We start from the raw sequence: 53,247 nt of genomic DNA on the forward strand, positions 1-53,247 counted from the left end.
TGGGTTCATGGGGCGGATACTGTTATCTCGTTCTTTATGAACAATCAAAAAAGTCCACTGAATGTGGGCTTTGATGTAGATCTTGTCGTCTTCTAAGCTAAGCTCGAATGATCATTTGCTCGCGCTCAGGACCTACCGATACCATCACGATTGGAACACCCATTAACTCTTCGATACGAGTAACGTAATCTTGTGCCGCTTGAGGAAGGCTCTCAAACGTGCGGCAACCCGTGATATCTTCGTCCCAACCTGCCATATCTTCATATACAGGTTTTAGCTCAGCCGTTTGTGGCCAAATCGGGTTCTCAGTGTGCTCACCAGAGTAAGCAGTACAGATCTTAAGTTCAGACAAACCAGACAGGCAATCAATCTTAGTCAGTGCGATTTCCGTTGCAGCTTGCAGGTCAACACCGTTGCGAGTTGCCACTGCATCAAAGTAACCCATATCACGTGGTCGACCCGTAGTTGCGCCGTATTCGTTAGAGCTTTCGCGGAAGCTGTCTTGTTCTTCCATTGCAGTTACTAGCGTGCCAGTACCAACAGACGAGCTGAATGATTTAGCAACAGCGATAACACGTTCAGGACGAAGTGCAGGTAAACCGCTACCAATGCCAGCATAAGCTGCGGTTACATTCGAAGATGTTGTCCAAGGGTATTCACCGTAGACAAGGTCGCGACCTGCGCCTAACTGAGCTTCAAACAGTAGGTTTGCGTCTTGTGATTGCAGCGCTTTAAGCGGCTCAGTTACGTTGCAGATGAACGGGCGCCACGCTTTAGTTACTTCAAGTAGCCATTCTGTCATTTCAGAAGCAGTCTGGGAGAAGTCACATTGAGGGTAGAGCGCTTTAAGCTGAGGCATCTTCCAATCAAGTAGGAATTGAATACGCTGCTCTAAAATTTCAGGTTGATTCAGCCAACCGACAAGAATGCCTTTCTTCATTACACGATCGCCGTACGCTGGTGCAATGCCTTGACGTGTAGAGCCGTAAGCGCCATCGCCCAAACGCTCTTCTTCAAGCGTATCTTCAAGAGCATGTAAAGGGAGACACAGTGTCGCACGATCTGAGATCGCCATTTTCACTTTGATGCCAGCCTCTTGAACTTCTGCAATCTCTTTAGTTAGCGCAGCAGGGCTGATCACCATGCCAGGGCCAAGAACCGCCGTACAATTAGGATTAAAAATACCACTAGGTAGTTGGTGCAGTTTGAATGTACCGAAGTCATTTACCACAGTATGACCTGCATTGTTTCCGCCTTGGAAACGAATGCTAGCAGAAGCTTGGTCTGCTAAAAAATCGACGATGCGGCCTTTGCCTTCATCACCCCAGTTTGCGCCCACAACAACGATAGATGGCATAATTTTTCTCCTAACTGATTGAGGAATCATGTTAGGTCTACAAGGTGGATAAGAGAAATTAATTATCTTTATCATCTTGATAAGGATTTCATATATCCTTAAAGTCTTAAGCTACAAGCGAGATTCCCTATCACGTTCGTTCCTCACTGTAGGGAATGACGATGGGGCATTCTTTACTTTTAGGGAATGATATTAGTGACACGAGAGAGAGGACATGATGCTCGATATTAATTTGTTGAAGACGTTTGTGACGCTTGCGGAGTACAAGCATTTTGGGAAAGCGGCCAATGCACTGCACATGACACAACCCAATGTGAGTTTGCACCTAAAACAACTGGAACAACAAACACGCATAAAGTTGATAGAGAGAAGCCCTTTTCAATTGACTCAAGCGGGTGAACGGCTATTGGAAACAAGCCAAAGAACGCTACTCGAACTGCAGATTTGTCAGGCCGATCTCAATGCCATTAACGACCTTAAAATAGGGACGTTAACCATTGCCGTAAGTGACATCATTTCTCGATTTTTGCTAATTCGTCCGTTCCAGAAGTTCAAAGCGCAGTATCCCGGTATTGACCTTACGCTCTTGAATACCACGTCATCTCAGGCATCGAATTTAGTTAAAAATGCTCAAGCGGATATTGGTTTTGTTATCGCCAAAGAGCAGCACAACGAGTCTTTGTATTTCACTAAGCTGCAAGAGCTTTCTTGGTGTGCGCTTGGCGATGGGGTTGATATCCGAGACTCTGATGCAGAGCTCACTTTGATTCTACTAGGTCATGATACGAGAACGCGTGACTTTATTGATGAAGGTTTACCAAGCCTTAATCTACCTAATTATAGGGTGATGGAAGTAGGGAGTGTCGATGCTCAAATCGACTGGGCAGAAGCGGGATTTGGTGTGGCTATTGTCCCGGAGTTTGCGGTATCAACCAAGCAGCACCTGCATTCGAAAGTGACACCATTGACCAACTTCTCGAGCACCAGTCTTGGTTATATTGTTCGGCAGAACCAAGTCTTGTCGAAAGCAACCAAGCAGCTGTTAGGTTGGGTGAATGATGAGATTATTTCATTGCAAAACAAATAAATACAATCATTGAGTTTGACTCAATCAGCCCACCTCGAGTGGGCTTTTTTGTCCCTGGAAAGCCTCGTTTTTACTGAATCAATAATCTTTGGAACAAACTAGCGCTCACCATCAACTATTCGTCCCGCAAATCAGAGTTTCAAAATTCATCGTTGACAAAGTTTGATAATCAAACTAAATTTCAAATTATTACTTTGATTGTCAAATTACTTGTCAATCAAAGGGCTTTTATTTGCAACGATCATCTAACCACAAACACAAGCTAAGGACGCCATTTTGAGTTTTCCAACACGTCACCAACACAACTTTTCTTCACATAACAGTCAAGGTGAGAAACGCACGTTCTATGTCCTGTTATTGACCGTCGTTACCATGGTTGTCGAAATTGTTGCAGGTACTATTTACGGCTCGATGGCATTGCTTGCCGATGGTTGGCACATGGGGACGCACGCCGCAGCGTTTGGTATCACCTTATTTGCATACCGTTATGCGAAGAAACATGCCGAGAGCGAACGTTTCTCTTTCGGTACTGGCAAAGTCAGCGTGTTAGGGGGCTACACCAGCGCGATTGCATTGGGGATTGTGGCATTGTTGATGCTGGTGGAATCAGTACATCGTTTGTTTAACCCACAAGCGATTCAGTTCAATGAAGCGATCATCGTTGCTTGTATTGGTTTAACTGTGAATGTGGTGAGTATGTTTTTACTTGGCGATCACCATCATGATCACGGACACGAGCATGGCCACAATCATAGTAAGAATCACGGTCATTCACATAGCCATGAGCACGACAGCGACCGTGGTCATAAACATGGCGAGCATCACGGACACCATCATGATCACAACTTACGCGCAGCCTACATGCATGTGTTGGCGGATACTCTAACTTCGCTGCTTGCGATTGTTGCGCTGCTATTTGGTAAGTTTTACGGTTGGAACTGGTTAGATGCAGCAATGGGAATGGTTGGCGCATTCGTGATTGCTAAGTGGACGATGAACCTTATGAAACAAACCAGCCCAATCCTGCTGGATGAGAATATCGACCAAGATTATCGTGACTCAGTGACCAAAACCTTAACGCCTTATGCGTCGGTCACCGATTTCCATATGTGGAAGGTGAGTGGGCATCACTATTCAGCAGCGATTACTCTTGAATCAAACAGTGATAAAACCGTCTCTGAATATAAACAAATGCTCGCCAAGTTTGATAAGATTAATCATCTTACTCTTGAAGTGCATTCAAACGACCATGCGAAATATAGAACAGCTTAACCAAATACTGACTGAGTTCTACGATAAAATGTCTTCGTGGGAGCAGTCTGTTGTCAAAGAGACGGGTTATTCCCTGGCTCAAGTACACACCATTGAAGTACTTGGTATGCATGGTGCGTTAAGAATGAAAGAGCTCGCTGAAAAGTTGGGTATTACCACGGGTACACTTACTGTTCAAATAGAAAAGTTGGTTAAAGCTGAATTGATTGAGCGCCATGAACACCCAACAGATCGTCGTGCGATTGTGGTTGCCTTGACGGATGAAGGGCAGAAGATACACGTTCACCACAATCAGCTTCACTTGAATTTGGTTAATGAGCTGACGCAAGATATCGAAGAAGACGAGAAAGCGGTGTTATTGAAGTGCCTAACCAAGATGGTAAAAGCGTTTTAGCCAGCCTTGAATTCGCACCTAACTCTTTAGCTGCAAAGCGATTGACTAGAAAATCAAAAGATGGACCTGACTCGAATTGAGTAGGTCCATTTTTTTCGCCGTTTACGCTCTACTGTACAATCATCAATAGACGGATTCACTGTTTAAAAACCAAGTCAAAACCTCCAATATTGCGCTTCGCTCGTGCTCTTCTGGAGAGCCAAAAAAATGTCATCATAAATAATGCATCCAAATGTGCGTCAAAGTCTTTTAATTCAATGCCTTGTATACCATGACATTCAAGCCATTTATGTTCCGTCAAATAGCTGTCTCTCACTTTTATCATTCAACTAATGTACATGTATTCAATTTGTGTTATTGATGCTTTTATCTTTAGTGAAAAGATTCATTCTCTGTTTGAATACCATTGAGAATGTCACTGCTGGTGGGCTGAACAGTCGCTAGATTTAGTGCTCATTACTGATACAAAAAATATAACAATAATCAGGTCGCGCAAGTTGGATATCCATTCTTTGATGCGATTTATTTAGATACTCATAGTTATTTTAGTAAAGACGAGCCACGTATATGAACATAAAGAAAAAGCTCTATTCGTTGGGGATGTTCTCCATCTTCGGCATGATTTCACTGCTGTTTACCACATCACAATTTGCAGACACCACCGCTCAAATGAGCGAAGCCAAACAAATTACCAAAGAGCTTGAAGTGCGTTTGCTCAACCTTCGCCGTAACGAGAAAGATTTTTTACTGCGTAGCGATATGAAATACCTCGACAAGTTCGACGTAAACTACAAAAAATTCTTAGCGTCTGAATCTGAGCTAGATACAGTGCTCAGTGATTTAGGCTTAGCCAACAGCACACACCTACGTGAAGACATCGAAACTTACCACACCAGCTTTGTTAACCTAGTTAAAGCGAGCGAAGTCTATGGGCTAGCACGCGACAAAGGCATGCTAGGCGAGTTTCATGTTTTGCTCGATAACATCAGCGCGACAGCCAGTGCTGAACAAAAAATCGAGCTTTACCTGTTCAATGACTTAATTGAAAAGGGTGAGTTCGATCCGAGTGTTCTTTCTATTACTTCTAATGTTGGAAGCTCAACTGCTTTGATAGATGCTGCACGTCAAGTGGTTGAACAGAAGCGAGTGATTGGCTTGAAGCACAACGAAGGTCTGCTTGGGCAAGCTCGCTCGGGTTCTCATGCTATCGAAACTCAATTTAAAGAATTCTCGGCGGTGCTAGACCAACAAACGCAGCAAGAGATGGACAAGCTATCGCTGATCAACAACATCCTTTGCGTCACGCTACTCGTGTCGATCATTCTGTTCAGCTGGTTAATCGTCCGTTCTATCATTGGTAAAATTGAGTCACTGCTTTCGGTGATTCGTAACATCGTTGATTCTAACGACGTGTCTATTCGTTCGCACCTTGATGGCAAAGACGAACTCAGCACTTTAGGCCAATACTTCAACCAACTGTTGGATCAACTGGAAGGGCTTATCGCTGCCTCTCAATCTAAGTCACTGCAACTGACACAAAGCACATCGAACATGCATGATGAGCTAGAGTCAGTAATCAAACAGTTTGAAGTTCAAGCAAATCACACATCTACAATGACAACGTCAGTTCAAGAGATGGTACTCACCATTGGCGAGATCTCTGAAAGCACATCGGTTGCCGCTGAAGGTGTACATCAAGCGAAAGTGAATGCCGATAAAGGCCGTGAAGTGGTGGTTGAAACCATCAGCAACATCACCCAGTTGTCTGAACGTCTTTCAAGCAGCCAAGATTCGATCAGTTCACTGAACCATCATGTTGACCAGATCGGCGATGCAGTAAACATCATCCAAGGCATTGCAGAACAAACTAACCTATTGGCATTGAACGCAGCAATTGAAGCAGCACGTGCGGGTGAACAAGGTCGTGGCTTTGCGGTAGTTGCCGATGAAGTACGCGCACTAGCAAGCAGAACGCATCAATCGACCACAGAGATAACTTCAGTGGTGAGTGCAATTCAAAGCCAGATGCAGGCGTCGATGGCAGAGATTGGCGAGTGTAATCAACAAGGTCAACTAACGCTGAAAGATTCGGAAGAGCTGGATGCGAGCTTGCAACTTATCTTGAGCGACATGGAAAGCATCCAAGGTAATTCAGAACGTATTGCTTCAGCGATTGAAGAGCAGGGCGCAGTAATGGCGCAAGTGAGTGACTCAATTACTGAGCTGAACACTATCTCGAACGACAATAACGCTTCGGCGCAGCATTGCTTAGTTGAAGTGGACAAGGTAGCAGAGCAAGCGAACGATATGGACCAAGCGGTCGCGCAGTTCAAGACTTCATAAACAACATAGAACTTACTAAAACAAAAGGCGTGGATCATCTACGCCTTTTTTGTGCCTGAAATTCAAATAGATAAATGACGAGAATAAAAAAACGGCCCGATCTGGGGGAAGATCTGGGCCGTTATATTACGTATTAAAGGGGGGACTACTTATTTCGGCCTTCCAGCACATCCAGTGCCAGTTCAACCGCTTTATCAATATTGTCGCATCCCGCTAACTTACCTGAGCTGATAGGACCAAGCACATTAGCGTATAACGAGAGCTGCTTGTTAAATGGCAGGCTCAACTGCTCATATAAACGCTGGCGAATCTCGGCATGTTGCTCAGGAGCGTGAGCAGCAAGGCTTTTCAAAGTGTCATAAACAAGAGTGGTGGTAGTGTTCATTCGTCTCTTTATCATTAAGTGGGAGGCGCTTATTTTATAATCTTTTCGTATTCTTTTACTGTGACATAAGTCATACAATATTATTAATGTGTTTATCTTTTCAATCTAATGAGAATAAGGCATTCCAAAATAGACTTAAGTATCTGTGAAATATAACTAAAATAATGACAGACTATCGAACACACAAACGAATTGGCGCGTTTCTGGCAAACGGTTAAATCTATAGGAAGAGGAACAACATGCACTACGACGTATTCAACGGAGACGCAGATGGCATAATCGCGTTGTTACAGCTGCGATTAAGTGAGCCAAGAGAGAGCGTGCTCATTACTGGTGTTAAGCGTGATATTAAGTTGGTCTCTCAAGTTGTTACTCAAACTATGGAGCCGGGTAAGCAAGGTGATGTTTCTTCCGTTACCGTTTTAGATGTATCGATGGAGAAAAACCTGCCTGCACTGCACTCACTGCTAGACGCAAACATCAATGTATTTTATTGCGATCACCACCGAACAGGGGATGTCCCAACTTCTAGTCATTTAGATACTCTGATTGATACCGCGCCAGAGAGCTGCACGAGCTTGCTGATTAACCAGAAGCTGAATGGTGCGCATGTGGCTTGGGCAATCGCAGCTGCCTTTGGCGACAATCTAAAAACGGTGGCGGCGCGGCTAGCGGATGAAAATGGATTCGCTCAATCTCAAAAAGAGTTTCTAGAAGAGCTAGGTACCTTGGTTAACTACAACGGTTACGGTTCGTCACTGAGAGATTTGCATTTCACGCCAGCTGAGCTCTACAAAACCCTTTATCAATACCCGAATCCGTTTGATCTTTTGGATGATAAAGACTCTGTGTTTTATCGACTGCGAGCTGCTTATCAAAATGATTGCCAGCAGTTATCAAACCTTGCTCCTGTTTATGAAAGTGAAGTCGCACGTGTGTTTGAACTACCAGGCGAGACTTGGGCAAGGCGCATCAGTGGCGTATTTGGTAATGAAATCGTTAATCAAGATCCAAACCGAGCGCAAGCAGTATTAACGAAAAACCAAGACGGCGAGTCTTACACGGTGAGCTTACGTGCGCCATTATCAAATAGAACGGGTGCAGACGAAATTTGCTCAAGTTTTGCGACTGGCGGAGGAAGAAAAGCAGCGGCTGGAATTAATCAACTTAATGAACTTGATAAGGTGAATTTTATTTCACTATTGGATGCATATTATTCATCTGGCACTGACGGTTAACTGAAAAACTCCCGACGTATACATTCAAAATCCTACAAATTCTTGCTCCTATATTCCGTTATACGTGTGTATTGCTAGCACATGTATGATGGCTATATCCAGGCTGTTTTAGTGATATCACTCGCAATGGTATCTGGTCTTAGGTCAGTAATTACGGCGTATTTGGGGTGATTTTTGCCGATTTAAAGTTTATTTTTTCCTATCGGTGATTTTTTATATTTTTGGTTAATTATCTTAGTGAATTAAGATTGATTAAGTATTTTCATGGTCAATGTATTCGACCGAAAATAACAGTTTTTAGCATTTCAATTTGAATGAAAAGTCAAAGTCATATTGATTCTGATATTCAATCTGTGACTTAAAATCACAAGTTAAATCAAAGGTCATCTTTTCCTAAAAATTCCATTACTTTTCTATAAATATTCATGATTACAATGAATTGGTTCGGTTGTGATTGGCACAGCTGTTAAGTAAGGAAGTGGGACTAATGTTGAAACGTAAAGCTCTACAATTAGCAGTATCGCTCGGCATGGCGGCAATGTCTGGCGCTGTTTACGCGAATGGTTCAGATATGACGAATCCAGACTCTGGCGTGGTGGTTGGCTATTGGCATAACTGGTGTGACGGTGGCGGCTACCAAGGTGGTAATGCGCCATGTGTGACGCTGGATGAAGTGAACCCAATGTACAACATCGTGAATGTGTCATTCATGAAGGTCTACGATGTGGCTGATGGTCGAATCCCAACTTTTAAACTGGACCCAACCATTGGGCTTTCAGAAGAACAATTTATTGACCAAATCTCGGAACTCAACAAGCAAGGTCGCTCTGTGCTGTTGGCTTTAGGTGGTGCGGATGCACACGTAGAGCTAGAAACCGGTGATGAAAGAGCCTTTGCTGATGAGATTATCCGTCTAACTGAGCGTTACGGTTTCGATGGCCTAGATATCGACCTTGAACAAGCAGCCGTAACCGCAGCAAACAATCAAACCGTGATTCCTGATGCTCTTAAGTTGGTAAAAGACCACTACCGTGCTGAAGGTAAAAACTTCCTTATTACTATGGCGCCTGAGTTCCCGTATCTCACGACAGGCGGTAAGTACGTTCCTTATATCGATAATCTAGAAGGCTATTACGACTGGATTAACCCACAATTCTACAACCAAGGTGGCGATGGTATCTGGGTTGAAGGCGTGGGTTGGATTGCTCAAAACAACGATGCGTTAAAAGAAGAGTTCATCTACTACATTTCTGATTCTCTTATCAACGGAACGCGTGGTTTCCACAAGATCCCACATGACAAGCTGGTGTTTGGTATTCCTTCAAGCATCGATGCTGCAGCAACCGGTTTTGTACAAGAGCCACAAGATTTATACGACGCATTTGATAGCCTAACGGAGCAAGGTCAACCGCTACGTGGTGTAATGACTTGGTCTATTAACTGGGACATGGGCACCAACAAAAACGGCCAACAATACAACGAGCAGTTCATTAAAGACTACGGCCCGTTTGTACACGGTCAGGTAACGCCACCACCAGTCGAGGGCGAGCCCGTTCTTAAAGGTGTCGAAAATACGCGTGTTCTTCACGGCACAACGTTTGATCCTATGGATGGCGTGACGGCAACAGACAAAGAAGACGGCGATCTAACGTCATCAATCGATGTTGAAGGTTACGTTGAAACCAGTGTTATTGGCACTTACGTTTTGACTTACCGAGTGAAAGACAGCGATAACAACGAAACCACTAAAGCGAGAACGGTAGAGGTTTACAGCCAGAAGCCAGTATTTAATGGTGTGTCTGACACGACTGTTGTGTTGGGAACTGCGTTTGATGCAATGGCAGGCGTGACGGCGAATGATGCAGAAGATGGCGACCTGACAAGCACCATCACACACACTGGCAGTGTCGATGTAAATGAAATCGGCAACTACACACTTGTGTATAGCGTAACAGACAGCGCGAACCAAACTGTAACCGCTGACCGTAAGGTATCTGTAACTGATGGTTCTAACTGTGCTGCTGCATGGGATGCCGACACCGTTTATGTTGAAGGTGACCAAGTATCTCATGACGGTTCAACGTGGGGAGCAGGGTGGTACACTCGCGGCGAAGAACCTGGAACGACAGGTGAGTGGGGCGTTTGGAGAAAAGTTTCAGATTCTTCTTGTGGTGGTAACCCAGATCCGGGCGATGACTTAGAGCTTGCTGTTTCAGGGCTTCAATCAGAATATGCGCCAGATAACGGCAATGTTCGTTTAGATCTAACACTGACATCAAATGAAGCGTTAGATGTTACCGCTATGGTGATCAACAGTGCAGGTACTGTGGTTGAGCAAACTAAGGTTAACGTAACGGACAGCCGCGCCATTACCATCGACTTATACGATGTAGCGGAAGGGCAATATGGACTTGAAGTGGTCGGTAAAGCATCTGACGGTGAAATGGTGATGGTAAACGATTCGTTCGCTGTTAAAGACGGTGGTGGTACAACACCTCCTCCAGGTGATTATCCTCCATATGAAGCGGGCACCAACTACGCAGCGGGTGACATTGTGGTCGGCAGCGATAATGGCTTGTACGAATGTAAGCCTTGGCCATACACGGCATGGTGTGCAAGCGCGTCTTACGCTCCAGCAGATAGCCAATACTGGCAAGATGCTTGGACAAAGCTGTAGTCTGATAGCTCAACGCTAGCAATATAAAGTAGACGATCAAAGAGAGGCCATTGTACCTCTCTTTTTTATGTTTAAACAGTTCTGACTTAGAGCTTTAAAACCCACTTAACCTTAAACTCTGCTCTGCATATTGCTCTAGATCAAAATAGGAGTGATTATCAATTGTATTACATGTTAAGAAATAGCACTATGCGCACATTGAATTTTATATATTGTTAATATTTGCATAATGAATCTTGCTCAAGTCGACCTCAATCTACTCGTTATTCTTAAACACCTTCTTGAAGAGAAGCACGTTTCCAACACGGCATTGGCGCTGGATATGAGCCAACCTACGGTGAGCCGATCTCTGCAAAAACTGCGTACCGTTTTCAATGATGATCTATTGGTGCGAGCGGCTTATGGCTATGAGTTAACGCCAAAAGCAGAAGCCATTAAGCAAGATCTCAATTCGGTACTGACACGTTTAGAAAAGCTGTTACATGGCGATGTATTCGAACCGCAAAGCAGTGACAGTACGGTTCGCTTCTTTGGTTTAGTGCCTAATGTCGCGCACTTGCTGCCCAAGGTAGTTGCGGAGATACGTCAACAAGCGCCAAACATGACTGTTGATATCGACTCGATTCCTAAACGACACTTTGAGCCTCTGTTATCCGGTGATGCGCACTTTGTGTTGTCGACCCACGAGCCGTTAAGTTCAGAGCAAAATTTGTATCGAATGTTCGTGATTAGCCGCGATTACCGTTTGCTGATGAGTAAAAAACATCCTTTGGCGGACAAAGAGATCACGGTTGATGACTTGTTGAATAGCCAACTTGGTCAAATCTCACTGCAAGGGGATAAGAAGCTCTCGATCGAAAGTCGATTTAAAGATCTTGGCTTGATTGATAAGCAGCGCCAGCTGTCCATTCCAATTCAGCTTTCCAATTTTAACGTCGCGCCGGATATGGCAGAAGCAACCGACATCATCTTTCATTTACCGACACCTTTTGCTCAACAAGCCGCTACGCAAAGAGATCTTGTTTGTAAACGCGTGCCTAAAGCGTTGCGCCACCCATCAGAAGACGTCTACTTATACTGGCATAAGCGCTTTCATAACGATCCTATGTGTCGCTGGGTTCGCAATATATTCAAAGAGCTTTATACATAATCCATCTGCAGGGTGAATGAAAATTACGAATACCTATCGAGTTGGATATAGATCTCTTTCATTATTTGAATGGTGAATAACGAGAATCGATTTTTGGTATGAAACTTTCGTTGATAAGAGTGGTAGTTGGTTGTTTAATGCAAACCATTATCATTACCAATCACATATAAGAATGAATATCATGTCTGAGAGATCTCTTTTGATTCGCAAACCTCTTTTGGTTCGTAAACCCCTTTCGATCGCAGTCGCTGTTATTTGTACCTCACTTTCAGCTAACGTGTTGGCGCAAGAAGAAGCGCAAGCAACAGATGAGCAAATGGTTGTTACGGCAACTCGTACCGAGATGGCACTAAAACAAGCGCCAGCTTCAATGTCGGTTATCACCGCGCAAGACATTGAAGACAGCCCTGGTATTACCTTGGCAGACATCGTTGCCGAATCAACGAGTGTTGAGTCTGATTTTGATAGCACACGTGCTGGCCGTCAGATGATCTCTATTCGTGGTATGGATTCAGATTACACTCTTATCATGGTGAACGGTCGTCGTTTAAGCTCTGCAAGTGCCATCATCCGTGGTAACGACTTCGACCTATCAACGATTCCTGCTGATTCGATCGAACGTGTTGAAATAATCCGTGGCCCAATGTCTGCACTTTACGGTTCAGATGGTATGGGCGGTACAATCAACATCATCACTAAGGCTCCAGAAAACGATTGGAGCTCTACACTGAGCATGGACACTTCATCTCCACTTGATGGTGATGGAGGGGAAGAGTATTCGATGGGCTTCACGACATCTGGTGCGTTGATTGAAGACGAGTTGTTTGCTCGCCTTTCTGTTAACCAGACAAGCCGTAACGCTTGGCAACCCTATTCTGGTACGCATAGCTCTGGTTACGATCGTTCAGACATTACTGCGTTAGAAGAAAGAGAGACATTAAGCTTACTCGCGAGCCTGACATGGAATGCAACAGACAACCAAACCATTGATTTCGATTTTGGTTACAGTGACGACGAACGTGAGTCATCTGCGGAAAACGTATCATCTGTGATTGAGTCTGACACACGTGTTGTACGTCAGAGCCAAGCGATCACACATAGTGGTTTTTGGAGCTGGGGTGACACGCAAGTACGTTATTCACGTGAAAATGTGACAGATAATGATGCTGCGGACTCAGATACTAACTATAGCAGTGACATCGAAGAGCTGACTCAAATTGTTGAAGCTTCGGCGACCACTTATCTTGGTGATAGTCACACCGTAACGTTTGGTATGGACTACCAGTTGAGTGAATTAACCAACAAAGAAAACTTAGTCAATGGTACATCTGAAGCTTATCAAGGTGCGTTATTTGTTCAAGACCAATGGTTAATGACGGATCAACTAACGGCAACCATTGGTGGTCGTTTAGATAAGCATGAACTGTACGGTGAAGAGTTCAGCCCACGTGTGTACTTGGTTCATCAAACAACGAATGACCTGATCATCAAGGGTGGTGTGGGTAAAGCATTTAAAGCACCAACATTGACTCAAAATCAGACAGACTACACAGTTAATAGCTGTAAAGGCGTATGTGATTTACATGGTAATGAAGATCTTAAGCCCGAAACCAGCTTGAACTATGAGATCGCTGCGATTTATAGCCAACCTCGTTGGAATGTTGAAGGTGCCTTATTCCGAAATGAAATCAACGACCTAATTGATCGTGATGAAACCTATTGTGAGAACGGCGGAGTGTTTGAATCGGGTAAAGGTTGCGCTGATAGTTCAAGCTCAACTGGCTATGTGAATGGTAAGCGTACTTATACAAACGTATCAGAGGCTGTAGTTCAAGGTGCTGAGCTTACAGGCCAATTCCAAATTACTGATGAATGGGGTGTGTCTGGTAATTACACATTCTTAGACACTGAAGATAAGTCTACTGGTGACGAATTACTTGAGCGTTACAAGCATTCGGGTTTAGTTAAACTGAACTGGAGCCCAACTTACGATCTAAGTACCTTCGTGAGTGCGCGTTACCGTGGTGAACGTCAGATCGAAAGCGATCTAACTCAAGACGCTTACACAACGCTGAACCTAGGTGCTATCTACAACGTGAATGCTTCAGTACGACTACGTGCAGGTATCACGAACTTAACTGACGAAGCTGTATCACAAGAGCTAGAGAGTATGGGCTATGTTGAAGAGCCACGTACTTACTACGTAGGTATGACAGCGGACTTCTAATTTAGAGTTCAGTAACTGATAGCTTGATACAAAAGAACCCACACTGGCTGATGCTCTAAAAGGAGAATGGCGAGTGTGGGTTCTTTTTTGATCTATAGATTTGGTTTAATTTGCCGTTTATCTATTAATCTAGATTTTGACACATGTGATCAGCGCATTACCGGACTGAGTATCCCAAGGAATCAGCTTGTCGTAATCGTGCTCGAAGATATTAACCTCGAAGTAGGGCTTCAATATCTCGATTAACTCTTTAAACGAGAATGCCACCATTGGGTGTTCATCATTCCACACTTGAGTTTCACCAGCAGTCGTCTTTTCGATGCTAAGCTTTAGCGCTTGCTTATCACCCTGACCAGAGTAATACCAACCAGAACGGAACGTGAAATCGTCTTTGTCTTGGTTTTTTGTGTGTCTAACAAACAGGTCGTTGCTGATCTTGTCTTTATCAACCACGTTAAAACAGAAAATACCTTCTGGCTTTAACGCACGATGCACACTTTCAATACACTCTTTAAGCTTCTCAAGGCCATCGTTGTAATGGATGGAATACAGGAAGCAAGTGATAAGATCGAGTGGTTCCGTGACCTCAAAGTTACTCATGTTTTGTACTGAGAACTTGGCTTCCGGGCAGCGAACTTCTGCGATATCTAACATCGGCTTGTTAAGATCTAGGCCACCGCTTTGGTAACCGAAATCAATAAAATGACGAACGTGTGGGCCAGTGCCACAAGCTAAGTCGAGGTGTGTTTTTCCTTCATTTCCAAAGATTTGATGGAGTCTACGTACGCAGTTACTTTGCGCTTGGTAGTCAATATCTACACACATTAAATCATAGTAACCGGATAGGTCGGTATAGAGTGCGTTGGCGGACATATTTGCCTGCAGCATAAGCTGAAAAATTAGGGTGGCGCATCATATACCGAAATTGGAAAATCGCAATCAAATATTCGATCAATGAAAGCGTTTTATTTTCTAACTTATGGTCGTTTTAAATGAGACCGTTTAAAGGGATGTTTAAGCTGCCAACAACATCAGTACGCGTGTCATCGCTATTCACTTTGCCCTGACTACTTATTCGTTAACTAAAACAGGTGTTGCTCCCTCAATGCAGCGACCATACGGGCTTTGCGGAACGCTTTTATCACGAGACGAGATAGGAAAAATATGGTATCTAGGTAAACCCAGTGTGACATTTATAATTTTATGATTAATCAGTAATTTTACTGATTCAAACCGAGTTCTTGAAAAGGAAACAATTCAGGAAAGTGGGCTGTTGATAAAAACCAAATCACTCAAGCTAAATAAGCGAACTAAACAAGGAGAGTTGAAACAATGACATCAGCAATAAATGCACAGGGTTCAATGGAAAATAGAACAGCATTGGAAAGCAGTGCTTCAATAGAAATTAAGGTGGATGACTTGTCGGGTGGGGAAGTCATTGAATTACTTGAAGAGCACCTCGCTGATATGTACGCCACTTCGCCAGCCGAAAGCGTTCATGCACTGGATCTAGATGGGCTCAAGTCACCAGAGATTACTTTTTTCAGTGCTTGGAAAGACAGCCAACTACTTGGGTGTGTTGCCATTAAAGAGCTAAATACCCAACACGCTGAACTCAAATCGATGAGAACCTCACAGTTTGCTCGAAAGTCAGGTGTTGCGAGCCAACTTTTACAGCACGTATTGGATACAGCAACCGCCCGCCAGTATCAAACAATCAGTTTAGAGACCGGCTCAGAAGACTACTTTAAGGCTGCGCGTAACCTGTATGAAAAGTTTGGCTTCGGATACTGTGAACCCTTTGCTGATTATGTGTTAGACCCGCACAGCCAGTTTATGAGTATTGAGTTGCGTTAAGAGACTAGCCTTAGATGTCGACTTACTTTGCAGGTTTCTCCCTTGGCCTTTCGCTGATTCTTGCGATTGGCTCTCAAAATGCGTTTGTTTTAAAGCAAGGGCTTAAGAACCAACACGTATTGGCAGTTTGTGCTGTATGTGCCATTTCTGACGCCTTACTGATTAGCTTTGGCGTGACGGGCTTTGGCGCAATCGTTAAGCAGTTCCCACAAATTGAGCAGTTCGCCCGTTATGGTGGCGCTATCTTTTTGGGTGTCTATTCATTCTTAAGCTTCCGATCAGCATTTACCGAAAACCACGCCTTAGAAGCCACGGCAGAAACTAAAGACTCATTAACCAAAGCGATTGCGATGTGTTTGGCGTTCACTTGGCTTAACCCGCATGTGTATTTGGATACTGTGGTATTGCTGGGGTCTATCTCAACTCAATATCAACCGGATCAAATGTTGTTTGGCGCTGGGGCGGTATCGGCGTCATTCGTGTTCTTCTTTTCACTTGGATATGGCGCTCGCTTCTTGGCTCCAATGTTTAAGAACCCGAGAGCGTGGAAGGTGTTGGAATTTGTCGTTGGCGTGATCATGGCATCTATTGCAATATCTTTGATTGTCTAGCTGCGCGTAATTAGGCTTCCATTTTGGTATAGGTGTTGAATACACGCCAGTAGAAAGCCTAACCTTACGTTTAATCTCACAAGCAGATGCAGTAAATATCGAATTCTTCGGCCCGAATGGTAATAGACTGGCAAGCCGTGATTTAGCGTTTAGCACAGTAACTCTGGGCGCTTCGTACAATTTTTGACGACCTCTGTGAAATAGCTTAAAGCTAAAGCTATGGACACCTAAAACCGCTCTAACGTTGAGCGGTTTTTTTATGTCAAAAATAACGATTGGTCACGCTATGGGCGGAGTTGGTCCAAAGCCTGAAATTAGTTGGTTTTCACAAGCTTATAAAAGGGAATTATCTCGACTATTTTGGTAGATTAAAGGTATTACAGACTTCCAGTGAGCAGCAATGAAGATTCTTCACACGTCCGATTGGCACCTTGGCCAAAACTTCTACAATAAAAGCCGCAAGAATGAACATGAACGGTTTTTACAATGGTTACTTGAGCAAGTTACAGAGCACGACATCGACGCGATCATTGTTGCTGGCGACATTTTCGATACCAGTACACCGCCGAGTTACGCTCGTGAGATGTATAACAAGTTTGTGGTCGATTCGAACAAGATCGGTTGCCAATTGGTGTTATTAGGTGGAAATCACGATTCAGTCTCTGTGCTTAAAGAGACACAACAGCTGCTCAAATACATGGGCGCAGACGTGATTCCTAATACCAATGAAGATCATGCGACTCAGGTTGTCGAACTAAAAGGCAAGAACGGCGATGTAGAAGCGCTGGTTTGTGCCATTCCTTTTATTCGCCCTCGCGATGTGTTGATGAGCCAGGCGGGTGTCACTGGCGTTGAGCGTCAGAAGCAACTCGGCGATGCAATCAAACAGCATTATCAAAGTGTTTATGATGCGGCGGTTGCTAAGCGCGCGACGTTTGTAAACAGCGAGCACATGCCGATTATCGCTACCGGTCATTTAACGGCGATGGGTGTCCAACAATCGGATTCTGTGCGTGATATCTATGTCGGCAACCTTGATGGTTTCGCCGCTGATGGCTTCCCAGACGCAGACTATATCGCACTTGGTCATATTCATCGCCCACAAGTGGTGGCAAAGCGTGAATACATTCGTTATTCAGGCTCTCCAATCCCACTAAGTTTTGATGAACTTAAGTCTCAGAAACAAGTGTGTGTTGTTGAGTTTGTTGAAGGTGAGCGCACCATTTCTCAATTGCCTGTTCCCACATTCCAACCTCTAGCTGAAATCAAAGGCGACTTGAGCGAGATCGAATCTCAGCTGAACCAATACATAGGTTTAGATAGCGAACAAAGCGTGTGGTTATCGATAGAAGTGCAAGCGCAAGATTACTTGTCGGATCTACAAGAACGTATGCGCGCACTGACCGAAGGATTGAATGTGGAAGTACTTCAACTGCGCCGAGCAAGAGAGCGTCGTAATCAAGCATTAGAGCAAGAGTCGGCAGAGACCTTATCTGAACTGAGCCCGATGGACGTGTTTACGAAGCGTATTGCCTTAGAAGAGTTTGAAACCGATTCTGAAAAAGCGCGTTTAGAGCGCATGACGGTGAAGTTCAAACAAGTGATGGTCGAAGTGTCTGAAAGCGCTCAAGCGCCCAATAAAGTAGAAGAGTAATCGTATGAAGATTTTAAGCCTAGAATTTGAAAACCTGAACTCTTTGAAAGGGCGCTGGAAGCTCGATTTTACCCAATCGCCGTTTGCAGAAAACGGTCTGTTCGCAATTACTGGTCCAACTGGGGCGGGTAAAACCACCATTCTTGATGCGATTTGCTTGGCACTTTTCCATCGCACACCGCGTTTGAAAAGCATTGCTAAAGGTAATAATGAATTAATGACTCGTGGTACGGGCGAGTGTTTTGCTGAACTGGAATTTGAAGTTCAAGGTAAAACGTACCGATCTAATTTCCACCAAAAGCGAGCGCGTGGAAAACACGATGGCGCATTGCAAACGCCAACGTGCGAGTTTGCCGATGCGGACACCGACAAAGTCTTAGAGACCATGTTGACCAAGAAGACCAAGCTGGTGGAGCAGGTTACAGGGCTCGATTTCTCACGCTTCACTAAATCCATCATGTTGTCTCAGGGTGAGTTTGCGGCGTTCTTAAATGCCAATGCTAACGACCGTGCAGAGCTACTTGAAGAGCTGACGGGAACCGAAGTTTATAGCCTGATTTCAGAGCGTATCTACGATCATTTTAAGTCGAGTGAAGAGTCGCTTAATCAACTTAAAGCGAAAGCTGAAGGTGTGAGCTTACTGTCTGAAGAGCAAATCAAAGAGCTGACCGCAGAGCGTGAAACGCTAGAAGTAGAGCAGAAGCGTTTAGCCGAGCAATTAAAAGAGTGGCAAGTGCATCTTAGCTGGTGGAAAGACGTGACCAAAGCTGAGCAAACTATTGCGGCCAGTGAGCTCGATCTGAAAACCGCTCAAGATGAACTAGACCGTAACCAACCGTCACTAGAGCGCTTGGCAAACAGTGAGCCGGCTGAAAAGCTGCGTCCAGTACACAAAGATTTAAAGCGTTGCGAACAAGAGGTGAACACTACTCAAGCTCACCTAGATAACAGCACCAAGTTACTTGCCGTTCGTGATGCAGAAATGCAAGACGCGCAAACTAAACTGACTCAAAGCAGTGCGATTGTCGAACAGGTAAAAGCCGAACAGCAGGATCAAGAGAAGATCATCGAGCAGGTTCGCCCGTTAGATAACCACATTGCCGTACTCAAAGATAAGCAAACTGCGGCCGTTAGTGCAGCGAATACGCTTAACGAGCAACATACGCAGCAGCGTAATCAACAGATTGTTTTAGTCCAAAAAACAGATGCACTGAAGCAACAAGATAAACTCAGCACTGAGTACCTAAATACGCATCAAGCTGACCAACATCTGGAAAAATACCTAGGTCAGTGGCAAGCAAAGGTCGAGCAAGTTCGTACTCTAGAGCGTCAGCATTCAGAACAGTTGAACTCAGCGAAGCAAGCTTTGTCTGCGGTTGATGCTCAGCAAACGATCATCAAATCCGCGCAAGATGCTAAAGCAACGCAAGATAAAACTTTAGCTGAATTGGTTGTTCTCGAGAGTAGTGCAAAGCAACAGTGGGAAGCCTTGCAAGGCAACACTAGCGAGCAAGTGTTGAATTCGCAAAAAGATCTGTTGGAGTTTTGGAATCGCAATACGCACTCATTACTCGAGATCAATCGTGGTTTCCTAAATGCCCAACAACAGCTGCACGCAAAAACACAGGCACATCAAACCAACACCCAGTTGGTCGACAAGCTTTCGAAAGAGCGTGAAGTGCTGGTGGAACGATATAAAGAGAGAGAGACTTTGCTTGAGCGATTAACGCGTTTGATTGATCAAGAAGGCGAATTGGCGAAATACCGTGCAGCTCTAGAATCTGGGTCTGAATGCCCACTGTGTGGTTCAACAGACCATTCGGTTGAACAGTCGCAAGACATTGCAAATTTGGTTGCTCAAAAAGATAGGGAAAACCTAGAGCTAACGGCTATCAAAAAAGAAGGCCAAGAGCATCGTCAGCAGTTAGATTCTCTTGCTCCTATGATTGCTGCGCTTAACGATGACATTCAGCGAGCGCAAGCGGATATTCATCAGGCTCAACTGAATTGGCAAAGCGTTGTCGGCAAGCTTCAACAGAGTTTATCGGATTTCGTTGGCACGGCTCCTGAACTGGCGCTGTTAACGATTAACGATTTAGGCAATGAAGCTACAGTCGAGACCTTTGCTCAGCAGTGTGAGCAGCAATTAAATTACACCATTCAGCAGCTCAAAGCGTTAGTTGATGCTAAAGCGCATTACGCTGAAGCTGAGAAACAACGCCTGTCTGTAAGTGTTATGGCTGACAAGGCGCAGTCTAATCTCGAGTTGGCCGAGCAACGCTTAGCTGATTTGAATAAGCAAAACCAAGTCGCAAACGAGCAAGTGACTCAAATAGCTCAAGCGAAAGGCCAGCAATGGAACGCTTTGAAAGAGAGCATTGTTCAAACTTCTATCGAAGCACCTGAACTTGAGCATATCGATGATTGGTTTACTGCGAAATCGCAAGCATCAAGCACATGGCAGCAAACCAAACAGCAACAGGCCGATATTGAGAAGCAACTGATTACTCAAAATGCCGAATTGAAAACGTTAGACGACAAGCTAAGCAGTGTTGAGAAAGAGCTCGCGACACTGACGCAAGAGAGTGAGTCTTTAGTGTCAGAACTCACTCGTGTAACGGCTGAAAGAACAGAGTTGTTTGGTGACAAAGACATTCAAGCCACCAGCAATGCGATGAAGCAAAGAGTCACTGAAGCAGTAAATGCATTTGATGCCGCGCAGTTAGTGCTTAACCGCAGCGAACTTGAACATCGAACCGAGCAAACCAAACACACTGGTTTCTCGGACGAGTTAGTCAGTAAGCAATCGAGCTACACACAAGCGTCGAATGCTTGGTTAGAAGCGCTGAAAACTAGCCCGTTCGAAGATGAGGCTAATTTTGAAGCAGCGTTGTTAGATGAAGAGGTTAGAACTCAACTTCAAAGCCTGAAGAAGTCTTTAGACGAAGCGATTGTCAGTGCGCAAGCTAGGTTGAACGCCGCCAAAGCGACACAAGTGGATCTACTAAATCACGAAAATGCGAAAGCATGGCAAGAGCAAGACCAACAGCAAGTTGAAGAAGCGACTACTGAGTGTCAAAACGCACAGCAAAGCCATGCGACCAAGATCGGTGCAATTTCTGCCAATCTTGAAACGGATAGCCAGAACCGCAGTAATCAGCAAGATCTGTTTAAGCAGATCGACGAGCAACAAGTCGAGTTTGATGATATCTCTCGTTTGAACTCACTTATTGGCTCTAAGAACGGCGACAAGTTCCGTAAGTTTGCCCAAGGTTTAACATTGGAAAACTTGGTGTACCTTGCGAACAAGCAGCTACAACGTTTGCATGGTCGTTACGAGCTTAAACGTAAAGCCGACGATGGTTTAGAACTGCAAGTGCTCGACACATGGCAGGGCGATGTGATGCGTGATACAAAGACTTTATCAGGTGGCGAAAGCTTCTTGGTGAGCTTGGCGTTGGCATTAGCGCTTTCTGATCTTGTGAGCTACAAAACCAGTATTGATTCTCTGTTCTTAGATGAAGGTTTCGGCACGTTGGATAGTGACACATTGGACATTGCCCTTAACGCGTTAGATAACTTGAATGCATCAGGCAAGATGATCGGTGTCATTAGCCACGTTGAAGCACTGAAAGAGCGAGTGCCCGTTCAGCTTAAAGTGACAAAACACTCTGGCTTAGGTGTGAGTGAGATGGAGAAGCAGTACAAGGTTGTCGCTTAGGTTGTTACTTTGGTTCTTGCTAAATTTATCTGCGCAGAAATAGAAACAGAGCTAGATGAAGCAGATCCCCGACTCAGTCGTTCCTCCTTCTCGAGGATGACGGAGTCGGGAGTAGTCACAAATCACTACGCAGTCACTCCTTAAAGTCAGGAACGAACGTCATAGAGAACTAGGCTTTGTTCGTATTGCCTTCGTCATTCTCTAAAGCGAGGTACGAACGTAATAGGGAATCTAGATTTGTTCGCATTACCTTCGTCATTCCCTAAAGCGAGGTACGAGCGTAATAGGGAATCTCTAGTAAACGCAGGAAGTGGATGCTTCAAGAAGGGAACGGCCATGCACAAGAAACCCCATTTACCGACTAAGATATGTCCTGTTTGCCAAAAGCCTTTCGCATGGCGTAAAAAATGGCAGCGCTGTTGGGATGACGTGATCTACTGTTCTGAACGTTGTCGTCGTAATAAGTCTTAGTCCCATAATCTGAATAGATCAGGTCAATACTCATGATCTAAACCCGTTAACTCCAATATTTCCTTCCTTTGTCGTAATTTTGATGATCCTTTAATCGTTTCGTCATTCATTTCTCAAGTTAATATTTCTATCTGTAAGATAAGTGATGTATAAAGGCGGCATGAAGACACCTAAAAGAATACAGCCTTTAGTTGACGACGGTTTAGTCGACGAGGTGACAAGCCAACTCATGAGTGGCAAAGAAGCATCGGTGTACATTGTGCGCTGCGGCGATACGATCCGTTGTGCCAAGGTATATAAGGAAATAAGCCAACGCAGCTTCAAAAAAGCGACCGCGTATCGTGAAGGCCGAAAAGTCCGAAATAGCCGCCGCGCTCGAGCGATGGAAAAAGGCTCTGGCTTTGGTCGTGAACAACAAGAAAAGGTTTGGCAAAGTGCTGAAGTGGATGCCTTATATAAACTGGCAGAAGCGGGTGTTCGTGTGCCTGTCCCTTATGGTTGCTTTGATGGCGTACTGCTTATGGAGCTGGTCACTGACGATGAGGGTTACGTTGCACCACGTTTGAACGATGTGGTGATGTCAGCAGAGCAAGCGATCGAAGACCACGCCGTGATGATGACTTACGTAGTTAAAATGCTGTGTGTTGGTTTGATCCATGGTGACTTGTCTGAGTTCAACGTATTGGTGGATGAATACGGCCCTGTGATTATCGATCTACCACAAGCGGTTGACGCTTCGGCTAACAACAACGCTGAGTGGATGCTGGCTCGTGACATCAATAACATCCGTGACTATTACGCTCAGTTTGCTCCTGAACTGGCAAAAACCGAGTATGCCAAGGAAATGTGGGCGCTGTACGAGAAAGGCGACTTGAAGCCAGACAGCAAACTGACGGGTGAGTTTACGGAAACCGACGACTTGGCTGATATCGAAGCCATCATGCAAGAGATAGACGCTGCGCGAATTGAAGAACAACATCGACGCGAGCGAGCTAAAGAAGAGAAAGAAGGTGTTGACGATACTAAGTTCAATTGGGCTGAATAATCGTGATGATCAGTTTTGATCTTTAGCTAGATATCAACCAAACGCTTTTTAAAACAGAGGCGTTCTTTCTAAATAAAAACCCAATGGAGCTTCAACTCTGTTGGGTTTTCTTTTTTAGCACTAATGAAAGACGGACACTCGTATCAACTACCAATTTAACTGTTCACCATCGTAAGCGTAGAAGTGCCCACTGTTATCCGGTGTGGCAGTGCGAATAATATCGACCAACTGATGGGCGACATAGCTTGACTCAAACAACTTACCTTCAGGGACATTGGTCTGAAAAGGCTTCGACAGAGCTGTGTCTGTCGTGCCCGGGTGCAGAGCCAACACGGTGCCTTTCTTAATGGTGCGTTGCCATTCGATCGACATGGTTTTGATGAACATATTTAGGGCTGCTTTCGATGAGCGGTAGCTATACCAACCGCCTAATCTGTTGTCTGAAATACTACCTACTTGTGCGGATACCACAGCAAATTTTGGATTGTCACTCGCTCTAAGAATCGGCGTGAAGTGCTTTGCCAATAATAAGCTCGGTAGGGTGTTCACAGAGATGTTTTTGAGGAAAAAATCAGGGTCGATGGACGACAAGTTTTTCTCCGGTCCAAGATCTGGAGTGTGGAGCATACCCACGCAGTTGATCAACCAATCAAGTTGTTCAAACTCAGAACTCAAACGCTTGATATCAGCTTCATTGGTCGCGTCGACTTTGTGCCAGGTCAAGCGATTGTTTTCTAGTTCCGGCTGTTGAGAGTGGTAAGTCGCGTCTACATGCACATCAAGAAAATCAAACCGAGAGAGCTCAGATAATAGGTGTTTAACCACAGCGAAACCAATACCGCCGCTCCCACCGACCACCAATATGTGTAATCTGAGTTGCTCCACCATTATAAGTTCTCCAAGTTTGTGATTCGTTGTTCAGCAGTATCGAGAATCGCTTGTTGTGATTGCTCGTCCATGTTGTCCCAAGAGCGATATAACATGCCCATACGTGGGTTGCGGTTTAACGCATCGCGGTGCTGGTCCATAAAGCGCCAATACAAGCTATTGAAAGGGCAAGATTGCTCGCCGCTGCGTTCTTTTATCTTGTAGTGACAGCCTTTGCAGTAGTCACTCATGCGGTTGATATAGGAACCGCTGGCAGAGTATGGTTTGGTTCCTACGATCCCGCCATCCGCAAAAAGTGCCATACCTCGCGTATTTGGCATTTCAACCCACTCAATCGCGTCGACGTAAATACCGAGGTACCAACTATCGACTTGGTCGGGGTCTATACCCGTAATTAAGCAGAAGTTGCCAGTGATCATTAACCTTTGGATGTGATGCGCGTAAGCAAACTCAAGGGACTGGTCAATCGCATGCTTCATGCAATTCATATTGGTTTGTCCGTCCCAAAAATAATGAGGCAGGTTGTTGTTTGCTGAGTAATGATTTTTGTTGGCGTAAGCAGGCATATTCGCCCAATAGACGGCGCGTATGTACTCTCGCCACCCCAGTATTTGGCGTACAAACCCTTCGACCTGTGCAATATCGATGCTTGGCTTATCTGGTGAGCTGTCTCGAAGACAGGATGCTTGGTAGGCCGACAGTGCTGCATCAATCACTTCTTTAGGGCTCAGCAGCTTACTGTTCAGCGAGAACGAAATACGGCTATGATACAAGCTCCATTTAGAGTCGTGTTCTGTCGTCATCGCATCTTGAAACTGCCCAAATAACGGCAAGCAGACTTGGCAGAAATGAGCGAGTAGAGACAAGCTTTGTGCGCGGTTCACCGGCCATAGTAACTGGTTACCGACTTGACCAATGGTTTGTACTTGGTGACGTTCGATACGTTGCAAAATGTCGGTTATATCATTGGTAAACATCAGCGGCTGAGGTAGGTTTTCGATGTCTTGTTTCTTGAGCTTATTTCGATTGTTCGCGTCGTAATTCCATTTTCCGCCAACGGGCTTTCCGTCTTCTAACAAAATGTCGAAACGCTTTCTCATTCGGCGATAGAAGTGCTCCATCATGATGTGTTTGTCTTTCGGAAACTGTTGTTCGATCTCTTCGAATGGAAAGAGGAAGTGTTCTGTATCACAACAACCTTTGGTCGCATTGGTGAGCTTGAGCTTGTTCATCTGCTCTAAAAGGCGATATTCATCTGGCCTTTGATATTCGAATTTCTCTGCGCCGAATTCGTGTACATAGTGCTTTAGAAGTGTGTCTAGGTTTTCAAATTGCGTTGTGTCGTCAAGAGTAAGGTGTAGTACTTGATGACCTTGTTCTTTGAGTTCGTTAGCGAAGTAACCCATCGCACAGAAAAACGCGGCCACTTTTTGAACGTGAGAGGCAACATAATCTGTTTCTTGTTTTAGCTCAGCAATGATGTAAATAACGTCATCGTTAACCTGTCTAAACCATGAATGCTCAATGTTGAGTTGGTCACCTAATACAAGTCGTACCGTTTTAAATTTCATAATGCGTCCTGGTTTGTGAGGCTTGTTGTGACTGCGTTACCGCCTGTCCATTGATTGATGAAGGCATGGTCTGGGTCGTACATTTCAGTCTGCTTGGCTAAATCAAAATGGCGTGATTTAGGTTGTGATTGGTTTTTAGTTTCGCTGTTGTGGGTTGGTTGATTGAGAACCCCAGCGATATACGCCCAATTCCCCCAGTTAGATGCCACGTCATAGTCGACAAGTTGGCTTTCGAAATAGGCCGCGCCGTGTCGCCAGTCGACGCCCAACTCGTAAATCAAACAGCTTGCGGCTAACTGCCTTCCGCGATTGGACATGTAGCCAGTCGCGTTAAGCTGGCGCATGCATGCATCGACAATCGGGTAGTTGGTGTTACCGCTCTTCCATTTGGAAAAATTAAGGCTTGCCGATTGAGTGCTACTCTCTGCTATAACGGGGTTTGTGTATGAGCCTGTAAATAACGATGCCTTCAACGACATGCTTTTCCAATAAAAATACTCACGCCACAACAGCTCGAAATAGATCCAGTAGGTTGAATAATTGGAACCATGATGCGACTCAAATCGAGAGAGGTGTCTGCAGATTGTTTTCGGTGAGACACAACCTAATGCGAGCCACGGTGAAAACTTGGTCGAGTTCTCGATGCCATCCAATGCATTTCTTGTCTGTTTATAGCGGCTCGCGTAATCGTGTGAGAAGTAGTGGTCGAGATGTACTAACCCCGATGTTTCACCGCCTTTGAAGCTTTGCTCGCTCGTCAAATCGTTCATCATAAAAAGGGATGCCTTTGAGTGACAGTGTGACGTTTCTGTTAGGTCTGGTGCTGGTGGTAACGTCGTTATGATCAAACTGTGTGTATCGGCAGACAAGTGCTCGATGAGTTTTCTGAACTTGGTAAACGAGCGTGGTAACTTGTCTAACGTAAAAGGGTAGTCATCGAGCTCAAACAGAGTCGAGTTGTGAGTTTGAATCGGAGTTAAGTTCGGGCAGTCAGCCAATGTTGATTGCACTAGCTGTTGCTCGTTGTAGCCACAATGAACATTTGCAAACAAGTGAGTGACGTTTAGAGCAGAGATAATCTCGTTGAGCGAGTATTTAACGTTCTCGCTTTTATCTTGGTCTTGTGTAAGGACGATGAGTGTTTGCTCTAGGTCGCTCAGGTTAGCCTTAAGATCGCTTATCGATTGTGAAATGAAAGCTATGCGGTGAGCGCCATATTGCTGTTCTTGGGCGAACTGTGCTGAGTAGTGAGACAGAAGCGGTTCGACAACCACACAAACGAGCTCATCGACGATTTGGCTTGCTTGGTAAAGTAGCGCATTGTCGTTGATTCTTAAGTCGTTTGTAAAAAGATACAGGCCAATCTTTTTCATTACTTTCACTCGGCGATTTGTTAATTATTAGACGCTTACGAGTTGATAAGCTGACAAGATCACAAATTTCTACTCTAAGCGGGAAATAGGAGATTTCGGTCAGGATGAGTGTGTTGAAGAGGATATCAAGCCAACCAATAATACCGATAGAGGTTGGCAAAGCCGGTTATTTTTGAGTGTCGAACTGGAGCTTCTATTCCATAGGAACAACGAGAATATCGATAGGGGAAGTATCGATGATCTGTTTAGAATGGGAGATGAGCTTATGCCAAAAATCATGGTGATGGCCGCACAGCAATAGGTCAACGCCGTTTGCTTCGATGGCATTTTTGAGCTTATCGTTCAAATCACCCGTTCCCACGAAAATGTGCTTGATTGGGTGTTTGGCGTAGGCTTCAAACTCTTTCAAATGCTTAACGGCATCTTCATTGATGGGTAAATCACCGTCATTTCCCTGAATATCAACGAGCTCTGGATAAATTTCTCCATGCGTACCATCGATATAAACAAATGAAATGCCAGCCTCCAGTTTATCAGCGAAGAAGGTCGCTCTATCAATGAGAATCTTGGTGTCGTCAGACAGTTCAAGTGCGACCAGAATATGTCGGTAATCCATAATTAAAGCCTCTTGTTGTGAGTTATGTAACAAGCATAGTTTCTGTTGACGCAAATGATATCGAAGAGATCTCATATTCCGTAAAATCATCACTCAATGTTCTTCTAAGCACTATCGTATTTATATCGCTTTGATTGGTAAGAAATTTACAAAAGGTTGATATAGTGGTTGAAGCGCTAGCTTATGCTGTTAGATAGGCTTGATAGTTCAATGCGCCAATAACGAAGAGGCATCAATGACAGCACTACTAACCATTCCCACTCGAACATTAGGTTTCGACTACGATATTGAGATCCGAGACTGGTCTCAAAAGCTCGTCGGCTTTCATGTGTTTGAAGATGGTAGACGACCGCTTGATGGAGGCATTGGGCTGAGCCTCAACCTTGTTGAACAGTTTGACGTGAATGGTCGTTGGCTAAATTCATTACCTGCGCGTTATCGTGAAATCACCGACGACTTTCCAGAATACCAATACCAGATGTTGTGGCTTGCTGCGAATACTTATGAAGCCGCGCAATTGCTTGAATTAAGGCCTGTTATTTTGGCTTTGATCTGCATGAAATACAGTGTCGACAACAAGAAAGCACTGGCACTAAGTCGCTTAGGGCAGAAGAAGATCCTTACCAAGTTGGGCTTAGACGGCAGCAAGGCGACACTCAAATTCATCGACAAGCTAGAGCTTCATTACAATGTTGGTGATGAACTCGACCACATTGTTCGCATTCTCGAGCCACTGCAAAGACGAGTTCTTAAGTTTAAGCATTACTCAAAAGTTGGATACACAGCCCTGCGTTTGGACCAAGTTCATCCATTTCTAACTGGTAGCAGGCTAGGGATTGCAATGGTGGAAGAGGGCAGACTTAACGCACCGTCGAAGATGGCGATGTTCCAAGATGCGATATTGCTAGGGCAAGATTTGGAGATGGATGATCCACTGCGCGCGATTACCAGTCAGAACTCTTTTGCGATGTTTGAACAACTCCATGACCGCTGGACGGAGCAACGCCAATTACGTCGTTTGGAGGGTAACTGCCCAATGGATAAAGACATCCCTTATCCCGTTCCTTTACTTGGCAATGACAACATTCATCCGCTCACGGATTATTACGACCTTGAACACGAAGGCATCGAGCAGAAGCACTGTATTGGCGTGTATCACAACCGAATCATGAGCGATCGTTATGTGGTGTTCCGCATGCTCAAGCCTCAGCGTTTAACCATAGGTTTACGCCGCGTCCCGAGCAAAGCATTTCCTTTTGAAATAGACCAAATCTGCGGAAAACGAAATGCACCTCCGTCGGAATCCGCTCGCCAAGTGATTCACGACTGGCTAGAAGCGAGTAAGCAAAAATATCCTAAGCAATAGCCATTAAGTAGAAGGAATACAGGATGTTTCAACAAGGCGATCTTTGCCCTCATTGTGGTTTGATTATTGTGATGCCTACGGATCTGCAAGGTGAATGCCTAGGATGCGGCGAAGAAATTAATCAAGACCCAGCAGACGATTACGACGAAGAAGAGTAGCTTTACCTACACTTAGATTAAACAAGGCTAGGATAGCCGAATTACTCTCTTTAAAAGGACGGAAAAATGCAGAAAGTAATCTTTAGAAATTGCGATGAAAACTCACCTTATTGGCATGAGTTAGAGGGCTTATTTCAAAGTGAATGGTCTGATTTCAAGTTTAAAGATACATATAAAGAAAACGTACAACTCCCTCCAGTAATAACAGTACTTCGCGATAATGTGGTCATTGGTGGCTTGGCGTATTCCTATTTTCAAGAACCTCACCAAGTTCGTGATGTAGTGTGGATCAACGCTGTGTTTGTCGACCCTCAATGGCGCGGTCAAGGCATTGCCAGTGAACTGATTAATCGTGGTGTCAGACAGGTTTCTTCTGCAGTGCAAACTCAACTCTACGCGTACACCAATATCATGGGTCTCTACCAAGGGCTAGGTTGGTCAATCGTAAATATCGAATCAGAACCGAACCATAAAGTGATGAGTATTGAGCTTAATCGATAAGCTCGGAATAAAAGCCTGATATTAGTTTATCTGCCGTTCGAGTAATGAATTTCTCCCTTTCATCCATAATGCATAAACCTGTTAAATTTTCGTTGAAACTCATGCCGATATCGCCTTTAAATCAAACAACTAGCTGTTGATTAAAACGATCAAGACGATTTATTGCAGCAGTTGTTGAGCACAAAGCCTATATTGACTAGAATGACGCACTTTTTTTATTTACGTACATACAGGTAATGAACATGAGCGATACTAATTCAAGACCAGCTTTACCAGATCATCTTGCAGGTAACCCACGCAGCCCACACCACGTTGCTGAGTGTTTCGAATACCCAATCGGCATTCGTCTAAATGGTAAAGAGCGTACTGATGTTGAAGAATACTGCATCAGCGAAGGTTGGGTTAAGATCCCTTCTCCAAAAGCGCTAGATCGTTTTGGTCAGCCAATGCTTATTACTCTAAAAGGCACTGTAGAAGCTTTTTACATCGACGCATAATCATGTCGTGTGGCTAGCTAATACATCGACGCATAGTCACGTCGTGTGGCTAGCTAATACTTCGAGTAATTAGCTAATGTTTGCTTAATTAGCCAACATCAAGCCACCAAGCGTTATTACCTAAAAGGGTCTAGAGAAATCTAGACCCTTTTTGTTTGCATTGATTTTAGCGAACTTCTTTAACCAATAGCCCAAACCACCTTCATAACTCCACAGATTCAACCAAAATTGTTGTTGGTTGATTTATGTTCGCTCGCTCTTTTTGGATTTATTCGTACTCGAAAGTTCTGATGTTTAATTAAACAGATACAAACAAAAATATGAAGCGCATTCTAATTAAATGAAACTAATATGCTGTATTTAAAGTTATTTTTTGTTAATAACCACCTCTATCACAGAAATTAATCCTGAAGCACATACAATTCCCTTGATTTCGAATGAGCGCTAAATTTTTTCGTTCGAGCGTTTAATTTCTTCCTTCGCCCAATAATTATGAGGTTCCTATGTTTGGAATATTCAAACCTATGGCGCATATCGATCGCTTGTCATCAGATAAGATCGATAGCACCTACACACGACTACGATGGCAGCTGTTTCTTGGCATCTTCGTTGGCTATGCGGGGTACTACTTAGTCCGTAAAAACTTTAGTTTGGCGATGCCTTATCTCATTGAACAAGGTTTTAGCCGTGGAGAACTAGGGGTTGCATTAGCGGCGGTATCTATCGCTTACGGCTTATCTAAGTTCTTAATGGGCAGTGTTTCTGACCGTTCTAATCCTCGATACTTCCTCAGCGGTGGCTTGTTAATGTCGGCACTGGTGATGTTCTGCTTTGGCTTTATGCCTTGGGCAACAGGCAGCATCACTGCGATGTTTATCCTGCTGTTCTTGAATGGTTGGTTCCAAGGTATGGGTTGGCCAGCTTGTGGACGAACCATGGTCCACTGGTGGTCACGAAAAGAACGTGGTGAGATAGTGTCAGTATGGAACGTTGCTCACAACGTGGGTGGCGGTTTGATTGGCCCAATGTTCTTGTTGGGGCTGTGGGCTTTTAACGACGATTGGCGAACCGCTTTTTATGTTCCTGCATTTTTTGCCACTCTCGTTGCTGTCTTTGTTTGGTTTACTGTAAGAGATACACCTCAATCTTGCGGCTTACCACCGATTGAAGAACATAAAGACGATTACCCAGACGACTACGATACGTCTCATGAGAAAGAAATGACGGCGAAAGAGATCTTCTTTAAGTACGTTTTCTCTAACAAACTGTTGTGGTCAATCGCGATTGCTAACGCGTTTGTTTACCTTATCCGTTATGGCGTACTCGACTGGGCTCCGGTTTACTTAAAAGAAGCAAAAGACTTCTCTGTCGATAAATCATCTTGGGCTTACTTCCTGTATGAGTGGGCAGGTATCCCTGGCACCTTATTGTGTGGTTGGATTTCAGATAAGCTATTCAAAGGTCGACGAGCACCTGCAGGTATCTTGTTCATGGTTCTAGTGACAGTCGCTGTGTTGGTATATTGGCTGAACCCTGCGGGTAACCCAACGGTTGATATGTTGGCACTGGTTGCGATTGGTTTCCTTATCTATGGTCCTGTAATGCTGATCGGTTTGTATGCACTGGAACTTGCACCTAAGAAAGCTGCAGGTACAGCGGCTGGTCTAACAGGTTTGTTTGGTTACTTAGGTGGCGCGGTTGCTGCGAACGCAATACTCGGCTTTATGGTTGACCATTACGGTTGGGATGGCGGCTTCATTATTTTGGTCGGCGCTTGTGTAGCTTCAATCATCTGTCTGCTGTACGCCTTCTTAGGTGAGCGTGCGCACCATAAACAAAAAGATCTCGAACGAGAGAAAGAAGCGTTAGCTCAGTAGTGTATTTACTGAATCACATCTATAAATAACAACAGAGGCAGGTATATCCTGCTTCTGTTTTATCAAGGGAAACAATAATGAAAACAACGTCACTGTCTCTGACCTTATTAGCACTAAGCTTATCTGCAAATGCATTAGCAGATCCTTTAGTGATTGCGCATCGCGGTGCTTCTGGTTATTTACCTGAACACACATTACCCGCTAAAGCGCTCGCTTATGCAATGAAACCTGATTACATCGAACAAGATGTCGTGATGACCAAAGACGACCAATTGGTGGTTTTGCATGATCATTATCTAGACCGAGTCACCGATGTCGCGGATCGCTTTCCAACACGTGCTCGTTCAGATGGCCGTTACTACGCGATTGATTTTACGCTCGCTGAGATCAAATCATTAAAGGTGACCGAAGGCTTTAAGTTAGATGAACAAGGCAACAGAGTGGCAGGGTACCCAACGCGCTTCCCAATGTGGCAGTCTGATTTCCGTGTCGCTACCTTTGCAGAAGAAATCGAGCTGATCCAAGGCCTAAATAAGACCTTAGGTTATGACGTGGGCATCTATCCTGAAATTAAAGCACCTTGGTTCCATCGTCACGAAGGCAAAGATATCTCAAAAGCTGTGCTTGCAACCTTGCATCAATATGGTTACCTATCAAAAGACGACAAAGTGTATTTGCAGTGTTTTGACGCCAATGAACTTCAACGCATTAACGATGAGCTCATGCCAGTGATGGAAATGGATCTTAAGCTCGTTCAGTTGATGGCCTATACAGATTGGAATGAAACCATGACCTACCAAGGTGACAAAGCAACGCCGTACAGTTACGACTGGATGTTTGAAGCTGGTGGCATGGAAAAAGTGGCGTCTTATGCGGAAGGAATAGGCCCTTGGAAGCCAATGTTGGTGGACGATGCATCGACCAAAGATAACATCATTATTAAACCGTTAATACCCCGTCAGTTACGAGCTATTAGTAACGAGATACTAAGAGCCAAAAGCACCGACTAAAGGTGCTTTTGGCTCTTCTTTCACTTTTTGGATCTCCTTGTACTGGCCTCGAAATCCTACCTATATTCTTCTTTCTCAGCCCGCATTTTGATATTCACTCGGTTTACAGCTATAACCTGACTTGATAGGTTACTCCCACTGCAGCCAGATGCTTAATCTATAAGTGTTTATCGGCTCAACCTGATATTGAATTTGGAAAGATCATGGAAGAAAGAAGCAAAGCTTATCTTGATAGCTACCTCAACACATTACCAGCAGACGTTGCTTCGCAATACACCTCTTTTAGTGCCGACTATTACTGTGCTGATGAATACAACGCCAACCTCTGCGCCCAGTTAATTCTCAAGGGTGAAAAACAAGCGTCTTGCAGCCTTGAATATTGGTACAGCCATGAAGGCGAGACGAGACCAGTAGTTGGTCACTTGCAAGTCGTCACTGACTGGGATGGCAAGCCAGTTTGCATTGTAGAGATCACTTCAGTCTCACAGTGCAAATATAACGAAGTGACGGCGGAGTTTGCTGCTGCCGAAGGCGAGGGTGACAAAACACTCGAATGGTGGAAAGAAGCTCACTGGAACTTCTTCTCTCGTGAATGTGAAGAGCTCAAGATCTCACCAAGTGAAGACATGTTACTTATGTTGGAGCGTTTCAAAGTGGTTTATCAATAAAGGGTATTTTGTGTTTAGAAGATCGTGCTCCATAAACAGTAACAAGGTTGTCCATAATGAGCCTAACCGTCCGAGAAGTTTTTATAGGCTCGCTTAAACATTAGATAATTCATCGTATGCAGGAGGCAAGATGACAAAGCTAATCGAATTAACAGAAATAGTCTTATTCGACTGGGGCAATACGCTGATGGTCGACTTCCCAGACGCACAAGGGAAGATGTGTGACTGGGAAACCGTACAAGAAGTGAGCGGTGCTCGTGCATTACTGGCTGAACTCTTCAAAAATCATCAAGTCTATGTTGCCACCAATGCTGGTGATTCCAGTAAAGACGACATCATTCGTGCCTTTGAACGCGTTGGCCTATCTCAATATATCTTGGGTTACTTTTGTAAGGCGAGCATTGGCTTTTCTAAGTTCGAGCCGGGGTTCTATCCTGCCATTATTTCTAAGCTCGGTGTTGCACCACAAGACATCACCATGGTTGGCGACACCTTAGAAAAAGACATTTACCCAGCACTTGAAGCGGGTTTGCAAGCGGTGTGGTTGAACACGGAAGGAGTTGAGCTTAAGTCACAGCATCCGAATGTCATGCAAGTTCAATCCCTAAGCGAACTGTTGGAAAAGCGCGATTAACTCTCTGATATTAAGTTCAGATAAAGCGCTTGTCTGTTTTGACGCAAGCCTCTCATCTCTTTGCTGTTTAATCTTCTAAGCTAACTTTAGTTTCCACTATGAGGGCTAGGTTATGAGTATCGAACGTCATGGAATATCGGTTGGAATTGAACGTGTTAGCGGTGAAACCATCGTTGTGTTCAAAGCGAAAGGCAAACTCACACACGATGACTATCAAGCAATGATGCCAATTCTAAATACCACGCTAGAAGAACTCGATTCATCGAAACTCAAGATGCTGGTCGACATCTCCACCTTAACGGGTTGGGAGTTACGTGCTGCTTGGGATGATTTCAAACTGGGATTAGAGCTCAATTCGAAGATAGACAAAATCGCGATTTATGGTGATAAAAGCTGGCAAGAATTCGCTTCAAAAGTAGGGAGTTGGTTTGTGTCTGGTGAGATAAAGTCATTCGAAGACCACGACTCTGCGCTTAAGTGGCTAGTTGATTGATTCTATCTACGGACAGCTAGAGAGCAATCCGTAAACAACGCTAATGACGGTTAACGAGCATTGTGCTTAAAGGCTGTCATTTTTTGTTTTGGCTATGTATTTCCTATTCGATTCAATAGAGTATATTCATTGCAGCGTGTAACATACGCAGGCTTTGTTTGGTCGCGACTAATGGTGTGGCTAGATTCAGTAAGAACGAGAACTAAAACAGAAATAAGGTCTAACGACATGAATAAGGTAATTGATAAGCTGGCTTGGATATTCATCAAAGACGGCAAGCTGTTGATGGTCAGATCAAAAGGCAAAGAACTGTTCTATCTACCGGGTGGTAAGCGTGAAGCTGGCGAAAGCGATGAGCAAGCACTGGTTCGTGAAATCAAAGAAGAGATCTCAGTTGATTTAGTGACTGATTCCATCAAATACGTCGAGACGTTTACAGGCCAAGCTGATGGCAAGGCGGAAGGCGTATCAGTGCAATTGACTTGTTATCTTGCTGATTATACTGGCGAACTGTCTCCAGATGCCGAAATCGAAGAGCTTAAGTTTGTTGATGGCAACGACAGAGCGGTATGCTCATTGGCGGCACTGGTTGCGCTTGATTGGTTAGAAGCGAACCAGTATTTGGCTTAAGGTTTTAGCGGCTACTAGCTAATACTGAAGATTGATCTTCAAAAGATCATCGCTTACGAATAGCTTGAAGGGCGGCTGTCTTTCATCAACAGGTCGAGTTTCCTTTGAGCTTTCTTCGTGTCTTGTAAATCCACCACCTCAATCATTTCACACTCATCTCGTACCATCTCATTAATTAGGCTTGGGTAGTGTCGGCAATCTTCTGGTCGGTCTAAGTAAATGCTACATGTGTACTTGGCTTGAGCTTTGGTGTCTTTCGTCGGAACCAGCTCCAGAAAAGGGCAGCGAGTTAAACGTTCGCCAGATTCAGGGTCGAACCAGATCTCGCTTCCTCGAACATATTCAAAGATGTCTGGGTTGAACAACTCCCACAAATCAATCTCTTCTTGCGTTGCGGCAAGGTCACCATCTCCGTATTTGATACAGCATTTCCCGCATTGATTACAATTTTTCATTAGTGACTTCATTGGTTGGTGAGCTTTTATCATTTTACCACTGATAGGCGTGGCACGTTGACTTTGTTGTTCATGGTTAAGCCGTTACGGGGCGAGAACATGGAATGACGGCGCTTAAAATCAATTTATCTATGCACCACCACTCCAAACAAGGCTGTAAACAGTGATACAATTTGCGCCTAGCAAGTTATTAAAACAAGGCATAAAAATGAGAACCGTATACACCACCGAAGGCGACATCAACGCAAAGAAACAGAAAGACGCATACCCAAAGTTGGCGCTATGTGATAACTGCGTTCGAGACTATGTGGTGATTGCTCAAGGCGAACGTACTTATAAGCCATGCGCAAAATGTGGTGCCGACGATTAATGCGCCTTGATAAATACCTATGTAAAAGCACTGACCTAACCAAGCCTGAAGCGATTGAACGCATCCATAATGGCGAGGTGAACGTAAACAGTGAAACAGTCACCGATGAATCGACTCAGGTTCATGAAACCAACGCCATCTTGTTTAATGGCATGCCGCTTAAATTGCGTGAATTTCGATACCTCTTAATGCACAAGCCTGCGGGTACTATCTGTTCTAATGTCGATGAAGTTTATCCTTCACTGTTCAACTACATCGAGATAGACAAAGCATCAGAACTGCACATCGCAGGGCGCTTAGATGCCGACACAACAGGCTTAGTCTTGATTACCGATGATGGGCGATGGTCATTCAACATCACTCTGCCAACCAAGTCATGTAAGAAGGTATATCGCGTGACATTGTCACGAGATATCAAAGATGATGTCGCTGACAAGTTCAAAGCGGGCATTCAATTGCAGGGCGAACAAAAACTGACGCGTCCGGCAGAACTCGAAGTGATTACCAGTAAAGAAGTGCTGTTGACCATTACAGAAGGTAAGTTTCATCAAGTAAAACGAATGTTTGCTGCGGTAGGGAATCGAGTTGTTGGACTACACCGTGAGCAGATTGGTGATGTTCGTTTAGATGTTGAAGCAGGTCAGTGGCGTTATCTAACTAAAGCCGAAGTCGACTCATTTCAGCAAGACTCTGAGTAAACGCTGTAACCACTTAAAGCGTTAAGCGTGTCAGGACCAGAATATCAGCACTATAAGGATCTAGGATGGAAAACCTCAAAGTCTCAGAAATTAAGTCTTTCGTGCCCGCGAAAGACTTCGATTTATCTAAGCGTTTTTACCAGTCAATCGGCTTCGAAGTGATGTCTGAATTTCACGATATCGCCTATCTACGACACGGCAGTTGTGCGTTCCTTCTGCAAAATTTTTATGAACCTGCGCACTGTCACAATTACATGATGCACTTGCTGGTTGAAGACGTAAAAAGTTGGTATCAACACATCCAAAACTCTAATGTAGTGTCGGAATTTGAAGTTACCGTTTCCGATTGAGCTTGAATTTGTAACAGACTCGCGCGCATCTTCCCAATATCAAAACAATCCTTGGAGTATTTAGAAATGTTGTTTTCTAGTCTGTCTAAACCATAGGTTCATGGCTCCGAGTTATGTTCTGAACTGCTCAATTTCTTAACCGAGCATAAGAGTGATTTCGAAGAAAAGTTAATCCCTGATCTGTCATACATCGATGATATGGCACATGTGGTGAACGGTATCAAAATCAAAGGCGTTCTCCACATCAATGCGAATCAATACCGACTTCAATATTCGTTTGATTGGGAGCTGTTTCTAGGCTGTTCAGATAGAAACGAAACCGGTGTAGAGAATGGAAGTGTTCTATTCACTCTTGAGGACGATAACGTTCTTAATATTAACTTCCCAAACTACGGTTCTCGAGACACTAGCGATGAGCTCTAGTCGGTTCTTCGTGGGTGCTATACAGAAGGAACAACAATGATAACTATCGAAAGGCTTGAAGATTCACATGTGGCGTTAGTTCAGGCCATCCAACTCGCCGATGAACAGGTTAAGTTCGCTGGTACAGCTGCAGAGTTTTTATTAGACGGCAGTGAAACGACGCACTTGCACGTGATTAAGTCTGATAACGAAGTTGTGGGTTTCTTTAAGCTGGATATCGCTTACGCAGAGCACTACGAATTCTGCCCTGAAGGAAGCATTGGCTTGAGAGCTTTTGTGCTTGATAAAAACCAGCAAGGTAAAGGTTTAGGAACAGGCACGGTGAAGGCTTTGTTTCCGTATTTAAAAGCGAATTACTCAGCGTATGAGTCGATTTACTTAACTGTGAATTGCAAAAATCCGGCAGCATTCAACTGTTATAAGAAAGGCGGCTTCGAAGATATCAATCAACAGTATTTAGGTGGCGCAGCAGGCCCGCAATTTATCATGCGCGGTCGAATTGCTTAGTAATAAATTATTGATGAGAAACACCTGCACAGCTGTATGCAGGTTGAGAGTCTTAAAGAACACGAGAAGGAAATTTGATGAAGGTTCAATATCTTGAAGTGGTTACCCCAGAGGTCGATGTCGTTTGTGCAACATACGCTCAGCTCTACAACGTGAAATTCAGTGGTGCAGATGTGAACCTTGGTGGGGCGCGCACTGCAAAGCTATCTAATGGCGGGGTAATTGGCATTCGAGCACCGCTTCGTGAAACTGAAGAACCAACTGTTCGTCATTACACGTTGGTTGAGGATATTCAGTCTGCAGTAACTGCAGCCGAGAAACTAGGCGCCGAAGTTGCGGTGCCGCCAATGGAGTTACCACGTCACGGGATGTGTGCCATTGTCATTCAAGGTGGCGTCGAGCTCGGATTCTGGCAGTTATAAATGATGTATACCTTTTAGATTGTGACGGACGAGATACTACGATTTATGATGCGACACCTAGTGTCTTTACCTGCTTCATGGCATCATTCCACGCAGCTAAAACCCCAACAAGGTATGTTATGAAACAGAATATTGTCCACATTGCACTCGTGGTAAAAGACTACGATGAAGCGCTTGATTTCTATGTAAACAAGCTTAAGTTTGATCTCATCGAAGACACGTATCTGCCAGAAGAAGATAAGCGCTGGGTTGTTGTTGCTCCACCAAATTCAACCGGTGTGAGCCTGTTACTTGCTAGAGCTTCCAAGCCAGAGCAACTCGATTTCATCGGCAACCAAGCTGGTGGACGCGTATTCCTATTCTTAAACACCGATGACTTCTGGCGTGATTACGAACGTATGACGTCTTTGGGCATTAACTTTGTCCGAGAGCCTAAAGAGCAAGGCTACGGCACCGTTGCTGTGTTTGAAGATCTTTACGGTAACTTGTGGGATCTGCTTCAGTTAAATCCTGAACACCCTATGGCTAACAGGTAGATAAGCTTAGCCCACAACCATCGGGTGTTGCGTATTACAAAATGTCGGTTCATTGGGAGTAACGCTTCTCTTTCGTTAGGTTAACCCTCCGCACCGCTAAATCATCAACTTAACTTAAGGAAGCTCATCGTGGAAGAAATCAAAGGCATTCTGCAATTCATGGTCGAGATTGAACAATTAAAGGATGTTCATCGACAGACAAAACCGGTTGGATTGGATCGATATGAAAACTCCGCTGAGCACAGTTGGCACGTCTGTTTGAGCGCACTCATGTTGAAAGACTATGCCAATGAACAAATCGATATTACGCGAGTAATGAAGATGCTGCTGATTCATGATCTTGGGGAAATCGATGCCGGAGACACCATCATTTATGCCAGTGAAACCGAAGAAAACAAGCTCAAAGAGAGAAACTGCGTCGAGCGGTTGCTGAAATCATTGCCGAGCCATTCAACAAGCGAGTATTTGGATTTATGGCTTGAGTTCGAAGCCGGTGAGTCACCAGAAGCTAGATTTTGTAAGGCGATCGATAGAGTGCCGCCTTTGCTTCATAACATCCATGGTGGTGGTCACAGCTGGAAGAAGCACAACATATCCAAAGACAAAGTACTGACCTTCAATGGCGAGCGTATTTCTAAAGGCAGTCGTGCCTTATGGAAAGAGCTAGAAGTGCAACTTGAAGGTGCTGCGGAAAAAGGGCTATTAAAGTAAAAGTTAATTTCATACCTTAGCGTAAGAATAGCTTTAGCTTTTCAATGAGGGAGATCTCGATGGTAACTGATTCAAGATGCATGGCACTTACCTTGTGTCTCATTTCTTTCTAATAAAACTCTAGTGGACAACAATAAGTTCGAGAACCGAGTGATAAGTTGTTAGCATGCATCAACTTTATAAATATTGGTTGGCTTATATAAATGCTTGATAATAAGTATATTAAACATCCTTATCACTGCGAACAGTGTAACGCACTTACCCCGCACCTTGCTGTTAACGCTTCCGATGCTGAATCTAAAGCGGACACTGAATCTGAAAAGAAACAATGGAAGCTAGGCGTGTTGATGGAGTACCTGATGACGTTATTGTTTAAAGGTGACCATAATGTTCCCGGTTTTTATGTCGACAGTGATTACGAATACCAGTGTGAAAAGTGTGGGACTAAGTCGTGGCACTGATTGGGGATGAAAATTTGATTCAACCTTAATTTTTTGAGCTCTAACCCCGAAATCAACTCGCTTAAAGAACTCGTTTGCTTTAAGAATTAGTGAGTTTCAGTCAGGCGTATTATTCCAATTTTGTTATGGAGGACAAACGAGTGATATACCCAAAAGCTTTAAATATTGGTGACAAAATCGGATTTTTCTCACCGTCATCGCCCGCAACGGTCTTTGCACCTAATCGATTTGCTCGTGCTAAACGTTATTTGGAAAAGCAGGGCTTCATTCTAGTTGAAGGTTTGTTAACTGGAGAGTCAGAAGGGTATCGTTCTGGTTCCATTCAAGCGCGAGCCGAAGAACTCAATCAGCTCATTCGAGATCCTGGCGTGCGCTGCATTATGTCGACCATTGGTGGTAACAACAGTAACTCACTGTTGTCATACATCGATTATGATGCCCTTAGAGACGACCCTAAGATCATCGTCGGCTATTCAGATGCCACAGCATTACTGTTAGGCATCTACGCCAAAACTGGATTGGTGACTTTTTATGGCCCTGCACTTGTTGCGTCATTTGGTGAGTTCCCGCCATTAGTCGACGAAACCTTCCAATCGTTTACTGACATCTTATGCTCGGATTCAAGCCAACATCAGTACACGATGCCTGAGAGTTGGACGGACATTAAACACGATTGGGAAACTCAAGACTCTGCAAAGCCAGTTTACAATAACGAATGGCACTTCATGGGAAGAGGTCAAGTAAGCGGTCGCGTGATTGGCGGCAACCTGAGTACGATGGCCGGGATTTGGGGCAGCGAATACATGCCAGAAATTCAGTCTGGCGATATTCTGCTTATTGAAGATTCACTAAAAGGCATTGAAGCGGTCGAGCGTTCATTCGCGCACTTATTGGCTTGCGGAGTATTCGATAAAGTAGGCGCTATTGTACTCGGCAAACATGAGTTGTTTGATGACAAAGGGACAGGGCGAACACCACTCGATGTACTTCTTGAAGTGCTGAACGGTAAAAATGTCCCGATCCTGTATGGCTTCGACAGTTGTCACACCCATCCCATGCTAGTCACGCCACTAGGTGTGCAAGGCACTATTGATTTTGATGACCAAACATTCAAGCTTCAAAGCCAATGGTTAGCGTCGAGTTAACCTAAACTGATGATAATAAGACGCATTAGAAAAGTGATCCTCTCTGCAAACTGAGAATCGAGTCGCGTCTATACTGACATGGGTTACGTCGCTGATTTTAGAAGTGGCGCTATGAATGTAAGTTTGATTAGGTTAAATCTCTGAGGTGACGATGAAAAAATTACTACCACTATGCGCCATTTTACTCTCTGCATCATTTTTAGCTGCGGCTTCTGATGGTTTGATTAAATACCAAAGTAATTACTCAGTGAAAGAGACCGCTGACCGCTTTGAAGAACTCGCTATAAGCAAAGGTTTGACGTTGTTTGCGCGAATTGACCATCAGAAAAACGCGAGTAAGGTCGATCTTGAATTGAGACCAACGGAAGTCATCATCTTTGGTAACCCGAAAGTAGGGACACCATTAATGCAATGTGCTCAAGAAGTCGCGATAGATTTACCGCAGAAGGTGTTAGTCACTGAAGATTCAAATAAGAAAGTATGGTTGTCTTACAACGATCCTAATTACTTGGTAGAGCGTCACGCGATCAATGGCTGTGACGAGGTCGTTAAGAAAGTATCGGGTGTACTAAGCAAGCTATCAGAAGCGACAGTGGCGAAAAAGAAAGCGAAATAACCAAGACCAATTAGCACTCATTAAGACTATTAATGGGTGCGACTTGACGAGGATATAGCTTCCCAATCAACGTTTGGCTGCATTGACAACTAAGCAACAATATATAAAAGTAGTTTTATGAAACTGAATTTAGCGCCATCTAACCAACGAATTATCATCATTCCATAAGAATGGTGGGATTGTTGATGCGCTTTGTTTATCGAACCCACCCGTAAGGTGGGTTTTTTGTCGCTGTCTTATGGGTTTTATCTGAATAGAGGAAGTCATATGAAAAAGATCGCGGTTTTTGGTAAGCCTGGGAGTGGAAAGTCCACAGTCAGCAAGGCGTTAGCACTAGCTACAGGGATAGAGCTTCACCAGTTGGACTCTATTGTTTACAAGGCCAACGGAGAGTTTGTTGAACGTGAAGTATTTGAGGAGGCTCATGAGAGCATACTTAAGTCAGAAAGCTGGATCATCGATGGTTTTGGCCCTCTAGGCTCGTTCAACACACGTTTAGATGCAGCTGATACCTTGGTTTATATCGACATTCCTTATTCAACTAGCTACTGGTTTGTAACCAAGAGAATGCTCAAAGGTTTATTTGTTAAACCTGAAGGCTGGCCTGCTGGAAGCTCAGTGATAAAAGGCACGATACAAAGCTATAAGACACTACAACTGTGTCCTAAATTTTGGAATGACGACTTTAGAGCGCAGTTAGAATTGCGCGCTAAAGAGAAAGAGGTTTACATCATCAGAAGCGTGACTGAATTGAATAACTTTGTTCACCAACACTTCACTTAACAGTCGAGAGTTTACTTTTCTTTAAAACGCTCTTACTTACTCATAACTTCATGAAAATATTTAGATTTAACTCTACGTGTGGCATATTTGCCATATGTTTAGTTTGTGCTTTGAGTTAAGGAGATAGATATTATGTATGGAAGTGAGAAGACGAGAGCGTTCTGTAGTAACTGTAAGGAACTGACACTGCACAAGTACACTATGTTCAGTAACCAAGCCGAAAAAGCGCCACAACATGAAAAGAAGCCAGGGTTGCTTGGAATGATTTTATCGTCGCTAGCTTCAAGTGGCGGAAACGGTGACTATAAATGTACAAAGTGTGGAACCAATTTACGTACACCGGACAACCTTGATTAGCCTTTAACCTACTTAATACTTCAACATTCTTCTTCTTTAATTATCCATTTTCATTTGATAATAATTCAAATTGTACCGTGTTTTTCATTGAATGAACTTCTAGTAGTCTATGCGAATAGTTAATTATTGGGCATTCAAATGACACAGTATCAGTTCCAACAAGGGCATATTCGCCCACCTTCAGAAGCGGATAGCTTATTGATTCGCACCACCCAAGGTTGTCCTTGGAACAAATGTAAATTCTGTACGCTGTTTGAGGGGATGGAGTTTGCAATTCGTCCCGTTGAAGAGATTAAGAAAGACATTTGGGCTGCGAAAGCATTCTATAAGAACCGTAAATTTGAGACCTGTTTTCTGCAAGACGGTGATTCATTCACTATGGATACCGAAGACTTGCTGGATGTGTTGAATACACTCAAACAAGCCTTCCCAGAGTTAAAGCAGATCAGCTCTTATGGACGAGCGCAAAGCATGACTAAGAAGTCGCCTGAAGAGATGAAAGCCATCTGTGATGCAGGGCTCAACATGCTTTATTGCGGTATGGAATCGGGTTCTATTGATGTTCTCAAATTGATGAAAAAAGGCATTACTCCGAAATCTATTTTGAAATCGACCGAATACGCGAAGCAAGCGGGTATGAAGATGATGACCTTCATTATCCTTGGCTTGGGTGGTAAAGAATATTCGGCGCAGCATGTTGAAGAAACGGCGGCCTTACTTAACCAAATCAACCCAGATGAAATACGCATTCTGTCGCTTGCTGTGAAGCCTGGAACCGAATTGGATGAACTGGTGCAGAATGGAGAGTTCACGCCACTTAGCGAACGTGAAATGCTTGAAGAACAATATCAATTGATCAGTAAACTAAACCGCGTGACGGGCAACTATGGTAACTATCACGGTATTAATTTGTTGATGGAACTGAACGGACAGCTGCCACAGGATAAAGCGAAGTTCTTAGCGACAATAGACCGTTTCAATATGATGAGTGAGAATGACCAGAATAACTTTATCTTGGGACGTCGCATTCATTACTACGCCGCATTGAAAGACATGGATAACCAACTTATGTACGATTCTGTACAAAGAGAGCTTAATCGCATTCAAAAGCAAAATCCCGATGAACTCGACAATGTGTTTTACCAACTCCGTCAACGCATGATCTAGCAGCAAGGACTAATAACATGAATAACCTCGTTAACTGGCAAATCAGAAATGAAAATCCTGAACACTGGTCTTTGGACAACGGTGTGCTGACGATGCAAGTGCAAGAGGGCAATATCTTTGGTGCGGGTTCAGCTGATGTTGATAATATCTTCATTCATCCAGTATCTAGCTCGGATTACAGCACAGAAGTGACGGTTCAATTAGATCCAAACCGTTCATTTGAACAAGCCGGCTTAGGTATTTACTGGGATAACGACAACTACATTAAAGTGAGCAAAGAGATGTTCATGGGCGAGCGTTCATTGGTGTTCGTTGTAGAACAAAATGGTCAGCCACAGATCAAGGAACGTCTGTTGTTTAGTGAATCTAGTGTGTCGGTTAAGCTCGTCAAGCAAGGCGGAAAAGTCAGCGCTCATTTCCGCCCTTTAGGAAAACAACAATGGCAGGAAGTGATCACGTTTGATTCGTTAGTAGGCAGTGAACAGGGTGTGATGCTTTATACGTTCAGTGGCAGTAAGGCGACGCCTAATTTCGCCAAGTTTAGTGGCTTTAGTTTGTCTGACGCTTAATTGTTTGTCTTACGCTGAATAAGCTTCCTTAGCGTATAAAAAAACGGACCGATATTGCTACCGGTCCGTTTTTAAATTCTTCAAGTCAAAGCGCTTATGCGCAACACTTCTTGTATTTCTTACCGCTGCCGCAAGAACATGGGTCGTTACGGTTAGGGGTCTTTTCAAACGTCATCGTTTTTGGCTTGTTCAGTAGAGTATCAAGCTCGATGGTGTTCTCTTCTTTGTCTGCGTCGACTGTAACGGTAACGAAGATAGTATTTTCAGCGGCTAGTGCTTCAACTTCTGCTTTGCGCGCTTCAGTTTGAACCATTACTGCGATTGGAGATTCTTCAGTACCCGCTTTTACATCGCGGTTTACGTTGTAGCCAGCAAGAACGTGGTTCTGTCTTGTTTCGATACGGCCTTTGAAAAATAGTTTCGACATTGGGTACTCATTAAAAATGTTGAATGGCGCTATTTTTAACGGCGATAGCGCAATGGAGCGGGGATTATACGCATATATTGCAATTGATAAAGCAGTGATGTGAGCAAAGGCTGTTTGGTTTTTGTTTTCTAGCAACGATTTGTTCTCTAGCTCTGTTCCTATTAGACAAATTTCGAAATTCAAGACAATAAAATTGCCCTAAATAGGCTTATGAATGATAAATTCAAATTACTAATCGAAACAAAGAGATAGTGTATGAAGTTAGATGCCATCCTGTGGGATTACGATGGAACCATAGTCAATTCCGTTCCAAAGAATATCGCAATCACAAAAGATATTATCTCTTTAGTCGCGCCACACTTGTCAGGCGACAACTTACCTAAATATTTGCTTAGCGAAGCGCTTTATCATGAAGCCAACCACGGGGCTAAAAACTGGCAAGCCTTATATGTCGACTATTACGGCTTATCCCATGACGAAATGTTGATAGCTGGTGGAATGTGGGAAGAGCATCAAGAGAAAAACCAAACAGCCGTTGCCTTGTTTGAAGGAATGGAAACCGTGGTTAATCAGTTTGCTCATCTTCCTCATGGGATCTGCTCTCAAAACTCTCAATTGAATATTCGTGGTGTGCTCGACAGTTATGGCATTGGTGATTTGTTTAAATCGGTCGTGGGCTATGACGATGTCTCGAACGGTAACCAAAAAACCCATCCATTTGGTGGTGTGAAATGTGTCGAGAACATATTTGGCGCCGATCCGACTAACGAGCTTTGTTTGATGTACATCGGTGACCATGAAGCGGACACACAGTTTGCTCGCAATATTGAAGCCGCGCTGGGTAAAAACGCAAAAGTGATTGCCGTTGCAGCAGGTTATAGCCGATCGAAACCTGAAAATTGGCAAACCAAGCCCGATTACATTGCTAACAGTGTCGATGATCTTTTAACGATCATTAGCAAGTACGCATAACGAAGCAGACATTTAAAAATCACCACACGTAAATAACTTTAAGGAAGAATAATGACACCAAAACAAGTGGTATTGGGATTTTGGGATGCAATGCGCAGTAATGATTTTGCAAAGGCAGGTGAATGGCTAACCGCAGATTTTGAAGGCTATTGGCCGCAGTCGTCTGAATTGACGTTAGGGCGCGACAACTTCACTGCAATCAATACTGAATACCCAGCCAATGGTGTTTGGGAATTCACGCTCAATTCGATTGTCTGTGAAGGTAATACGGTAGTCACGGACGTTTCGGTCACTGACAGTGTGTTGAAAGGCCGAGTGATCACCTTTCACACGGTGGTTGACGGTTTAATTCAAAAGCAAACTGAGTTTTGGCCAGACCCATTCGAAGCGCCGGCGTGGCGATCGCAGTGGGTTCAGATCGTATCGAACAATTAGTTTGTATCGATACGATCAGTTTGTCACGAACAATCAGGTTGCACAGAATAAGTAAACATTAGGAGGTTTCATTGAGCAAGGTAGTGGTTGTAACCGGCGGAAGCCGAGGCATTGGCGCAGCAACGTCTAAATTGTTGGCCAGTAAAGGCTATGCTGTATGCGTTAACTTCATACACAATGAGTCGCGAGCTGAAGATCTAGTAGACGAGATTCGTGAACAAGGCGGAACCGCGATAAGCGTGCGTGCGGATGTGTCTGTTGAATCGGATGTGAAATCTTTATTTGAGATTGCTCGTAATAAGCTAGGTCCAGTGACGCACTTGGTCAATAATGCCGGGATCTTGTTTACCCAGTCACCATTGGTTGATATTGAATTGGATCGCTTTGAAAAGGTGATGAAATCCAACGTATCAAGCTGCTTTCTGTGCAGTAAAGCCTTTATCAAACAAGCCGATGGCGCGGGTTCGATTGTGAATGTATCGTCTACCGCTTCTCGTACTGGCGCACCGTTTGAGTATGTGGATTACGCAGCATCGAAAGGTGCGATGGATTCACTCACCAAAGGCTTATCGCTTGAATTAGCTTCACGCAATATCCGAGTGAATGGCGTAAGGCCAGGTTGTATTTATACTGAGATGCATGCAGACGGCGGAGAGCCAGATCGCGTAGACAGACTAGCTTCGCAGTTACCGTTACAACGAGGTGGCACACCAGAAGAAGTCGCGAACTCTATCGCGTGGTTATTATCAGACGAAGCTTCGTATGTCACCGGCTCGTTTATTGATATTGCAGGCGGTCGATAGGGCACGTTTGCCTTTACACTAATATAAACAAGTTACAACCATCAACACGCAACAAAAGTACCTAACTAAAAGAACGAAACTAAGAGTACAACCATGAAAAACTATTTTGAAAGCCCGTTTGTTGGAAAGTCACTCAAAGAACAAGTGACCAACCCGAACATCATCGTGGGCGAGCACAGCTATTACTCGGGTTACTACCATAACCACAGCTTTGATGACTGTGCGCGTTACCTATTACCGGATAGAACCGACATCGATAAGCTGATCATTGGCAGCTACTGCTCGATTGGTTCTGGCGCCGTGTTTATGATGGCGGGCAACCAAGGCCACCAAAACCAGTGGGTGAGTACCTTCCCGTTTTTCTATCAAGACGATGAGAAGTTTGAAGGTGCGATAGACGGCTTTGAACGCTCTGGTGATACCGTGATTGGTAACGATGTGTGGATTGGTACAGAAGCCATGATCATGAGTGGTGTTAAGGTTGGTGACGGAGCCATCATCGCAAGTCGAGCGGTTGTGACTAAAGATGTCGCGCCATACTCGATTGTCGGTTCAAACCCAGCACGCCATATCCGTTATCGTTTCAATGAGACTGAAATCGCTCAGTTGCTAGAAATGAAATGGTGGGAATGGAGCGAAGAACAAATCAAAGGCGCAATGTCGCTAATGTGTTCTTCAGACATTGGTGGTTTGTACCATTATTGGAAAGGATTCTTGAAGCCTTAAATTGTCGTTCACAGATGAAATGTGAATGGTGAGAACGAGATTAAATTTAACAAATTACTCAATGTTCTGATTATGGCAATGCGATTGTGATACGAGTAACTTATTGATTGTAAAGATATTGAATAGTATGGCATGTCGCATTAGCGTGGTGGATGAATTGGAAGGGTATTATGATTAGTTGCAACGATTACGATTATATTGAGATTGTGTGTATGCACCGATACCCAATCAAATTAACGCTGAAATCTGGCGAGCAGATTGAATGTGTCGGATTAGATACTCAACGCAATGATAGCCGTGAAGAGTGCATTAAGGTCAGTATTCAAGGTGTAGAACAACTTGTCGTACTCACAGACCTTTCCACACTAGAAGTTTGTGTCGACAACCCTCACTTTCAGCATGTTTCATTCAAAACGTCATAGGCTTTCAAATGAATAGCACCATAGAACAATGCTATTGCACCGCGTGCAGAGAAGAGACACAACATGTTGTTGTGTTGGTCAGAAAGACGAGTGCGTTTGCAGACAAACCTAACCAAAAGCGAAGTGAGTTTTGGGCAGGCATGATAAAAGGTTGGTTCCTTGGCCCGTTTGTCGCGTCAATGGATGAGTTTTCTCGTCACCTTGTCTGTGAAAAATGTGGCCATAAAGAGATACAAGATTAGCATCGTTATCTTATAAAACATTGGATTCAATACAGTTAGATCGTCAATTGGCTTAGGAATAGAACGAATGAAAGTAGAAACGATTGAAGCCGTAAAGGCGTATGGGTTTTCAGTAAGAACCACTAATCAGGATGAGGTTGACCCAACTAAAGCGAAGATAGGTCAATTGTGGCAGGGCTTTTTTGATCAGGCTTTTCCCAAACTGACGCCGGATTCAAAAGTGTACGGTGTCTACACTAATTACGAGTCTGATTTTACGGGTGAGTTTGATGTTATCGCGTGTGCTAATGCGTTAACGGATCAAGACTTAAATAATCTTATTGAAACCAAGATTGAAGCAGGCAAATATCTGACGTTTTCTGCTGAAGGTGAACTTCCTCAAGCAGTCATCGATCTATGGGGTGAAGTGTGGGCGTATTTCAGCGCTGCTGACTGCCCACATGTGAGAACTTACACGACAGATTTTGAACTATACAAAGGTGAAACTGAAGTCGAGATTTCGATAGCGATTCAGTGATCAGGTTAAAATGAACAAAAGGCTTAGCTTAGACTGTGTTTGCCAGTTAAGAGACAGTAGTTACCGGTAAAGAGACAACGGAAACCCAGTTAAGCCTTTGAATATCTGCTCATTACAAAGAAGATACAGTGTCACGTACTTATCTTGATTACTACGCTTTCTCTATCCTTGAATTACCATTATCCACCAAAAAGACAATCTTGCTTGGTTTCATTCCACAAAGGGTATTGCTTCATGACTTGGGTGTAGAGCTTACTTTCAAGGTGCGCTCTTAACCAACGTCCTACGTTTTGATATTCCGATTTCACAAACCACTTCTTTTCGACTCGCACAAACTGACTGACGAAAGGCATCACCGCAAAATCGGCCAAGCTTGGGCTTTCTCCAAAAAAGTAGGGCTGATCGGTAAGTCGCACTTCTAACTGCTTAATGAAGGTTTCGCAGGCTTGTCGGCGTTGTTCAACATCGATGTTTCGGTAACGAACCGATGCACGATACCTTTCTAAGTGACCAATAAATTCTTCATCGTTGGTTTTAATGAGCTGCTGAACTTGTTCGCTAAGCGTTGGATTGCTTGAACGCAGAAGATCTTGAGGATCGTTTTGTTGAAGTGACCAGTTCATCACATCCAAGCTCTGTTCAATGACTTGTCCATTGGGTAACACCAATACAGGCACTGTTCCTTTTGGCGAACTGGCCAATAGTTCGCTAGGCTTGTCTTTGGTAACGATTTCTCGAAGTAACACTTTTTGCTGTGATAGTGCGATGCCCATTCGTCCGCGCATTGCATAAGGGCAACGGCGTAAAGAATAAAGGATAGGTAGATCGGATTCGTTCGGCATTATTGAGGTCATTTAGTTTGAAAAGTGTTGTACGGTGGTAAAGAGATCGTGATGTGGGTAGAATACGCGGCTTAAAAATTATAAGTAAGTGAGCGACTTCAAAAATGAGCAGAAAAATTGAGTTATTAGCCCCAGGTGGCGATGTAGAAGCGATAAAAGCCGCCATCGTAGCGGGTGCTAATGCAGTTTATTGTGGTTTAGACACATTCAACGCTCGTAACAGAGCCTCTAACCTGTCGTTAGACGAATTGAATGGTGTGATTCGCCTTGCTCATGAATACGGCTGTGAAGTGTTCCTGACTCTTAACGTTGTGCTACTGGAGCACGAGACTAAGAGCATCACCAAACTGCTGAACCAGCTTGTGAACACCAAAGTGGACGGCATCATTGTTCAAGACTTGGGTTTATTCAACCTGGTTAAGAAGCATTTCCCATCGTTAGACGTTCACGCGTCGACTCAGTTAACTACGCACAACGAAGGTCAGATTAAGTTCTTGTCTAAGATTGGCGCGACGCGCGTTAACTTGTCTCGTGAGTTGAACCTGCTTGAAATCAAGATGCTGACGGAAGTGGCACACGATCACGACGTATTAACCGAAGTGTTCGTACACGGCGCTCTGTGTATCGCATTCTCTGGTCAATGTTACTCAAGCTCAGTAAGTGTGGGTAACTCAGGTAACCGTGGTCGTTGTAGCCAAGCGTGTCGTGATGAGTACGAAATCACCAACGCGGGCAACAAGTTCCCACTTAACCTGAAAGATAACTCAGCTTACTACGACCTACCTGAATTGGTTGATGCGAAAGTCGACTCATTGAAAGTAGAAGGCCGTATTAAAGGCGCACACTACGTTTACACTGTGGTAGACACATGGCGTAAACAGATTGATAGCTTTGTAGAAAGTGGTTTGTTGATCGAAGACGATTCGAACCTACACAAAGTATTCAACCGTGATTTCACCAACTCTTTCCTAAAGGGCAACCTAACGAAAGACATGTTCATCGATAACCCGCGCGACAACAGCATGAACTACGCTGTTGAAAAAGCGACGGAGCAGAACAACGAAATCTCAGTTGTACAGATTCAAGAAGTGACCAACGAACTTCACCAAGCGAAAGACGTTCTTGGTAACGAAATGCGTGACAAGATCGAGTTCCTTGATATTCGCAAGACACCAGTAGCACTGTCGTTCAGCGCAAAAGTGGGTCAACCATTTACGGTGACTGTGAACACGCCAAAAGAGAACTTTACTCTTCAATCTAAATCGCTATTGAAAGCGGTTGAAGAGAAGGCGATTACTCAAGAGCTACTTGAGAAGCGCTTCAAAAACGTGAAGAGTGCAGTTCACACGCTAGAAAGCCACGACTTCAGTGAAGTGGATGCAGGCTTGTTGATTCCTCTAAAAGAAGTTTCAGACCTAAAAGACGAGATCGACTTCATTCTGAACGGCTCTGTGGAAGTGATTAAGCACGTTGAAGTGCCAGCACTGCCTCAGCACCCTAAAGTGAACGAGAAGCCGACTATGTCGATGCTTATCGCCGATGTAGAAGACTTACACCTGTGTGACGTGACTGACGCGGATGTTTACTTCAAACTTCCAGAAAGCTTCAAGAAGCGTTGTAACAAGTACATCGACATCTTGGCAGCAAACCCACGTTTGATTCCTTGGTTCCCAGCGGTATTGATCGGTAAAGATTACGACGAAGCGGTTCGTATTCTTGAAGAGATCAAGCCAGCTCGCATCGTAACCAACAACACGGGTATTGCTTACAAAGCTTACGAGATGGGTATTGAGTGGGTTGCAGGCCCGTTCATGAACACGACCAACTCTCACGCACTGGTTACTCTGAAAGAAGAGCTGAACTGTGCAGGCGCATTCATTTCGAACGAGATCAACAAAGGTCAGATTCGTCATATTCGTCGCCCAGAGAACTTCAAACTGTTCTACAGCATTTACCACCCAATCTTGATGATGACCAGCCGTCAGTGTTTCTTCCAAAGAACCGTGGGTTGTAACAAGCCAAGCATCGAAGCAGGTTGTATGTTGAAGTGTGAGAAAGCGACCACGATTACCAACGTGAAAGGCATCTCTTTTGCGGTTGATAAACAGAAGGGTGGCTACCCAAGCATTTACAACCACGAGCAGTTCTTGAACCACGACGCAGTAACTGACTTCTCTGGTCTGTTCGACGAGTTCTTCATTGACCTAACCAACATCGGTGCAGGTTCTAAAGAAGTGAAAGACAAAGTTGAGCTTATCAAGCATTTCGAAGCGCTACTGAACGGCGTTGAAGGTTCACAACAGAACCTAGAGCAGATGGTTGAAGTTCGAACTAATGCTCAGTACGTGCAAGGTCTATAGCGTACAAGTTTTATAGGGTTCAATGTCTATGGGCTGTAAGGCTTATAGCTTCTAACGCAAAGAGCGTTCAAGGTTTATAACGCTCAACCGCTTATAAGCACTCTGAACCAATAAACAAAAGGCCACTCAATCGAGTGGCCTTTTTAATGGTGCGCCGAGC

Annotated in this window: 55 protein-coding genes and 3 pseudogenes; 48 read left to right on the forward strand and 10 right to left on the reverse strand. The window is 44.1% G+C overall.

The window, feature by feature from the left end; translation table 11 throughout:
* Nucleotides 1-97: 97 nt before the first annotated feature.
* Entirely contained in the window at nt 98-1,357 is a 1,260-nt protein-coding gene (locus AB4209_RS11060) for an adenylosuccinate synthase (RefSeq protein WP_017063984.1), read from the reverse strand.
* Between the two features lie 214 nt (nt 1,358-1,571).
* Here AB4209_RS11060 and AB4209_RS11065 point away from each other — a divergent pair, with 214 nt between their 5' ends.
* The 4 genes from AB4209_RS11065 to AB4209_RS11080 all read left to right on the forward strand — a co-directional run bounded on the left by AB4209_RS11065 (nt 1,572) and on the right by AB4209_RS11080 (nt 6,453).
* A complete protein-coding gene (locus tag AB4209_RS11065) occupies nt 1,572-2,444 on the forward strand; it encodes a LysR family transcriptional regulator (protein WP_017068305.1) in 873 nt (290 codons plus the stop codon).
* A gap of 276 nt (nt 2,445-2,720) precedes the next feature.
* On the forward strand, nt 2,721-3,716 hold the full coding sequence (dmeF, locus tag AB4209_RS11070; RefSeq protein WP_372055866.1) for a CDF family Co(II)/Ni(II) efflux transporter DmeF: 996 nt from the start codon (nt 2,721-2,723) through the stop codon (nt 3,714-3,716).
* Nucleotides 3,694-4,110 (forward strand): MarR family winged helix-turn-helix transcriptional regulator, encoded by a 417-nt coding sequence (locus AB4209_RS11075; RefSeq protein WP_017059185.1) that lies wholly within the window; start codon nt 3,694-3,696, stop codon nt 4,108-4,110. The genes dmeF and AB4209_RS11075 overlap by 23 nt, the downstream gene beginning before the upstream one ends.
* 618 nt (nt 4,111-4,728) lie before the next feature.
* The gene (locus AB4209_RS11080; RefSeq protein ID WP_372055906.1) at nt 4,729-6,453 is read left to right on the forward strand and encodes a methyl-accepting chemotaxis protein; all 1,725 of its coding nucleotides are present in this window, start codon (nt 4,729-4,731) and stop codon (nt 6,451-6,453) included.
* Nucleotides 6,454-6,598: 145 nt separating this feature from the next.
* On the opposite strand, the gene AB4209_RS11085 is transcribed toward AB4209_RS11080, so the two are convergent.
* Nucleotides 6,599-6,838, reverse strand: a complete 240-nt coding sequence (locus AB4209_RS11085; protein WP_004733935.1) for a PAS factor family protein — start codon at nt 6,836-6,838, stop codon at nt 6,599-6,601.
* Between the two features lie 239 nt (nt 6,839-7,077).
* Between AB4209_RS11085 and AB4209_RS11090 the strand changes: the two genes are divergently transcribed.
* The 4 genes from AB4209_RS11090 (at nt 7,078) to AB4209_RS11105 (ending at nt 14,130) form a co-directional block, all read left to right on the forward strand.
* Nucleotides 7,078-8,076 carry a DHH family phosphoesterase gene (locus tag AB4209_RS11090; RefSeq protein ID WP_372055868.1) on the forward strand — a complete coding sequence of 333 codons (999 nt, stop codon included), beginning with the start codon at nt 7,078-7,080 and terminating at the stop codon, nt 8,074-8,076.
* Nucleotides 8,077-8,563: 487 nt separating this feature from the next.
* Entirely contained in the window at nt 8,564-10,753 is a 2,190-nt protein-coding gene (locus tag AB4209_RS11095) for an immunoglobulin-like domain-containing protein (protein WP_372055870.1), read from the forward strand.
* 229 nt (nt 10,754-10,982) lie between these two features.
* Nucleotides 10,983-11,903, forward strand: coding sequence for a LysR family transcriptional regulator (locus AB4209_RS11100; RefSeq protein WP_372055872.1), 921 nt, complete (start codon nt 10,983-10,985; stop codon nt 11,901-11,903).
* A 181-nt stretch (nt 11,904-12,084) separates the two neighbouring features.
* A complete protein-coding gene (locus tag AB4209_RS11105) occupies nt 12,085-14,130 on the forward strand; it encodes a TonB-dependent receptor domain-containing protein (protein WP_372055874.1) in 2,046 nt (681 codons plus the stop codon).
* Nucleotides 14,131-14,259: 129 nt separating this feature from the next.
* On the opposite strand, the gene AB4209_RS11110 is transcribed toward AB4209_RS11105, so the two are convergent.
* Entirely contained in the window at nt 14,260-15,003 is a 744-nt protein-coding gene (locus AB4209_RS11110) for a class I SAM-dependent methyltransferase (protein WP_102321012.1), read from the reverse strand.
* Between the two features lie 459 nt (nt 15,004-15,462).
* Here AB4209_RS11110 and AB4209_RS11115 point away from each other — a divergent pair, with 459 nt between their 5' ends.
* The 7 genes and pseudogenes from AB4209_RS11115 (at nt 15,463) to AB4209_RS11145 (ending at nt 23,489) form a co-directional block, all read left to right on the forward strand.
* Nucleotides 15,463-15,987, forward strand: coding sequence for a GNAT family N-acetyltransferase (locus AB4209_RS11115; protein WP_017059192.1), 525 nt, complete (start codon nt 15,463-15,465; stop codon nt 15,985-15,987).
* Nucleotides 15,988-16,001: 14 nt separating this feature from the next.
* Nucleotides 16,002-16,598, forward strand: a complete 597-nt coding sequence (locus AB4209_RS11120; RefSeq protein ID WP_017059193.1) for a LysE/ArgO family amino acid transporter — start codon at nt 16,002-16,004, stop codon at nt 16,596-16,598.
* Nucleotides 16,599-16,611: 13 nt separating this feature from the next.
* A pseudogene (locus AB4209_RS11125) lies at nt 16,612-16,785 on the forward strand (porin family protein); the annotation flags it as partial.
* A 213-nt stretch (nt 16,786-16,998) separates the two neighbouring features.
* Nucleotides 16,999-18,252, forward strand: coding sequence for an exonuclease subunit SbcD (gene sbcD, locus AB4209_RS11130; RefSeq protein ID WP_372055876.1), 1,254 nt, complete (start codon nt 16,999-17,001; stop codon nt 18,250-18,252).
* Nucleotides 18,253-18,256: 4 nt separating this feature from the next.
* Nucleotides 18,257-21,973, forward strand: a complete 3,717-nt coding sequence (locus tag AB4209_RS11135; RefSeq protein ID WP_372055878.1) for an SbcC/MukB-like Walker B domain-containing protein — start codon at nt 18,257-18,259, stop codon at nt 21,971-21,973.
* 336 nt (nt 21,974-22,309) lie between these two features.
* Nucleotides 22,310-22,444 carry a DUF2256 domain-containing protein gene (locus AB4209_RS11140; protein WP_081324519.1) on the forward strand — a complete coding sequence of 45 codons (135 nt, stop codon included), beginning with the start codon at nt 22,310-22,312 and terminating at the stop codon, nt 22,442-22,444.
* A 160-nt stretch (nt 22,445-22,604) separates the two neighbouring features.
* On the forward strand, nt 22,605-23,489 hold the full coding sequence (locus AB4209_RS11145) for a PA4780 family RIO1-like protein kinase (RefSeq protein WP_372055880.1): 885 nt from the start codon (nt 22,605-22,607) through the stop codon (nt 23,487-23,489).
* A gap of 147 nt (nt 23,490-23,636) precedes the next feature.
* On the opposite strand, the gene AB4209_RS11150 is transcribed toward AB4209_RS11145, so the two are convergent.
* The 4 genes from AB4209_RS11150 to AB4209_RS11165 form a co-directional block, all read right to left on the reverse strand.
* Nucleotides 23,637-24,377 carry an SDR family oxidoreductase gene (locus AB4209_RS11150; RefSeq protein WP_372055882.1) on the reverse strand — a complete coding sequence of 247 codons (741 nt, stop codon included), beginning with the start codon at nt 24,375-24,377 and terminating at the stop codon, nt 23,637-23,639.
* Entirely contained in the window at nt 24,377-25,948 is a 1,572-nt protein-coding gene (locus tag AB4209_RS11155; protein ID WP_372055884.1) for a cryptochrome/photolyase family protein, read from the reverse strand. The genes AB4209_RS11150 and AB4209_RS11155 overlap by 1 nt, the downstream gene beginning before the upstream one ends.
* On the reverse strand, nt 25,945-27,321 hold the full coding sequence (locus AB4209_RS11160) for a DASH family cryptochrome (protein WP_372055886.1): 1,377 nt from the start codon (nt 27,319-27,321) through the stop codon (nt 25,945-25,947). Before AB4209_RS11160 ends, AB4209_RS11155 begins: the two co-directional genes overlap by 4 nt.
* A 193-nt stretch (nt 27,322-27,514) precedes the next feature.
* Nucleotides 27,515-27,937 (reverse strand): universal stress protein, encoded by a 423-nt coding sequence (locus AB4209_RS11165; protein ID WP_017063967.1) that lies wholly within the window; start codon nt 27,935-27,937, stop codon nt 27,515-27,517.
* Nucleotides 27,938-28,172: 235 nt separating this feature from the next.
* Between AB4209_RS11165 and AB4209_RS11170 the strand changes: the two genes are divergently transcribed.
* From AB4209_RS11170 to AB4209_RS11215, 10 genes and pseudogenes are all read left to right on the forward strand, one after another.
* Complete coding sequence (locus AB4209_RS11170) at nt 28,173-29,303, forward strand: PcfJ domain-containing protein (protein WP_017059201.1); 1,131 nt, start codon at nt 28,173-28,175, stop codon at nt 29,301-29,303.
* Between the two features lie 23 nt (nt 29,304-29,326).
* Nucleotides 29,327-29,461 (forward strand): hypothetical protein, encoded by a 135-nt coding sequence (locus AB4209_RS11175; RefSeq protein WP_017059202.1) that lies wholly within the window; start codon nt 29,327-29,329, stop codon nt 29,459-29,461.
* Between the two features lie 66 nt (nt 29,462-29,527).
* Entirely contained in the window at nt 29,528-29,962 is a 435-nt protein-coding gene (locus AB4209_RS11180; protein ID WP_017059203.1) for a GNAT family N-acetyltransferase, read from the forward strand.
* Between the two features lie 242 nt (nt 29,963-30,204).
* A complete protein-coding gene (locus tag AB4209_RS11185; protein ID WP_017059204.1) occupies nt 30,205-30,459 on the forward strand; it encodes a DUF3297 family protein in 255 nt (84 codons plus the stop codon).
* A 503-nt stretch (nt 30,460-30,962) separates the two neighbouring features.
* A complete protein-coding gene (gene glpT / locus AB4209_RS11190) occupies nt 30,963-32,336 on the forward strand; it encodes a glycerol-3-phosphate transporter (RefSeq protein ID WP_029235560.1) in 1,374 nt (457 codons plus the stop codon).
* A gap of 77 nt (nt 32,337-32,413) precedes the next feature.
* Nucleotides 32,414-33,289: pseudogene (gene glpQ, locus AB4209_RS11195) on the forward strand (glycerophosphodiester phosphodiesterase); the annotation flags it as partial.
* A gap of 260 nt (nt 33,290-33,549) precedes the next feature.
* Complete coding sequence (locus tag AB4209_RS11200) at nt 33,550-34,014, forward strand: ASCH domain-containing protein (protein WP_017059207.1); 465 nt, start codon at nt 33,550-33,552, stop codon at nt 34,012-34,014.
* 130 nt (nt 34,015-34,144) lie between these two features.
* Entirely contained in the window at nt 34,145-34,648 is a 504-nt protein-coding gene (locus tag AB4209_RS11205; RefSeq protein ID WP_372055888.1) for an HAD family hydrolase, read from the forward strand.
* 112 nt (nt 34,649-34,760) lie between these two features.
* The gene (locus tag AB4209_RS11210) at nt 34,761-35,141 is read left to right on the forward strand and encodes an STAS/SEC14 domain-containing protein (RefSeq protein ID WP_017057365.1); all 381 of its coding nucleotides are present in this window, start codon (nt 34,761-34,763) and stop codon (nt 35,139-35,141) included.
* 228 nt (nt 35,142-35,369) lie between these two features.
* Nucleotides 35,370-35,771 carry an NUDIX domain-containing protein gene (locus tag AB4209_RS11215; RefSeq protein WP_029406108.1) on the forward strand — a complete coding sequence of 134 codons (402 nt, stop codon included), beginning with the start codon at nt 35,370-35,372 and terminating at the stop codon, nt 35,769-35,771.
* Nucleotides 35,772-35,824: 53 nt separating this feature from the next.
* Here AB4209_RS11215 and AB4209_RS11220 read toward each other — a convergent pair whose 3' ends face one another.
* The gene (locus tag AB4209_RS11220; RefSeq protein ID WP_004733901.1) at nt 35,825-36,226 is read right to left on the reverse strand and encodes a YkgJ family cysteine cluster protein; all 402 of its coding nucleotides are present in this window, start codon (nt 36,224-36,226) and stop codon (nt 35,825-35,827) included.
* A gap of 208 nt (nt 36,227-36,434) precedes the next feature.
* Between AB4209_RS11220 and AB4209_RS11225 the strand changes: the two genes are divergently transcribed.
* The 15 genes and pseudogenes from AB4209_RS11225 (at nt 36,435) to AB4209_RS11295 (ending at nt 45,341) form a co-directional block, all read left to right on the forward strand.
* Nucleotides 36,435-36,596, forward strand: coding sequence for a hypothetical protein (locus AB4209_RS11225; RefSeq protein ID WP_012604036.1), 162 nt, complete (start codon nt 36,435-36,437; stop codon nt 36,594-36,596).
* Nucleotides 36,569-37,294: a pseudouridine synthase gene (locus AB4209_RS11230; RefSeq protein WP_372055890.1), complete on the forward strand. Its 726-nt coding sequence runs from the start codon at nt 36,569-36,571 to the stop codon at nt 37,292-37,294. The genes AB4209_RS11225 and AB4209_RS11230 overlap by 28 nt, the downstream gene beginning before the upstream one ends.
* A gap of 65 nt (nt 37,295-37,359) precedes the next feature.
* Nucleotides 37,360-37,641: pseudogene (locus tag AB4209_RS11235) on the forward strand (glyoxalase); the annotation flags it as partial.
* Nucleotides 37,642-37,767: 126 nt separating this feature from the next.
* On the forward strand, nt 37,768-38,067 hold the full coding sequence (locus AB4209_RS11240) for a hypothetical protein (RefSeq protein ID WP_240698158.1): 300 nt from the start codon (nt 37,768-37,770) through the stop codon (nt 38,065-38,067).
* Nucleotides 38,068-38,103: 36 nt separating this feature from the next.
* A complete protein-coding gene (locus tag AB4209_RS11245) occupies nt 38,104-38,574 on the forward strand; it encodes a GNAT family N-acetyltransferase (RefSeq protein ID WP_017070703.1) in 471 nt (156 codons plus the stop codon).
* Nucleotides 38,575-38,651: 77 nt separating this feature from the next.
* Nucleotides 38,652-38,996 carry a VOC family protein gene (locus tag AB4209_RS11250; RefSeq protein ID WP_017061800.1) on the forward strand — a complete coding sequence of 115 codons (345 nt, stop codon included), beginning with the start codon at nt 38,652-38,654 and terminating at the stop codon, nt 38,994-38,996.
* A 119-nt stretch (nt 38,997-39,115) separates the two neighbouring features.
* The gene (locus tag AB4209_RS11255) at nt 39,116-39,532 is read left to right on the forward strand and encodes a VOC family protein (RefSeq protein WP_017061801.1); all 417 of its coding nucleotides are present in this window, start codon (nt 39,116-39,118) and stop codon (nt 39,530-39,532) included.
* Between the two features lie 129 nt (nt 39,533-39,661).
* Entirely contained in the window at nt 39,662-40,243 is a 582-nt protein-coding gene (locus tag AB4209_RS11260; protein ID WP_372055892.1) for an HD domain-containing protein, read from the forward strand.
* A 203-nt stretch (nt 40,244-40,446) separates the two neighbouring features.
* Nucleotides 40,447-40,704, forward strand: a complete 258-nt coding sequence (locus AB4209_RS11265; protein ID WP_102393703.1) for a hypothetical protein — start codon at nt 40,447-40,449, stop codon at nt 40,702-40,704.
* 140 nt (nt 40,705-40,844) lie between these two features.
* Nucleotides 40,845-41,849 (forward strand): S66 peptidase family protein, encoded by a 1,005-nt coding sequence (locus tag AB4209_RS11270; RefSeq protein WP_372055894.1) that lies wholly within the window; start codon nt 40,845-40,847, stop codon nt 41,847-41,849.
* Between the two features lie 151 nt (nt 41,850-42,000).
* Complete coding sequence (locus AB4209_RS11275) at nt 42,001-42,465, forward strand: DUF302 domain-containing protein (RefSeq protein ID WP_017061805.1); 465 nt, start codon at nt 42,001-42,003, stop codon at nt 42,463-42,465.
* Nucleotides 42,466-42,732: 267 nt separating this feature from the next.
* Nucleotides 42,733-43,248, forward strand: a complete 516-nt coding sequence (locus tag AB4209_RS11280) for an adenylate kinase (protein ID WP_136978486.1) — start codon at nt 42,733-42,735, stop codon at nt 43,246-43,248.
* Between the two features lie 132 nt (nt 43,249-43,380).
* Nucleotides 43,381-43,605, forward strand: coding sequence for a hypothetical protein (locus AB4209_RS11285; protein ID WP_017061807.1), 225 nt, complete (start codon nt 43,381-43,383; stop codon nt 43,603-43,605).
* A 138-nt stretch (nt 43,606-43,743) separates the two neighbouring features.
* Nucleotides 43,744-44,772, forward strand: a complete 1,029-nt coding sequence (locus AB4209_RS11290; RefSeq protein ID WP_017061808.1) for a radical SAM protein — start codon at nt 43,744-43,746, stop codon at nt 44,770-44,772.
* 17 nt (nt 44,773-44,789) lie between these two features.
* Entirely contained in the window at nt 44,790-45,341 is a 552-nt protein-coding gene (locus AB4209_RS11295) for a DUF1349 domain-containing protein (protein WP_372055896.1), read from the forward strand.
* A 94-nt stretch (nt 45,342-45,435) separates the two neighbouring features.
* On the opposite strand, the gene AB4209_RS11300 is transcribed toward AB4209_RS11295, so the two are convergent.
* Complete coding sequence (locus AB4209_RS11300) at nt 45,436-45,768, reverse strand: PBPRA1643 family SWIM/SEC-C metal-binding motif protein (RefSeq protein ID WP_017068336.1); 333 nt, start codon at nt 45,766-45,768, stop codon at nt 45,436-45,438.
* A gap of 255 nt (nt 45,769-46,023) precedes the next feature.
* Between AB4209_RS11300 and AB4209_RS11305 the strand changes: the two genes are divergently transcribed.
* From AB4209_RS11305 to AB4209_RS11335, 7 genes are all read left to right on the forward strand, one after another.
* Complete coding sequence (locus AB4209_RS11305; protein WP_372055898.1) at nt 46,024-46,740, forward strand: HAD family hydrolase; 717 nt, start codon at nt 46,024-46,026, stop codon at nt 46,738-46,740.
* A gap of 51 nt (nt 46,741-46,791) precedes the next feature.
* Nucleotides 46,792-47,175 carry a nuclear transport factor 2 family protein gene (locus tag AB4209_RS11310; protein ID WP_372055900.1) on the forward strand — a complete coding sequence of 128 codons (384 nt, stop codon included), beginning with the start codon at nt 46,792-46,794 and terminating at the stop codon, nt 47,173-47,175.
* A gap of 71 nt (nt 47,176-47,246) precedes the next feature.
* On the forward strand, nt 47,247-47,978 hold the full coding sequence (locus tag AB4209_RS11315; RefSeq protein WP_372055902.1) for a glucose 1-dehydrogenase: 732 nt from the start codon (nt 47,247-47,249) through the stop codon (nt 47,976-47,978).
* Nucleotides 47,979-48,071: 93 nt separating this feature from the next.
* Nucleotides 48,072-48,704: a type B chloramphenicol O-acetyltransferase gene (gene catB / locus AB4209_RS11320; protein WP_017063920.1), complete on the forward strand. Its 633-nt coding sequence runs from the start codon at nt 48,072-48,074 to the stop codon at nt 48,702-48,704.
* A gap of 170 nt (nt 48,705-48,874) precedes the next feature.
* Nucleotides 48,875-49,126, forward strand: a complete 252-nt coding sequence (locus AB4209_RS11325) for a Rho-binding antiterminator (RefSeq protein ID WP_372055904.1) — start codon at nt 48,875-48,877, stop codon at nt 49,124-49,126.
* Between the two features lie 8 nt (nt 49,127-49,134).
* Nucleotides 49,135-49,368: a hypothetical protein gene (locus AB4209_RS11330; RefSeq protein WP_371722212.1), complete on the forward strand. Its 234-nt coding sequence runs from the start codon at nt 49,135-49,137 to the stop codon at nt 49,366-49,368.
* A gap of 67 nt (nt 49,369-49,435) precedes the next feature.
* Nucleotides 49,436-49,885, forward strand: coding sequence for a GyrI-like domain-containing protein (locus AB4209_RS11335; protein WP_136982719.1), 450 nt, complete (start codon nt 49,436-49,438; stop codon nt 49,883-49,885).
* Nucleotides 49,886-50,064: 179 nt separating this feature from the next.
* Here the strand turns inward: AB4209_RS11335 and AB4209_RS11340 are convergent, their stop codons facing one another.
* Nucleotides 50,065-50,658 (reverse strand): glutathione S-transferase, encoded by a 594-nt coding sequence (locus AB4209_RS11340; protein ID WP_372052425.1) that lies wholly within the window; start codon nt 50,656-50,658, stop codon nt 50,065-50,067.
* Between the two features lie 173 nt (nt 50,659-50,831).
* Here AB4209_RS11340 and AB4209_RS11345 point away from each other — a divergent pair, with 173 nt between their 5' ends.
* Complete coding sequence (locus AB4209_RS11345) at nt 50,832-53,087, forward strand: peptidase U32 family protein (protein ID WP_017070692.1); 2,256 nt, start codon at nt 50,832-50,834, stop codon at nt 53,085-53,087.
* Nucleotides 53,088-53,247 lie beyond the last annotated feature (160 nt).

Source organism: Vibrio sp. 10N.286.48.C11, assembly GCF_041469805.1.
In the GTDB taxonomy this organism is placed as follows: Bacteria; Pseudomonadota; Gammaproteobacteria; order Enterobacterales; family Vibrionaceae; genus Vibrio; species Vibrio crassostreae_C.

Excerpts from the sequence above, each read along its gene's own strand:
- AB4209_RS11060 (WP_017063984.1), bottom strand. The coding sequence starts at position 1,357 with ATGCCATCTATCGTTGTTGTGGGCGCAAACTGGGGTGATGAAGGCAAA.
- AB4209_RS11065 (WP_017068305.1), top strand. The coding sequence starts at position 1,572 with ATGATGCTCGATATTAATTTGTTGAAGACGTTTGTGACGCTTGCGGAG.
- AB4209_RS11075 (WP_017059185.1), top strand. The coding sequence starts at position 3,694 with ATGCGAAATATAGAACAGCTTAACCAAATACTGACTGAGTTCTACGAT.
- AB4209_RS11080 (WP_372055906.1), top strand. The coding sequence starts at position 4,729 with ATGATTTCACTGCTGTTTACCACATCACAATTTGCAGACACCACCGCT.
- AB4209_RS11085 (WP_004733935.1), bottom strand. The coding sequence starts at position 6,838 with ATGAACACTACCACCACTCTTGTTTATGACACTTTGAAAAGCCTTGCT.
- AB4209_RS11090 (WP_372055868.1), top strand. The coding sequence starts at position 7,078 with ATGCACTACGACGTATTCAACGGAGACGCAGATGGCATAATCGCGTTG.
- AB4209_RS11095 (WP_372055870.1), top strand. The coding sequence starts at position 8,564 with ATGTTGAAACGTAAAGCTCTACAATTAGCAGTATCGCTCGGCATGGCG.
- AB4209_RS11100 (WP_372055872.1), top strand. The coding sequence starts at position 10,983 with ATGAATCTTGCTCAAGTCGACCTCAATCTACTCGTTATTCTTAAACAC.
- AB4209_RS11105 (WP_372055874.1), top strand. The coding sequence starts at position 12,085 with ATGTCTGAGAGATCTCTTTTGATTCGCAAACCTCTTTTGGTTCGTAAA.
- AB4209_RS11110 (WP_102321012.1), bottom strand. The coding sequence starts at position 15,003 with ATGTCCGCCAACGCACTCTATACCGACCTATCCGGTTACTATGATTTA.
- AB4209_RS11115 (WP_017059192.1), top strand. The coding sequence starts at position 15,463 with ATGACATCAGCAATAAATGCACAGGGTTCAATGGAAAATAGAACAGCA.
- AB4209_RS11120 (WP_017059193.1), top strand. The coding sequence starts at position 16,002 with ATGTCGACTTACTTTGCAGGTTTCTCCCTTGGCCTTTCGCTGATTCTT.
- sbcD (WP_372055876.1), top strand. The coding sequence starts at position 16,999 with ATGAAGATTCTTCACACGTCCGATTGGCACCTTGGCCAAAACTTCTAC.
- AB4209_RS11135 (WP_372055878.1), top strand. The coding sequence starts at position 18,257 with ATGAAGATTTTAAGCCTAGAATTTGAAAACCTGAACTCTTTGAAAGGG.
- AB4209_RS11140 (WP_081324519.1), top strand. The coding sequence starts at position 22,310 with ATGCACAAGAAACCCCATTTACCGACTAAGATATGTCCTGTTTGCCAA.
- AB4209_RS11145 (WP_372055880.1), top strand. The coding sequence starts at position 22,605 with ATGAAGACACCTAAAAGAATACAGCCTTTAGTTGACGACGGTTTAGTC.
- AB4209_RS11150 (WP_372055882.1), bottom strand. The coding sequence starts at position 24,377 with ATGGTGGAGCAACTCAGATTACACATATTGGTGGTCGGTGGGAGCGGC.
- AB4209_RS11155 (WP_372055884.1), bottom strand. The coding sequence starts at position 25,948 with ATGAAATTTAAAACGGTACGACTTGTATTAGGTGACCAACTCAACATT.
- AB4209_RS11160 (WP_372055886.1), bottom strand. The coding sequence starts at position 27,321 with ATGAAAAAGATTGGCCTGTATCTTTTTACAAACGACTTAAGAATCAAC.
- AB4209_RS11165 (WP_017063967.1), bottom strand. The coding sequence starts at position 27,937 with ATGGATTACCGACATATTCTGGTCGCACTTGAACTGTCTGACGACACC.
- AB4209_RS11170 (WP_017059201.1), top strand. The coding sequence starts at position 28,173 with ATGACAGCACTACTAACCATTCCCACTCGAACATTAGGTTTCGACTAC.
- AB4209_RS11175 (WP_017059202.1), top strand. The coding sequence starts at position 29,327 with ATGTTTCAACAAGGCGATCTTTGCCCTCATTGTGGTTTGATTATTGTG.
- AB4209_RS11180 (WP_017059203.1), top strand. The coding sequence starts at position 29,528 with ATGCAGAAAGTAATCTTTAGAAATTGCGATGAAAACTCACCTTATTGG.
- AB4209_RS11185 (WP_017059204.1), top strand. The coding sequence starts at position 30,205 with ATGAGCGATACTAATTCAAGACCAGCTTTACCAGATCATCTTGCAGGT.
- glpT (WP_029235560.1), top strand. The coding sequence starts at position 30,963 with ATGTTTGGAATATTCAAACCTATGGCGCATATCGATCGCTTGTCATCA.
- AB4209_RS11200 (WP_017059207.1), top strand. The coding sequence starts at position 33,550 with ATGGAAGAAAGAAGCAAAGCTTATCTTGATAGCTACCTCAACACATTA.
- AB4209_RS11205 (WP_372055888.1), top strand. The coding sequence starts at position 34,145 with ATGACAAAGCTAATCGAATTAACAGAAATAGTCTTATTCGACTGGGGC.
- AB4209_RS11210 (WP_017057365.1), top strand. The coding sequence starts at position 34,761 with ATGAGTATCGAACGTCATGGAATATCGGTTGGAATTGAACGTGTTAGC.
- AB4209_RS11215 (WP_029406108.1), top strand. The coding sequence starts at position 35,370 with ATGAATAAGGTAATTGATAAGCTGGCTTGGATATTCATCAAAGACGGC.
- AB4209_RS11220 (WP_004733901.1), bottom strand. The coding sequence starts at position 36,226 with ATGAAAAATTGTAATCAATGCGGGAAATGCTGTATCAAATACGGAGAT.
- AB4209_RS11225 (WP_012604036.1), top strand. The coding sequence starts at position 36,435 with ATGAGAACCGTATACACCACCGAAGGCGACATCAACGCAAAGAAACAG.
- AB4209_RS11230 (WP_372055890.1), top strand. The coding sequence starts at position 36,569 with ATGCGCAAAATGTGGTGCCGACGATTAATGCGCCTTGATAAATACCTA.
- AB4209_RS11245 (WP_017070703.1), top strand. The coding sequence starts at position 38,104 with ATGATAACTATCGAAAGGCTTGAAGATTCACATGTGGCGTTAGTTCAG.
- AB4209_RS11250 (WP_017061800.1), top strand. The coding sequence starts at position 38,652 with ATGAAGGTTCAATATCTTGAAGTGGTTACCCCAGAGGTCGATGTCGTT.
- AB4209_RS11255 (WP_017061801.1), top strand. The coding sequence starts at position 39,116 with ATGAAACAGAATATTGTCCACATTGCACTCGTGGTAAAAGACTACGAT.
- AB4209_RS11265 (WP_102393703.1), top strand. The coding sequence starts at position 40,447 with ATGCTTGATAATAAGTATATTAAACATCCTTATCACTGCGAACAGTGT.
- AB4209_RS11275 (WP_017061805.1), top strand. The coding sequence starts at position 42,001 with ATGAAAAAATTACTACCACTATGCGCCATTTTACTCTCTGCATCATTT.
- AB4209_RS11280 (WP_136978486.1), top strand. The coding sequence starts at position 42,733 with ATGAAAAAGATCGCGGTTTTTGGTAAGCCTGGGAGTGGAAAGTCCACA.
- AB4209_RS11285 (WP_017061807.1), top strand. The coding sequence starts at position 43,381 with ATGTATGGAAGTGAGAAGACGAGAGCGTTCTGTAGTAACTGTAAGGAA.
- AB4209_RS11290 (WP_017061808.1), top strand. The coding sequence starts at position 43,744 with ATGACACAGTATCAGTTCCAACAAGGGCATATTCGCCCACCTTCAGAA.
- AB4209_RS11295 (WP_372055896.1), top strand. The coding sequence starts at position 44,790 with ATGAATAACCTCGTTAACTGGCAAATCAGAAATGAAAATCCTGAACAC.
- AB4209_RS11300 (WP_017068336.1), bottom strand. The coding sequence starts at position 45,768 with ATGTCGAAACTATTTTTCAAAGGCCGTATCGAAACAAGACAGAACCAC.
- AB4209_RS11305 (WP_372055898.1), top strand. The coding sequence starts at position 46,024 with ATGAAGTTAGATGCCATCCTGTGGGATTACGATGGAACCATAGTCAAT.
- AB4209_RS11310 (WP_372055900.1), top strand. The coding sequence starts at position 46,792 with ATGACACCAAAACAAGTGGTATTGGGATTTTGGGATGCAATGCGCAGT.
- catB (WP_017063920.1), top strand. The coding sequence starts at position 48,072 with ATGAAAAACTATTTTGAAAGCCCGTTTGTTGGAAAGTCACTCAAAGAA.
- AB4209_RS11325 (WP_372055904.1), top strand. The coding sequence starts at position 48,875 with ATGATTAGTTGCAACGATTACGATTATATTGAGATTGTGTGTATGCAC.
- AB4209_RS11330 (WP_371722212.1), top strand. The coding sequence starts at position 49,135 with ATGAATAGCACCATAGAACAATGCTATTGCACCGCGTGCAGAGAAGAG.
- AB4209_RS11335 (WP_136982719.1), top strand. The coding sequence starts at position 49,436 with ATGAAAGTAGAAACGATTGAAGCCGTAAAGGCGTATGGGTTTTCAGTA.
- AB4209_RS11340 (WP_372052425.1), bottom strand. The coding sequence starts at position 50,658 with ATGGGCATCGCACTATCACAGCAAAAAGTGTTACTTCGAGAAATCGTT.
- AB4209_RS11345 (WP_017070692.1), top strand. The coding sequence starts at position 50,832 with ATGAGCAGAAAAATTGAGTTATTAGCCCCAGGTGGCGATGTAGAAGCG.